The organism is Pseudomonas helleri (assembly GCF_001043025.1).
GTDB lineage: Bacteria > Pseudomonadota > Gammaproteobacteria > Pseudomonadales > Pseudomonadaceae > Aquipseudomonas > Aquipseudomonas helleri.
Genome location: NZ_JYLD01000009.1, coordinates 114,814 through 172,484 on the forward strand (window position 1 = coordinate 114,814; position 57,671 = coordinate 172,484).

A 57,671-nucleotide genomic window follows, 5' to 3' on the forward strand; every position below is an offset into this window, starting at 1 on the left:
CAACGATGTATTCGATGTTGCGATGGAACAGCTTGTGAGCGCGCAGAGCAGCGTACACGTGGGTCAACAGGCCCAGGTTGTGCGCCGAGTACAGGCTTTCGCCTTCGGCCAGCAGACCGATCTGGGTCAGCATGTCTTCTACAAACTGGTGGCCGGATTCGTTCAGCTCGACCTGGCGGGTCTTCTCATCGATGGTGTAGTGACCAGGCTTGGTGACCTCGCCTTCCACTTCTTCGATGTGCTGTTCAAGACGCGGGATCAGCTTGTTGATTTCGGTGTACAGCTTGGAGCTGTCTTCGGCCTGACCCGAGATGATCAGCGGCGTACGCGCTTCGTCGATCAGGATGGAGTCGACTTCGTCGATGACAGCGAAATTAAGCTCGCGCTGGAATTTTTCTTCCATGCTGAAAGCCATGTTGTCGCGCAGGTAATCGAAGCCAAACTCGTTGTTGGTCCCGTAGGTGATGTCGGCGGCGTAGGCTTCACGCTTTTCCTGTGGTGGCTGGAAAGGTGTCACCACACCGACCGAAAGCCCCAGGAACTCATAGAGCGGGCGCATCCAGTTGGCATCTCGACGTGCCAGGTAGTCGTTCACGGTAACCACGTGCACGCCCTTGCCGGACAATGCATTGAGGTAAACGCCCAAGGTTGCTACCAGGGTTTTACCTTCACCGGTACGCATTTCTGCGATCTTGCCTTCGTGCAAGGTCATGCCACCGATCAGCTGTACGTCAAAGTGACGCATGCCCATGATGCGCTTACCGGCTTCGCGGCAGACCGCGAACGCTTCAGGCAACAATTGATCGAGGGTCTCACCTTTAGCTATGCGGGCCTTGAACTCTTCGGTCTTGGCGCGCAATTGCTCATCACTCAGAGCAACCATTTGCTCTTCGAAGGCATTAACGACCTGTACCGTCTTGAGCATGCGTTTAACTTCGCGCTCGTTCTTGCTTCCAAAAAGTTTCTTTAACAAAGGCGCAAACATATCGGCAGGATCTTCCACACATAGGGATGGAGGGCGGCCCCGAGAGTCGCCCGAGCAGCCCTGATGGCCGCATGCGAGCGAGCATTCTACCCGGAAACGGCGGTGAGGAAAGTGGCGTTATTCCACGATACTGGTACAGCGTTGTGACGGGGCCTGACTAAAATAAGGCCTTTTTGCGGAACTTCAACCCATGCAGTGAAGAAGTTACCTATTGATTTTGCATATAAACTTAACCGTTTCAGGTCTGTGTCGAGGGAAATGGCGGTTTCTGCTAGGATTGCCATTCAGTTTTCTCAGGTGTTTGATCATGGCATTTCGCCCACACCCAGCACGTGCACCCGCCGTTCTGCTCCGCGAGGCCAAGCCCCTAAAAGCCATCTTCGGCCATGCCAAGCGCCTTGCGCACCTGCAACGCCTGCTTGAAAGCCAACTCCAGCCTGCCGCCCGCGAACATTGCCACGTGGCGTCCTGGCGTGAAGGCAGCTTGTTGTTAATCGTCACCGATGGCCATTGGGCCACGCGTTTGCGCTACCAGCAAAAACGCCTGCAGCGTCAATTGCAGGCCTTTGACGAGTTCGCCAGCCTGACCCGGATTTTGTTTAAAGTGCAGCCGCCGACCGTGCAAGCCAAAGTCGGCGGGCACACCCATGACCTGTCAGTGGATGCCGGGCAAACCATCCAGGCCACCGCCGAAGGCATCAGCGACCCGGCCCTGCGCGCAGCCCTTGAACGCCTGGCCAGCCATGCCCGCCCAAAATAAACCCACCATCTGTAGTCGCTGACGAGGAACGAGGCTGCGATACGGGCCGCAGGACCGCCGCTTCATTTACGCTTGCCATTACCCAGCAACGACCCCAATAACCCGCGCACCAATTGACGGCCCATCTGGCTCGCGGCCTGGCGTGCCATGGATTGCAGGGCTTTGCCGGTACTCGTCCCCAGAAACTCACCCGCCTGATCCAGCAAGCTCGGCTCATGGGGCGACGCAGGTGCTTGCCCTTCTGGCGCCTGACCCTTGCGCGCCTGCAGCACTTCGTAAGCCGATTCGCGGTCTATGGGTTTGTCATAACGCCCCTGCAAGGGCGAACTGGCAATCAAGGCCGCCCGCTCAGCCTCACTCAGCGGCCCGATGCGCGACTGCGGCGGCGCAATCAATACGCGCTGAACCATCGCTGGCGTGCCCTTTTCTTCGAGCATGCCCACCAACGCCTCGCCGGTCCCCAGTTCGGTCAACACCGCCAAGGCACTAAATGCCGGGTTCGGGCGAAACCCGTCGGCCACCGCCCTCAGCGACTTTTGCTCTTTAGCGGTGAACGCACGCAATCCATGCTGAATGCGCAAACCCAATTGCGCCAGCACCGTGTCAGGCAAGTCCGCCGGTGATTGCGTGACAAAGTACACGCCTACACCTTTGGAACGAATCAACCGAACCACTTGTTCCAAACGGTCTTGCAGTGCCTTGGGCGTATCGGCAAACAACAAATGCGCCTCGTCGAAAAACAGCGCCAGCAAGGGCTTGTCGGCGTCGCCACGCTCCGGCAATTGCTCAAACAGCTCAGCCAACAGCCACAACAGAAAGGTCGCATACACTTTGGGCGCTTCGTGCACCAGGCGGCTGGCATCCAGCAAATGGATGCGCCCACGGCCATCGCTGGCAGGCTGCAAGAGGTCTTCGAGTTGCAGCGCAGGCTCACCAAACAACGACTCGGCGCCCTGCTGCTCTAACGTGGCCAAACGGCGCAATAACGCCTGACTGGACCCCGTCGTCATCAACGCTGCGTCTTCGCCCAGCACGTCCGGGTTCTCACGCAAATGCCCGAGCAGCGCCTTGAGGTCTTTGAGGTCCAGCAGCAACAAGCCTTCGCGATCAGCCACTTTAAACGCCGCGTACAACGCAGACTGCTGGCTGTCGGTCAGCTCAAGCAAACTGCCCAGCAGCAACGGCCCCATTTCGCTCAGGGTTGTGCGCAACGGATGGCCCGTTTTGCCCTGGATGTCCCACAGGGTGACCGGGTACGCCTTGGGCTGATAATTCAGCCACGGCATGCTGGCAATGCGCTCCGCAATTTTGCCTTGGGGATTGCCCGCCGCGCCCAGCCCACACAGGTCGCCCTTGATGTCGGCGGCAAACACGGCAACCCCCGCATCGCTGAATTGCTCAGCCAAACGTTGCAGGGTGACGGTTTTACCGGTCCCCGTGGCACCCGCCACTAAACCATGGCGATTGGCCAAACGTAACGACTGAGCAATGGGCTGACCCGCAAGGTCAGCGCCGAGTACAAGAGCAGAAGAGTCAGGCATTTTGCCACCTTTGATTAATCTTTCACGGGTCCGCGTCGATACCCTCTTAATGCTAGACCAGAAAATTCCTGATTTAGCGTAGGAAAGCCCACTTATAAATACTCAAATCGCTTCTGTTCTAGCCGTGATTTGTAGAGTGCGCGTTTTACAGCGTGTAGGCCTCACATTTATAGAACTTAGCGGACCCTTCTAGCCATGAATAAAAACCTGCGTTTCAGTCATAAAATCCTGCTGGCTGCGTCCCTGATTGTCATAGCCGCGTTCTCACTCTTTGCCTTGTACAACGATTACTTGCAGCGCAATGCCATCCGCAACAACCTCGACAACTACCTGCATGAGATGGGCAGTGTCACCGCCAATACCATTCAAACATGGCTCGGCGGGCGCATTTTGCTGGTCGAAAACCTCGCACAATCGTTGGCCATCAACCCCGAGCCCGCCCAAGCCGCCAGCTTGCTGGAGCAGAAGGCGCTGACCAGCACCTTCATGGCCGATTACTTTGGTGACAACCAGGGCGCATTCACCATTCGCCCTGACAGCAAAATGCCCGACGGTTTCGATCCGCGCACCCGCCCCTGGTACAAGGACGCCGTCAACAGCGCCAGCGCCAGCCTGACCGAACCGTACATTGATGCGGTCACCGGGCAGATGATCATCTCGATTGGCAGCGCCGTGAAAAAATCCGGGCAGACACTGGGCGTGGCCGGTGCTGACCTGAGCCTGCAAACCATCACGGACACCATCAATGCCTTGAACTTTAATGGCCTGGGCTATGCCTTTCTGATCAGTGGCGACGGCAAAGTCCTGGTTCACCCGGACAAAACCCTGGTCACACAGTACCTGAAGGATATTTACCCGCAGGACACGCCGCCCATCAGCAGCGCGTTCAGCGAAATCCAGGCCAACGGCAAAACCCGGATCGTGACCTTTACCCCGGTCAAAGGGCTGGGGAACGTCAACTGGTCAATCGGTCTGTCCGTGGACAAAGAAAAGGCCTTTGCCGCACTGAACACATTCCGGACATCGGCGGTGATTGCCACAGTGATTGCCGTGATTTCGATCATCGCCCTGCTCGGCCTGTTGATCCGCTTGCTGTTGCAGCCCCTGCACGTCATGACCCGCGCCATGCAGAACATTGCCGAAGGTGAAGGCGATTTGACCCGCCGCCTCGACGTAAACTCCAACGACGAGTTCGGCACCCTGGGCAGTGCGTTCAACGACTTTGTAGAGCGCATTCACACCTCCATGCGCGAAGTGTCATCCGCCACCGCGCAGGTTAACGAAGTGGCCCTGCGCGTGGTCAGCGCCTCCAACTCGTCAATGCTCAACTCCGACGAGCAGGCCAGCCGCACCAACAGTGTTGCCGCCGCCATCAACGAACTGGGCGCCGCCGCCCAAGAGATCGCCCGCAACGCCGCCCAGGCCTCACAACAGGCCAGCGACGCCCGCGGCCTGGCGACCGAAGGCCAGCAAGTGGTTGAGCGCAGCATCAGTTCCATGCAGCAACTGTCGCAAATGCTCGGCACGTCCAGTGGCCATATCGAGTCGCTCAACGGCAAGACCGTGAATATTGGGCAGATCCTCGAAGTGATCACCAGCATCTCGCAGCAAACCAACCTGCTGGCCCTCAACGCCGCCATTGAAGCGGCCCGCGCCGGAGAAGCCGGGCGCGGCTTTGCCGTGGTGGCCGATGAGGTGCGCAACCTGGCACACCGCACTCAAGAGTCAGCGCAACAAGTCCAGGCGATGATCGAAGAGTTGCAAGTCAGCGCCCGCGCCTCGGTCAGCACCATGGATGAAAGCCAGCGCCACAGCGAAGACAGCGTCGAAATCGCCAACCTGGCCGGTGAGCGGCTGGTCAGCGTGACCGAACGTATTGGTGAGATTGACGGCATGAACCAGTCCGTGGCGACCGCAACCGAAGAGCAAACCTCGGTGGTTGAGTCGATCAACATGGACATTACCGAGATCAATACGCTGAATCAGGAAGGGATTGAAAACCTGCAATCCACCTTGCGCGCCTGCACCGACCTCGAACAACAGGCCGCTCGCCTCAAGCAATTGGTGGGCAGTTTCCGTCTCTAAGCAATAAATGGCCTTACGGCTTGGGGTCAGCTTCAGCGTCTTGCTGTAGTTGCTCCCAAAGCCTGGCGGCGTCAGGAAAATCAGTGCCATCCTCGGGGCTGAGGGCGTCCGGGTCGTAACGACTCAAACAGCCCTCACCCACCGTGGCCGGGGCGCTGGAGGTAGCCTTGTCGAGTGGATCAGGCATGGCGAATCCTCCAGCGTCCAATCTGTAGAAAATCCGTGGGAGCGGGCTTGCTCGCGATGCAAACGACTCGGTTTGTCAGACGCACCGGGCAGACACTATCGCGAGCAAGCCCGCTCCCACAAAAACCTTCTCGCATCAGAACACGACAGTTTTGTTGCCGTGCACCAGGACGCGGTCTTCGAGGTGATAACGCAGGCCACGGGCCAGCACCATCTTCTCGACGTCACGGCCGAAACGCACCATGTCTTCAATGCTGTCACTGTGACTAACGCGAACCACGTCTTGCTCGATGATCGGACCTGCGTCCAGCTCTTCGGTAACGTAATGGCATGTCGCGCCGATCAGCTTCACACCGCGCATGGACGCTTGGTGATAAGGCTTGGCACCCACAAAAGACGGCAAGAAGCTGTGGTGGATGTTGATGACTTGACCGGCGTATTCGCTGCACAGGTCGGGCGGCAGAATTTGCATGTAACGCGCCAATACCACAACTTCAGCCTCGTGGTGTTTGACCAGACGCGAGACTTCGGCAAACGCAGGCTGCTTGTCTTTCGGGTCAACCGGCACGTGATAAAACGGAATACCGTGCCACTCCACCATACTGCGCAAGTCATTGTGGTTAGAGATAACGCACGAAATATCGCAGTCCAGCTCATCGCTGTGCCAGCGGTGCAGCAAGTCTGCCAGGCAGTGAGATTCACGGCTGGCCATCAATACCACGCGTTTTTTCTGCGCTGTATCGGTAATACGCCACTGCATCGAAAACTCTTCAGCGATCGGGGCAAATGCCTCGCGAAACGCCTCAATACCAAACGGTAAAGAGTCGGCACGAATTTCGTGACGCATAAAGAACCAACCGCTTTGGTCGTCCGAGTGGTGGCTCGCTTCAGTGATCCAGCCATTGTGGGAGGCCAGGAAATTACTGACCTTGGCGACAATGCCGACGCCGTCGGGGCAGGCGATCACCAACCGAAAAGTGCGCATGAGGGGAAAACTCCAAAACTTTACTAAGGCCGCCATTCTAGCGAGTGCGCAGCAAAACTACAGTATTCGTTGAGCCTTATTGCCTGTGCCACGGGGTCGCGGTGCAAAAGCGTCGACGCCAACAGCGCCGTGGCCTGCATTGAATTTATCGATCCGTTGATACTATTTATTAATGACTTTGATTAAGCCTGGGTATCGACCTATTTAACCGGCTACATAGTGCAGACTGACAAAAGTTAATGAATAAAAATTTAAATTAATCTGACATTGGATATTTACTTGCTGAAACTGTCTGACTATTATTGCGCCACTGTCTCCCTGTCACCACTTCAGCATAAGGTAAGCCTCATGTCCTTGATCAACGAATACCGCGCAACAGAAGAAGCCATCAAAGAACTGCAAGCTCGCCTGAAGAACCTGTCGGAAGACGACAAACTTCAAACCGAGCTGGAATTTGAAGGCAAACTGCGTACGCTGATGGGCGAATACCAAAAGTCGCTGCGTGACATCATCGCGCTGCTGGACCCAGAAGCCAAAGCAAGCAAAGCACCACGTGGTGTTGTTAAAACCACCGGCACCAAACGTGCCCGTAAGGTTAAACAATACAAAAACCCGCACAACGGCGAAGTGATTGAAACCAAAGGTGGCAACCACAAAACTCTGAAAGAGTGGAAAGCCAAGTGGGGCAGCGACGTGGTTGAAGGCTGGGCAACTTTGCTCGGCTAAGTGATTGCGAACACCTCGCGTGTTCAGCAACACCCATAAAAAACGCCAGCTTGCTGGCGTTTTTTTATTGCCCGTCATTTAGTCCGTTTCAGTGCCCGGAGTTGCCAGCCCTACTCGCCGGCTCACGTCCTGAGCGTAACGCTGCCATTGCTCCAAGAGCTTCAACTGCGCAGGCGTTGCGCTGCGCGCCAGGCCTTCTACGGCCTCGCTGAACTGGCTCAGGGTCAACGGCGCACCAAAGGCCGGGTCGGTCAAACGCTGTTGGCAAAACTGCTGCCAACGCTCCTGTTCTTGCTCACTCAAGGTCGCTGGAAAGTTTCGCGCGCGGTAACGGAATAATAATTCAGGCAACCGTTCGTCATCAAAAGGCCACGTATCTTTACCCAACTGTTCCGGATCACTTAAGCGTACTTGCTCGCACAACCGGCGGTCGCGATCACCGAGAAAACCGTCATACAGTTGCTGCTCCGGGTCCTCACTGGGAGTGAAGTCTTCGCGGGCATAAATAACATTTAACTTTTGCTGCCAAACTTCCTGGGCCTCTATCAGCACCTGGGCACGTGCTTGATAATCCGCCATGTCCAACTGCAAACGCTGCTGATCCTGCGCACGCACAACAGTTAACGGGGCGACGACCGGACAACGATTAACGTGAATCAGCTTAAGTCCAATGGGTAATTGACCTTCGGCTAATTCTTCGCGCCGCGTATAAAGCAGCGCACGAAGCGATTCAGCCTCCATGTCCATTAAAGGCTGCGGATCAAAATGCAGGTCATAGACAATCAACGCATTACGGTTTTTGGGATGCCAGGCCAAGGGTAAAACCACACCGATATAATGCCGCGCCGCCGAAAAACGCCCCGAGATATGCACCATCGGTTGCAACAATCGAACTTGATCCAGCACCCGCTGTTTAGTTCGCAATTGAAATAACCAGTCATACAGTTTTGGTTGTTTTTCACGGATCAGACGCGCCAATGCAATGGTTGCACGCACATCGGACAGCGCATCGTGTGCCTGGCCGTGATCAATGCCGTTGGCGGCCGTCAAACGTTCAAGCTTGAGCGTCACCCGCCCGTCTTCTTCGGGCCACACAATGCCTTCAGGGCGTAGCGCATACGCCGCACGCACAACATCGATCAAATCCCAACGACTGTTGCCGCCTTGCCATTCACGCGCGTAAGGATCGAAGAAGTTGCGATACAGACTGTAGCGCGTGACTTCGTCATCAAAACGCAAAGTGTTATAGCCCGCCCCGCAGGTGCCTGGCTGCGCCAATTGCGCATGGGTGCGGGTCATGAACTCGGCTTCGCCCAGGCCTTTGTCTTCCAGAACGCCCGGCGTAATACCGGTAACCAGGCAAGCCATGGGGTGCGGCAGGATATCGTCGCTGGGCTGGCAGTACAGATTGAGCGGCTGGTCTATCTCGTTGAGCGCAAAGTCGGTGCGGATCCCGGCAACCTGCACCGCACGATCGTTGCGCGGATTGATGCCGGTGGTTTCGTAGTCGTACCAGAAAATGGAAGTCACGGGGTGTTCCTGAGCAGTATTCCCACTCAGTCTAGGCGTTCAACGCCAGGCAAGACCAGCCCGAAGCCTTAAGGGCAAGCTGCTGGTCTCGTCTGCGCCAGCCCGTCAAGCAGAGGCCTGTCTGGGGTAAAAGCTGAAATAGTGGTGCAGGTCGTCGATCAGCGCGAGGTATTCCTCAGGCGGCTGATAGAGGATAAAACCGGAGTCATAGACGTTGGGCGTGACATCTTCACGGCACCACAGGCACCGGGCAACAAGGTCGATCAAGTGCACCTGGCCATCACTGCCGGGCAGCTTGAAACGCAGTTGAAAGTCGGCCTCGACCAGCAGAGGCAAGTGGCTGATCAACACCAGACCGCCCTCGGAGGCATTGCCCAAATACCCCATGGGCTTGTCCGTGAAGCGATTGAAGACTTTGAGAAAAGATGTCAATTCGTGACGCTGGATGCGGCGCTCAGTAACCATATTGAATTCACTTGTAAAGGCCCGGGGTAACTGCCCGGAAGGCCGCACGCCAAAGGGCTGCCGACCAGGCACTGAGTCTTACGGTGTTGCGTACCGATTCAGATAAAGCATAGTCAATAAATAATCGAGTGATGGCTATGCGCCATCAATTACCGCCAAGATCCCGCCACGCAGGGATTATGGCCCTGTAGCGCGCACTCAACACGCCTCAAATCTTCGCCGGCAGGGCTTGAGCCTGACTGGGGCCAGGAATGAACTTGAGAATACGCAGCGTTTCGATCCGAGCCTTGGCCCGATAGGCGTACTCGCTCTTCGGGAACTCGTTGATGATGTATTGATAGGTCTGGGCGGCATCCAGGTAAAACTTTGTACGCTCAAGACACAGCCCGCGCAACATTGCTGTTTGCGGCCAGATATAAGGACGGCTTCGGCTGTCACGGTCTACCTCTGACAGCTCCAGCATCACCGCTTCACAATTACCACCGTCATACGCCCGGTAGGCATTGTTCAAGTGATGGTTCATTGACCAGCGGGTACAGCCAGCAACACTGCTGACCACCACTAAAATTAGCAAAAAGCGCATGGGCATCTCCTGTTCTCAACAGTGTATCGACCCCGCCGGCAAATTCTTCATAGCCTGTGCACCACAACTTAAGTCGAAAGTAGTGCAGAGGAACAATGACTACAGCCAAAGACCATAGTAGCCTTTGGCAGCGCTTGAACTCAGGAGTCTTTGCATGTCCGTTCGTCGAACTAAAATCGTTGCCACACTTGGCCCTGCCAGCAATTCACCGGAGATGCTTGAACAGCTGATCCTCGCTGGCCTGGACGTCGCCCGTCTGAACTTTTCCCACGGCACTCCCGATGAGCACAAGGCTCGCGCCAAGCTGGTGCGTGACATCGCTGCCAAGCACGGCCGTTTCGTCGCGTTGCTGGGTGACCTGCAAGGCCCGAAAATTCGTATCGCCAAATTCGCCAACAAACGCATCGAACTGAAAATCGGTGATCGTTTCACCTTCTCCACCAGCCACCCGCTGACCGAAGGTACCCAAGAAGTTGTTGGCATCGATTACCCGGATCTGGTCAAGGATTGCGGCGTCGGTGACGAACTGCTGCTCGATGACGGTCGCGTGGTCATGCGCGTTGAAACCGCCACTGCCGATGCTCTGCACTGCGTCGTGTTGATCGGCGGCCCGCTGTCGGACCACAAAGGCATCAACCGCCGTGGTGGTGGCCTGACCGCCCCTGCGCTGACTGAAAAAGACAAGGCTGACATCAAGCTGGCTGCCGAAATGGAAGTCGACTACCTCGCCGTGTCGTTCCCGCGTGACGCCGCTGACATGGAATACGCCCGTCAACTGCGTGACGAAGCCGGCGGTACCGCTTGGCTGGTAGCAAAAATCGAACGCGCTGAAGCAGTAGCCGACGACGAAACCCTCGACGCACTGATCAAAGCCAGTGACGCAGTCATGGTTGCCCGTGGCGACCTGGGCGTTGAAATCGGCGACGCCGAGCTGGTGGGCATCCAGAAAAAAATCATTCTGCACGCACGTCGCCACAACAAGGCGGTGATCGTTGCGACCCAGATGATGGAGTCGATGATCCAGAACCCGATGCCAACGCGTGCCGAAGTGTCCGACGTTGCCAACGCCGTTCTCGACTACACCGACGCCGTGATGTTGTCGGCCGAAAGTGCTGCCGGTGCTTACCCACTGGAAGCCGTGCAGGCCATGGCGCGTATTTGCGTCGGCGCTGAAAAGCACCCGACCAGCAAAACCTCCAGCCACCGCATCGGCAAGACCTTCGAAAGCTGCGACCAGAGCATCGCGCTGGCGGCCATGTACACCGCCAACCACTTCCCTGGCGTTAAAGCGATCATTGCCCTGACTGAAAGCGGTTACACGCCGTTGATCATGTCGCGCATCCGTTCTTCGGTGCCGATCTACGCGTTCTCCCCGCACCGCGAAACCCAGGCCCGTGCGGCCATGTTCCGTGGCGTCTACACCGTACCGTTCGATCCGGCTTCGTTGCCGCCAGAACAAGTCAGCCAGGCCGCTATCGACGAACTGCTCAAGCGCGGCGTCGTAGAGAAAGGTGACTGGGTCATCCTGACCAAGGGCGACAGCTACCACACCATCGGTGGCACCAACGGCATGAAGATCCTGCATGTCGGCGACAAAATGGTGTAAGCCCTAACCGGCCCACACCCAAAGCCCCGCCCGAGCAATCCGGCGGGGCTTTTTTATAACAACCCGCAACGTTCCTGTGTAGGAGCGAGCTTGCCTCGCGATCTTTTGACCTTAAAAGATCGCAGCCTTCGTGCCTCGACAGCGCCTACATCAGCTACGGGTCAAAAAGGCATCGGCCAACAGTTGATTGCGCGAAAGCCCGGCCAAAAACAGCCGTTTGGCAAACGCTTCAACCGTGTCCGGATGGCCGCAGACCAACGCGTGGGTCTGCCGCGCAACCCCACGCAACTGCAACAGATAGTCTGCCAACTCGCTGCGCAGCACCCACTCCAGCGTCAGGTTGGCATGTTCCGCCGCCAATGCTTGCAACTGCGCTCTGAGATAAAACTCGCTGTCATCGCGGGCCACGTGCACCAGCCGGATCGGCCCTTGATGGTCTTGGCGCAGCGCCTCGCGCAGCACGCCAAACAGAGGCGCCAGCCCGGTACCCGCCGCCATTAGCCACAGCGGCTGCTCTTGCCAGTCCGGGTCGTAGCGCAACGCCCCGCCACGCAACTCGCCCAAACGCACGGGATCGCCCACCTTGAACTGCCGGGCCGCATCGGCAAATTCGCCGGGGTGCGCGCAATCGACATGGAACTCCAGAAAGCGGTCCTCATCAGGCAGGCTGGCCAACGAATAAGGCCGGGCGATGCCGCCGGGCGTCCACAGCACCACATGCTGCCCCGCCCGATAGCGCACAGGGCGCTGCGCCCCCAAGCGCAGACGCAACACCGTGGCGCTGAGCCAGTCGACTGCCGCCACCTCGGCAGGCAGGCCGTCGTGTTGCGGGTCAAAGGCTTCTATATGCAGGTCAGCGCTCACTTGGCACTGGCACGCCAGGCGCCAGCCTTGCTCGCGCTGCGCACGGCTCAGCGCCTCGGGCTTGAGGTCATGCGGCTCGCCCTGCACACAACGCACCAGACAGGCATGACAACTGCCCGCCCGGCAACTGTAAGGCACAGACACGCCTGCCTGATTCAAGGCATCCAGCAAATTGCAGCCATCAGCAACTGACCAGCGTTTGTCAGCGACGTGTAACTCGGGCACTTCTGGCCTCCTGTGGGTAATTAGTCTTATAGACGCTAGGGCCGGGCGAGTCGCTTGACCCACCTCAGTGCGCCTAGCCCCCGAAAAGCGAAGGTCCTGCGGCCCTTATCGCAGCCTTCGGCAGCGGCTACAAGTTTTGCCTGCTCAGGTGTAACAAAGACAGGGGCGGGTTATACTGCCGCGCCTTTTTGTACCGGTCATGCGTGCCCGGTACATCTCTCAAGTTGTTTACGACAGACCGAAACACCCAGGTCGCAAACACCTTATTGATTGAATGTTCCCGTCTTATAGAGGAGCGCGACCCATGACCGTTATCAAGCAAGACGATCTGATCCAGAGCGTTGCTGACGCCCTGCAATTCATTTCTTACTACCACCCCGTTGACTTCATTCAGTCCATGCACGAAGCCTACCTGCGCGAAGAATCGCCAGCGGCCCGTGACTCGATGGCGCAAATCCTGATCAACTCGCGCATGTGTGCCACCGGCCACCGCCCGATTTGCCAGGACACCGGCATCGTCACCGTGTTCGTGCGTGTGGGCATGGATGTGCGCTGGACCGGCGCCACCATGAGCCTGGACGACATGATCAACGAAGGCGTGCGTCGCGCTTACAACCTGCCAGAAAACGTCCTGCGTGCATCCATCCTGGCCGACCCGGCCGGTGCTCGCCGCAACACCAAGGACAACACCCCGGCAGTCATCCACTACTCCATCGTCCCGGGCAACACCGTGGAAGTGGACGTGGCGGCCAAGGGCGGCGGTTCCGAGAACAAGTCGAAAATGGCCATGCTCAACCCGTCCGACTCGATCGTTGACTGGGTGCTCAAGACCGTTCCGACCATGGGCGCGGGCTGGTGCCCACCGGGCATGCTCGGCATCGGTATCGGCGGCACGGCTGAAAAGGCGGCAGTGATGGCCAAAGAAGTGTTGATGGAGTCCATCGACATTCATGACCTGATCAAGCGCGGCCCGAGCAACCGTATCGAAGAGATGCGTATCGAGCTGTTCGAGAAGGTCAACCAACTGGGCATCGGCGCCCAGGGCCTGGGCGGTCTGACCACCGTGCTCGACGTTAAAATCATGGACTACCCGACCCACGCCGCTTCCCTGCCGGTGTGCATGATCCCGAACTGCGCGGCCACCCGCCACGCGCACTTCGTGCTCGACGGTTCCGGCCCTGCCGTGCTCGAAGCGCCGCCGCTCGACGCCTACCCGGAAATCGTCTGGGAAGCCGGCCCATCGGCACGCCGTGTCAACCTCGATACCCTGACCCCAGAAGACGTACAAAGCTGGAAGCCGGGCGAGACCGTGTTGCTCAACGGCAAAATGCTCACCGGTCGCGACGCGGCGCACAAGCGCATGGTCGAAATGCTCAACAAGGGTGAAACCTTGCCGGTCGACCTCAAAGGCCGCTTCATCTACTACGTTGGCCCGGTTGATCCGGTAGGCGACGAAGTGGTGGGCCCGGCAGGCCCGACCACCGCTACGCGGATGGACAAATTCACCCGCCAGATCCTCGATCAAACCGGCTTGCTGGGCATGATCGGTAAATCCGAGCGCGGCCCGACTGCCATCGAAGCGATCAAGGAACACAAAGCCGTGTACCTGATGGCCGTGGGCGGTGCAGCCTACCTGGTTGCCCAGGCGATCAAAAAATCGCGCGTGGTGGCGTTTGCCGAACTGGGCATGGAAGCGATCTACGAGTTCGACGTTAAAGACATGCCAGTGACCGTGGCAGTCGACAGCAAAGGCGAGTCGGTGCACATCACCGGCCCGGCGATCTGGCAACAAAAGATCCACGACAGCCTGGCCGTAGAAGTGCAATAAGCACGTCCACGCCAGACACAAAAACGGCCGGGTGAATAACCCGGCCGTTTTTTTATGCGCGCCTCCTTGTGGGAGCGGGCTTGCTCGCGATTCAAGCGATACGGTTTGCCTGATGAACTGCGGCGATGCCATCGCGAGCAAGCCCGCTCCCACAGGTTTTCAACAGTCCAAACCTGCCCTGCGCTTAGAACGCGTTACGGAAGATCTCTTCAATCTGCGCCTGATCAGCCTTGCGCGGGTTAGTGAAGCCGCACGCATCTTTCAGCGCATTGGTGGCCAGGACCGGGATGTCATCCAGTTTGGCGCCCAGGTCACGAAGGCCTGCCGGGATTTCTACGTCCTTGGCCAAGGTACGAATTGCCGCAATGGCCGCCTGCGCGCCCTCTTCCGGGCTCAGGCCGCGCACGTCGGCACCCAGCGCGTGGGCCACATCTGTCAGGCGCTGCGCACAGACATTGGCGTTAAAGGTTTGCACGTGAGGCAGCAACACCGCGTTGCACACACCGTGCGGCAGGTCGTAGTAACCGCCCAACTGGTGCGCCATGGCATGCACAAAACCCAACGACGCGTTGTTGAACGCCATGCCCGCCAGGAACTGCGCATACGCCATGTTTTCACGCGCTACCAGGTCTTTGCCGTCACGCACCGCCTGACGCAGATTGTGGCTGATCAGCTCCATGGCCTTGATTGCACAGGCATCGGTAATCGGCGTGGCCGCCGTCGACACATAGGCTTCAATGGCGTGGGTCAAGGCGTCCATGCCAGTAGCGGCGGTCAGGCCTTTAGGCATCGCTACCATCAATTCAGGGTCATTGACCGACAACAGCGGGGTCACGTTACGGTCGACGATGGCCATTTTTACATGGCGCTCTTCATCGGTAATGATGCAAAAACGCGTCATCTCACTGGCCGTGCCAGCCGTGGTGTTGATCGACACCAGCGGCAGTTGCGGCTTGGCCGACTGATCGACGCCCTCATAGTCACGGATATGCCCACCGTTGGTGGCGCACAGGGCAATGCCCTTGGCGCAGTCATGGGGCGAGCCGCCGCCCAGTGACACCACGAAATCACACGCGTGCTCCTTGAGGACTTTCAAACCGGCTTCGACGTTAGCAATGCTCGGGTTGGGCTTGGCCCCGTCAAAAATCACCGATTGCACGTCCTGCAACGCCAGCTTTTCAGCAATCAACGTCGCCACCCCGGCCTTGGCCAACCCTGCGTCCGTAACGATCAACGCCTTGCGAAAACCATAATTGCGAATCGCGGCCATGGCTTCGTCCAGACAGCCGTTGCCCATGATGTTTACCGCAGGGATGAAAAAGGTGCTGGTCATCGAGAGTCCTCAGCGCGGGCACTGCCCGCAACGCTTGTTGTGTCGGTGAGGGTAGCTTCCTCCAATCAAATGGCGCAGATGTTGACTTGGCTCAACGGTTGGGCGTGATAAAGTCCCGCACCGCCCCAGTATCGAGACACCAATAGACATGACCCCCTTCCAGGAATTTGATGCCGAACTAGAAGACTGGAACACGCTCAGCGCCAGCCAGCCTTGCAGCGGGTTGCTGCTGGGTAACGGCGCGAGCATGGCCGTGTGGCATGACTTTTATTACGACTCATTGTTTGAGAAAGCCAAAAGCGTCAGCGAAAAGCCCCTGAGCCAGACCGAACTCAGCGTGTTTGACGCCTTGGGCACACGCAACTTTGAACACGTGCTCAGCGCCCTGAAAACCGCGAGCAAGGTCAACAAAGCGCTGGCGATCAGCTCGGCCTCGCCGCGCAAACGCTATTACGCGATCAAAGAAGCCCTGATCAACTGCACCCAGGATGTGCACATCCCGTGGCGCTTGATGCAGGCCGACACCTTGCGCTGCTGGCAGCAGGAACTGGCCCGCTACGCCACCGTGTACTGCTCCAACTACGACCTGCTCACCCCATGGGCGGTGATGCATGCGCCCAAGCAATTCAATGACCTGTTCGACACCCCAAGCGCCACCTTTGAGTTGGGCAACGCCCTGGGCAAAGGCAAAGCCACGCGGGTGCTGTACCTGCACGGCGCCATGCACCTGGTAAAAAACCAGGAAGGCAAGGCGCGCAAACTCAACGCAGATGAAGCCACCTTACTCAGCAGCTTTGCGGTCAACCATTCGATCAGCGCCCTGGATGATGTGCCGCTGTTTGTCAGCGAAGGCAGCAGTGATGACAAGCGCAAATCCATTCGCTACTGCGACTACCTGAGCTTTTGCCACGAACAACTGATGGCCCACAAAGACGCGCTATGCCTCTTTGGCCACAGCTTGAGCGAGCAAGACCAGCACCTGATCAACGCCTTGCGTCAGGCGCCGCTGAAAACCCTGTGCATCTCGATCTACCCGCGCAGCGAAGCGTTTATCCGCTTCCAGAAAAACCACTACGCGGCGCTATTTGCCGACAAAAAGCTGACATTGCGCTTCTACAATTCAAAAACTCACCCGCTGGGCTCCAGCAAACATTCAGTCCCGGTAGAGGTGTAACCCCCCACCACAACGGTAGGAGCGAGCTTGCCTCGCGATCTTTTGATCTTTCGCAGCCTTCGTACCTCGGTAGCGACTACAAGATTCAGAGACATCGGTAATAAAACGAGACAAATAGCAATAATTCTCGATACCATTCGCGTCTTATTGCATCGTTTTCCTACAGGGATGTACATGTCTCGCCTTAAACCCGACCCGCTGGCGGCCGAATCCTTTCGCGAGTTCTATACGCAAATTCTGCACTTCCTGCGCAAGCGTACCGACAACGCCAGCGATGCCGCTGACATGACTCAAGATGTGTTCACGCAATGGCTGGGTTATCAGGACCGGGCCAACGTCGAGCAACCGCGGGCGTTTCTGTTCCAGGTGGCGCGCAATCTGCTGCGCGATCACTGGCGTCGGCAGCAGGTACGCCATGAGGCACACAGCGAGCATCTGCAACCGGCAACCGAGCCTTTAAGCGACGAGAGGGATGAGCCCATGGCCGCTGCCCAGCGCCTGCAACGCCTTGAGCAACTCAAAAGCGTACTCGCCGAACTCTCGCCCAGACGCCGCGAAGCCCTTATGCTGCACCGCTTTGAAGGCTTGAGTCAGGCCCAGATAGCCGAACGCATGGGGATCTCCGTCAGCATGGTGGAAAAACACATTGCCTTTGCCTTGTTGCACTGCAAGCAGCATTTACACCGGGATAGCGGCAAGGAACAGCCAAAATGAGCCCTTTTCACACAAGCGACACCGACAGCATCGACGCGCAAGCCGCCCTGTGGTTTACCCGTAACCGTGACGCGCACAACGCCCCGGCAGACCCCGCGTTCAGCACCTGGCACGCGGTCCCGGCGCATGCCCGGGCCTACGCCGAATTCGAAGCCTTGTGGGCCGACCTGGGTGAACTTGAACACCTGAACAAACCCGTGCCGTTGCCCGTCAAAAAACCTTCACGCACCGGTTACGGCTTCGCCGTGGCCACGGCGGCCGCGATTGTATGTGCCCTCTTCGCCCTCAACCTCGGCACGCCGGTGGCGCTTTATCAGCAACCAGTGGCCACGTACCGCGAAGGGGCAAAAACCCTGCTACTGCCCGACGGCAGCACGCTGACCGTCAACGCCAATACCCAGCTGCGAATCGATTTCACCGCTCAGGTGCGCAACATTTACCTGGAACAGGGCCAGCTCTACATCGACGTGGCGCCCAACAAAGAGCATCCGCTGGTGGTGCATGCCGGTGACGCGCAGATCAAAGTGGTGGGCACCGGCTTTGATGTACGTCGCAGCCAGCGCCAACTGGAAGTCAGCGTCGCCCATGGCCAGGTGGCATTTATGCCCGATGCCAAGACCTCGACCTTGCTCGGCGCCCAACAACAAGCCACCTATGACTACGCCAAAGGCACTCTGCAAACGCACACGTTGAATGCCAATGAAGTGGGCAATTGGCGCAGTGGCCACTTGTTCTTTCGCAATCGCGAGTTGGCCAGCCTGGTGGATGAGCTGGATCTGTATCGCCCCGGGGTCATTGAATTGGCGAGCGGGCCGCTCGAACACTACAAGGTCTCGGGCAACCTCAATACCGCCGACCCACTGGCGCTGGTCAAAGCCCTGCCCGCCCTGATCCCGGTGAAAACCGTGCTGCTGGACAGCGGAAAAATCCGTATCGAACCGCGCTAAAAAAACAACTGCGAATATTTTGCATTCGCATATGTGGTTTTTCATGCCTGCCGCGTCTTCCTCCGGTCTGCGTTGCTAACGCACGCCTTTTTTGGCCTTTGTTGCCGCTCTGGGGGATTTCATGTTTCGCGCACCACATCACTTCTCGTATTTGTGCACCCGCCCGACCTTACTCGCCGCGTGCATGACGTTCAGCCTGTATGCCCAAGCCGACTCGATCCAGCTACAACTGCCTGCACAATCGCTGGCCAGTTCGTTGAGTGACATCGCGCAACAAGCGAACATCGCCTTACTGTTCGACGAAGCGCTGCTGCGCAACATCAAAGCACCGGCACTGAGCGGCGACTACAGCCCGCAAGACGCCATCCAGCGACTGCTCAAAGACACCGATTTCAACCTGATTTTGGTGGACAAAACTTACGTGGTGCAGCCCAAAGAGCAAGGCACCACCACCAGCAACAGCCTCGAACTCGGCGCGCTCAGCGTGGTGGGCAGCGGTAACGAGGTCGACTCCAGCAACGTCGGCAAGTCGACCATGACCCAGACCGAAATCAACCGCTACCAGGCCAATAACATCCCGAGCCTGCTGTCCACGTTGCCCGGTATCTACCTCGGCGGCTCGCTCAAACCGGGTGGCCAGACCATCAATATCTGGGGCCTGGGCGAAGCCGAAGACGTGCAACTGACCGTCGACGGTGCGACCAAAAGCGGCTTTGAGCGCTACATGCAAGGCACGATTTTTGTCGAACCCGAGCTGATCAAGCGTCTCGAAGTCGAAAAAGGCCCCCACGACGTACGCACAGGCAATGGCGGCTTTGCCGGTGCGGTGCGCATGATCACCAAAGATGCCCCGGACCTGCTCGAAGACGGCAAAAACACTGGCGGCATGCTCAAGTACGGCTACAGCAGCAACGACCATCAACAGGTGTACAGCGGCGCCGTGTACGGGCGTACCGACGATGGCCGCGCCGATGCGCTGGTGTATTACACCAAGCGCGACGGCGACGACATGAAGCTGGCAGGCCGCATGCCCGACCCGAACAACAACTACCCGGTCAACCCCAAGCGCTTGCCCAATACCGCTCAGGACCTGGACGCGCAACTGCTCAAGGTCAACCTGCACTTCAACGAAGAACACAGCTTGGGAATGACCTACTCCCACGTGAACAATGCGCTGTGGGTGCCCTTCTCGGCGATCAGCTACCCGGCCCCGCCCAGCCAGGCCAACATCGACAAATACGGCTATGACGGCGCCACCCGCAGGTTCTTGTCTAACCGCTCGACCATCGACAACACCTGGACGAGCCAATACAAGTACCAGCCCGTCAACAACCCGCTGATTGATCTGGAAGTGAAGCTCTCGCACTCCAAAACCGAGCAGACCGACAAGCGCGGCGAAAACGCCTTCTTCCAGCCCGCCAGCGGCGGTCGCAAAATGGACACCGCCTACACCGACAACATGCTCCAGATCGAAAACGTCAGCCTGATCCCCACCGGCCCGCTCAACCATGCGGTGACCACCGGCGTGCAAGTGCGCAAGCACCAACGCGACGTCGACATGTGGATGCCGGGCGGGATTTACGAGTCCGAGAAATACAACTACGGCCACTACCAGCCAGGCTTTATGCCCAAGGGCAAAGTCGACACCAACAGTTTTTATGTTCAGGACGCCATTACCTGGGGCGACTTCACCCTGACCCCGTCGCTGCGTTACGACCATGTACGCAACCGTGGCCAGGAAAACGACGCGCCCCTGTATAACCAGGCCGAACTGGGCCACGACTACAGCAACCAGACCTACACCGGTTGGTCGCCGCGGCTGTCAGCCTTCTGGAAAGTCACCCCCAATACCGCCTTGTTTGTCGATTACAGCAAAACCTGGCGTGCGCCGGTGATTGATGAGCAGTATGAAGTTCAAGGCACGGGCAACCGCACCACCACCAGCCTGGACCTGGACCCGGAGCGCATCACCGGCTGGCGTGCAGGCAACATCACCAACTTCGATCATATTTTTAGCGACAGCGACCATGCGCTGATCCGCACCACGTTGTTCCGCAACAAAATCGACAACGAAATCTTCAAGGCCACTGGCGTAGGTTGTGCCCAACAAACCACCGCAGGCGGCATGTCCAAGGAATGTGCAGGCATGCTGCCCATGTCCAACTACCGCAACATCGGCAGCGTGACCATCAAGGGCTTTGAAGTTGAGAGCTTTTACGATTCGACCTACGTTTTTGGATCGCTGTCATACGCCTGGATGACCGGCAAACACGAAGGTGCTTACACCAACCCGTGGGGGCCTGATGTGTGGGCGCGGGACATTCCGGCACCTAAATGGATTGCGGTGCTAGGCACCAAAATCCCGAGCCTCGATGCTCGCGTGGGCTGGAAAGGTGAATTCGTGCGCAAGACCGACCGCCTGCCAAGCGACAAATACGGCCCTGGCCCGTTGACCGCTGTGGGGGACAGCTACTACAACCAATACGCCAACGACGACTACAACGTGCAGGGCCTGTTCGCTGAGTGGAAACCCCAGCAACCGTACCTCAAAGGCACCGAAGTCAACTTCACCCTGGACAACATGTTCAACAAAAGCTATCGCCCGATGCTCAGCGGCGCCAACGCCTACAGCCAGGGCCGCAACGCCAAAATCAGCATCACGCGGTTCTTCTGAGCCATCCCGACCTCGCGATCTTTTGATCGTTAAAAGATCGCGAGGCAAGCTCGCTCCTACAGACCTGTCGATGTCCCCCAACCTGTAGTCGTTGACGAGCCTGCGAGGCTACGTCAAAACCAACCACCCCGACTTTCTACGCATGCCCGCTGCTACGCGGCACCACTGTCAATTCCGGGGCTTGTACCCGGCGTTGGCTCAAATAGCGCGTGCAACTGACCCGCAAGAACGAGGCGAAATTGACCACTTCGCCGCGATAATCCATCACTTCTTCATACAGCTTGGCCACCAATTGGTTGGTGGTCAGGCCATCCGCTTCTGCGATTTCGGTGAGGATGTCCCAAAACTGGTTTTCCAGGCGCAAGGTGGTGACCACGCCACAGATACGCAATGAGCGCGAGCGCGATTCATACAAGATCGGGTCGGCTTTTACATAGAGCTCACACATGGTCACGCCCTCTTCTTACAAAGTGATCCGGGTGCCCAACAACCCCAGGAAAGCCGCCAGCCAGGTCGGATGCGCAGGCCAGGCCGGTGCCGTGGCCAGATTGCCCTGCACATGGGCCTTGGTCACGTCGATATCAATGTAAGTCCCGCCCGCCAGACGCACTTCTGGCGCGCAGGCCGGGTAGGCGCTGCATTCACGGTCTTTGAGCGTGCCTGCGGCAGCGAGCAATTGCGCACCATGGCAGACCGCAGCAATCGGTTTGCCCGCCTTGTCGAAATCGCGCACCAGCTCCAGAACCTTTTCGTTCAAGCGCAGATACTCCGGCGCACGGCCGCCCGGTATCACCAGCGCGTCATAGTCGCTGGCCTTGACCTTGTCGAAATCAAAATTCAGGGCAAACAGATGGCCGGGCTTTTCGCTGTAAGTCTGGTCGCCCTCGAAATCATGGATTGCGGTGCGCACGGTTTGGCCAGCTGTTTTACCGGGGCATACGGCATGCACCTGGTGACCGACCATCAACAGCGCCTGAAACGGCACCATGACTTCGTAGTCTTCGACGTAATCGCCAGCCAGAATCAGAATTTTCTTTGCCGCCATGGTGCGTGCTCCTTACAGGTAAGACCTTGGGCCAATAAGAGTAGCCAAGGTAAACCCTATGCGCCTGCACGGGTAATAGCCAACTACTACGTACCCGAGCGGGCGCTTCGCGCACGCTTACTTCAACAAGCCATCAGCCTGAAGCAAGGTTTCAAGGCAGTGCTCTTGAATGTGGTAGAACGCCTTGAGTTCCTGAATTTTCACCAACAACTGCGCCGGGTCTTGAGGTTCGGCACGTTTGACCGCGAGGATCATTTTGTTTTTGTTGGTGTGTTCCAGCGAGATGAACTCAAACACCTTGGTTTCATAGCCGCAGGCTTCGAGGAACAACGCACGCAGGCTGTCGGTGACCATTTCGGCCTGTTGGCCCAGGTGCAAGCCGTATTGCAGCATCGGCTTGAGCAGTGCCGGGCTCTGGATTTGCAGGCGAATCTGCTTGTGGCAGCACGGCGAACACATGATGATCGCGGCCCCGGAACGGATGCCCATGTGAATCGCATAGTCGGTGGCAATGTCACAGGCATGCAGGGCGATCATCACGTCAATCGGGGTCGGCGCAAAACTGCGCACGTCGCCGTGCTGGAAGCTCAGGCCCGGATGCTCCAGACGCTGGGCAGCGTTGTTGCACAGCGTGACCATGTCTTCGCGCAATTCAACGCCGGTGACAAGGCCTTCAGCTTGCAGGCTGTGACGCAGGTAGTCGTGGATGGCAAACGTCAGGTAACCCTTGCCCGAACCGAAATCCACCACCTTGACCGGCTGATCAAGCTTGAGCGGCGAGCTGCTCAAGGCGTGGGAAAACACCTCAATAAACTTGTTGATCTGCTTCCATTTGCGCGACATCGCCGGGATCAGCTCTTGCTGCTTGTTGGTGACGCCAAGGTCCGCAAGAAAGGGCCGCGTCAGGTCCAGAAAGCGATTTTTCTCACGGTTATGCTCAGCCGACGGCACTTCTCGCGCTTGTTGGCTTTTGCCTTTAAACAGCGAGCTTTTGCCTTTTTTGCTGTATTCCAGCTGCACTTCGTCGGTCAGCGTCAGCAGATGCGCGTTTTTGAACGCTTCGGGCAACAGACCGGCAATCGTTGCAACGGCCTCGTCGAGTGCAAAGTTCTTGGTGATGTCACGGGTTTTGTAGCGGTACACAAACGACAGGCAAGGCTGATCCTTGACTGTGACCTGCTTGATGATGACCCGCTGCAACTCGGCCTCCGGGCCGACATATTTGGCCAGCACCAGTTTGATAAACGAGTTTTGCGCCAGGCCGGTTTCCAGCAGGTTCAAAAATTGCGCACGATGATCCGGCACAGACGGGGCGGTGGTAGCAGTCACTGACATTTAAAAAGGTGCCTCGAGGGGTGCAGAAGAGGAATTCGCAATGGCCGCCATTTTAGGCGTGTTGACGGCCGGGGGCACGGGGTTATTTCGCAATCCGGGCCGTGCATAGCTATGTACCGCGTCTGTGCCCCGGCCATTGCGTTAAATCAAGGCCTCGATCTTCGCCGGATGAGTTCCGGCGCAGAAGCCCTGTTTTTTGATCCCTGACGCAATGGCACCTCATGAAAACACTCTCATCGACACCCGATTTCCTGGCGCGTTTTGTCGCCCTTGGCAGCTTCCCTCAAGACCAGTTTTTACCGCGCCCAACCTTTAAAAACGTGGTCGCCGAAGCCTTCAAGCAGGCCATGCTGGAGGCATACCCCGGGCTCAAGGCCGATGTGTCACACGCGCACATTAGCGAGTCACTGCCCTCGGCCGATGCTCAACCCGCCCCGGCACCCGATCCACCCAGCACCTGGCGATTGATTGCGCCATCGACCCTGCTGATTCAAGGTTTTATCGATCAGCGCACACTCAACCTGTCAGCGGACAGACACCGCCTCACCATTGATCAGAAAGTCGAAAATCCCGCGCCCTTGAGCGTGAGCATGGCAACCCTTGAGAAGCTGCTCAATGAGTGGGCCCCTCAGGTGATCGATGTTTTCGCCCAAGCCTTGATCCATTTCTGGAGCACCCCCTCACCCGCCGGTGTCAGCCCCTGGCTATGGTTGAGCCGGGTGCTGCAAGTCGGCTTGAGCGCCACCCACAACGACACCCATCGCCAGCCCGCATTGACTCAGGAACAGTCAGCCGGGCTGGGCGCCTTGTCAGGCTTCGCGGACAAAGAGCAGCGATTGAAGCTCACGATGGAAACCCCGCTGCACGCTTATCTGGTCAACATCGACACCACCGATGCCCAAGGCCCGCGGCGCTTGCAGATCCCGGGGCTGGCACTGATTACCCGCAGCATCGGTGAGCGCCTGATCGTCATGGCCTGGTCACTGGCCGACGGCATAGAGCTGTTTGATTCACTGCAAGACTTCGCCCAGACACTGCCCCGGCGCATACCGGGCCTGGCAGATGACAGCCCGGTGGTCTGGAGCGCGTATGAGCCCGAAGGCCATTTTTTTCAGGCATTGGCCCAAACCCTGCTCGACAAAACCCTGCGCACGCTCACTGCCTTGGGCCAAACCGCCCGGGCTGAACGCTGGAGCGCAGCCCGGCTGGCATTGGCGCTGGATGAAGAGGCGTTGATGTTTCATTTTTTCAGCGCCCAAGAATCCAAAGATTTTGAGCAACTGGTCAGCAAACTCCCTCAATGGTTGACCACCGCTGCACGCGCAGACATTCGCGCCTACAGCCGCCTGCTGGCCAATCAAGTGGCGCAACAACAGAGTGCAGAGGGCAAAACCTTCCTCGATGACATTCCCACGCTGCTGGATTTCGCTCTGCAAACCCTCAATGCCCGAATGCAGCAAGATCACCCGGACGACCCGGTGGACGCGGCCCGGATCGACATCCACGACATTGCCATCCAGGACCTGCAAATGGCCTGGCTGACAGAAGACGTCATGCCCCTGACCGAGTTTTCACTGACCTACGTAGGCGGTAAACCGGCGGCGTTTATCCAGGTTAAAGAGCGCAGCGGCCTGCCTCTGCCCACTTGGCTGAACGCCAGCTATATAAAAAATTTGCTGGAAGAAATCGACATCGGCTCGCTGTACATCAGCCTGCTTAAAGCCAATCTGGTGGACGATGCCGAGCAAGTGACGAAGCGCAAGGCGCTGTTCAAGTCCCAGTTGCAGGCGCAACTGCCACTGCTGGCGCTGGAGCATAAAATCCGCGACAGGTTCGGCTTCACCGAGGCGGGCTGGCAGCTCGTCGCACGCCTGATGAAGTCTAATGCCGTGCCCCTGAATAATCAGGACTGCATTCGGCCACTGGCTTTCACCTTATATGACGGCGCCTCCGCCAACATCGTCGGCAACATGTTTGTGCTCGGCCCCAGAGACCTGAGCAGCGGGCCTTTAGTGCTCTACCGCCCTTTCGCCACTGATTCACTGCTCGAATTTGCTGACAGCAAAGCCCTGATGAAGGCTATACGGCAACCCGGCGAACTTCAGGACCTGGTCGTGGCCTGGCTGCCCGATTCGGTGCGCAGTTATTACGCCGAGGGTGGCTTTGAACGCCCGCACCTCGAAAGCGTGGTCAATGCCGGGTTGCTGGCGCTGCTGCCCATAAGCCCGGCCCAACTGGCGGATCTGATCATCAAGGACGATGCGCTGGCGTATGCTTTCGACAGCCACGTAGAGGCCCTGATCACGCTGTCGGATAAACAGACTGTGTCCAGTTCCGAGCGGCGCTGGATTCTGTTCAAGCGCTACGCCTGGATGCTGTTCAACGGCCTGACCTTTTTTGTCAGCGGCCCGTTGCAAAAAGCCGCCTGGGTTTTCCAGACCCTGGTCAGCATCGACGAAACGCTGCAAGCCCGAATCGAAAGCGACCCCGAGGCGGCCAAACAAAGCGTGATCAGCCTGCTGCTCAATCTGAGCCAGGCGCTGCTATACGAAGGGCTGAGTTTTCACGCAGCCCTCAATGTGCACTCACGCCTGCAAGCGCCTCCCGACCTGCCCATGCCAGCACCGCTGGAGCTGCCCGCTCATTCCGCCCCAAAACTCCCGGCAGCCAGTACGCCGACACAGGCCGTGAGCCGTAAAACCGGCCCGGACCCGGATGTTCAGGCCGCCAGGGCCTACTCAACACTGGATTTTTCGTGGTTCAACGGCCAACCCCGCCCATCACCCCGTCAGCGGGCAGCTCTGGACACCTTCATCACTGATCTCGATGTGAGCAGCGGCACGCCCATTGAAGTCGGGCCGTTAAAAGGCCTGATCAACTTTCAGGGCAACACATACGCCGTCATCGATAAAAAAACCTATCGCATCAGCCGTCAGGATGATGGCGTAGTTATTCAGGACGCCAAACAACCGACCCGTTTGGGGCCCTGGTTGATGAGCGATGACACCGGCCATTGGGACTTCGACCTGCGTCTGAGGCTGCGCGGTGGCGGGCCTAAAAAGCGCATTGCACAAATGCGCGAAGAAAAAAAGCAGGCGCTGACACAGTTAGTCGCCGAAGAAGCCCGGTTGATGACTGAAAAGCTGGCCCGTGATCGAGTACTGACGCTCACCGAAACACTCATGGCGGCGCCCAGCGGGCGCGAAGCAACCTTCTTCGAGCGTTATGAAACAGAATTTACTCAATGGAGCATCAGTGCCCGCGCATTGATCAAAACCGTGCAAAAGATGAACGATATAACCCCCGTTCCCTCCTTTGAGGCAAAAATGCAGGCGTTGTGGGCAGAACTGACCCTCAAACTATTCAAAATGCAAAACCACCTTGAAGAGCAGCGCAAGGATCTGCCCCTCACAGCGTTCAGTGCAGAATTCAAAATCCGCCTGAGCATTGCCATAAACCAATTGGGTGCCGACAATCAGCAGCCTTACCTCGAACTCGTCGAACACCTTAAAAAAGCTGAAGTGCTCGAACGCAAAGCGTTTGATATCGCATTAATGGAATCTGAAGGGATTCTGGAGACCAGCAAGTTGCCCATACCGCGCGACTCACCGCTGGCAGACCTGTTCCTTAAAAAAGATAAACATTTTTTCGACCGCCACTGGGCAGTCATCTATATGGAAACGCTGCAGGAACTGGTCTTGAACCGGGCGGCCAGCGACCTCAACGCCGAAGAACTGCACGCTTTCAACCACCTCAACACCGATGTCTTCGTCAATATGGGCTGGTCGCAGTTAAGACTGCGCCTCCAGGAAGGGCAGATCGGTGTCGAGCACATTGAATTTTACGAGTCGGCCATCACCCTCTACCAGGGTTTAACAGCCACCTGCGAAAACTTGATCACTCTCAAATCGGAACATTTTCGCAATGAATACCTGCCCTCTTTACTGGCAGCCATCAAACCGTTGCAGTCGTTTGCCGAAATGCAATTGTCGAAGGTGATATGGGAGTCAGAAAGCTCAAGCTCCGAGTCTGATGAGCCGCAGCCCGGCCCCAGCTGGAAAACAGCGCTGCCGCCCGCTAAAACAAAGACCGGCGCGCCCCGACAAAAAGTCTTCAAGACCACCGACAAACAAGTTCTGGTGGGCGTGGTCCGTAATCGCAGCCCTGACGACCCCACTGAAATTGTCGATGTGGTGGATGCCTTCAGCCAGATGAAAGTCAGTTCTTACCGGCGTGGTGCGAGCGATGAATGGGAGCAAATCGAAAACCTCAGGCCCGCCACCCCCACTGTGGTATCCCATGCCAAATCCCTTGCCAGGCTGGAGGCCGATGCCGTCAAACTGCTGGGCAGGGTCGAGGCCAGCATTCAACAGACACGCGCCTTCGCCAAAACGTCGAAAATCCCGGTAGAAATCGAAGAAATACTGGAGTTCAAAAGCCAGTCCCTGGACGAAACGGCCAGGCAAATGCAAGTTCTACTCGCCGCTGAAGGCCCGGACGTCGAACCTCTGACACGCAGTCAAAGGGGCATCGCCAATGGGTTGATCGCTCAGCTAGAGCTCAATTCAGTGCGGTTGCGCGCGGAAGGTAAACGCCTGCGAATCAGCCTGATTACCGACTTGCCCCCCACCGCGGCGAATATCGACTACCTCAAGACCCATGACCAGGTGGAGATTGTGCGACTGGGCAAACGTCGCCCGATGAGCGGACCAAGAAAGGATTACGTGCAGGAATATGAGGTCCGCAGTCGCGATGGCAAAGCATTGTGGTACGCGCACTTTCATTACAGCTCGCCGGATGCAGCACCCGCAGCCTTTACCGCCGCACACTTGAAAACAGAGGCGCATCGGTTCATGAGTGCTCAGGCCTTGTATGCCCAAGCGGGCTCAACCACCGATGTGATTCAGATTTACCGCAGCAAGATCACCCTGGCGCTTGCAGAAAAACTGTTCCTGGCAGTCCAGTCAGTGTGATGAAGGCGCCGTACAGGCGCCTTCACACGGTTACAACACCACTAACCGATTCGGCAATTGATTACGCGTAGCGGTTTTGGGTACGTGTTTTTCAAGCAGTTCGGCACTGGCGTCGATGCAGGCGATAAAGCCTTCTGCGGTGTGCCCCAGTGCAACGCGGCGTACAAAATCGCTGACGATGTTGCCCCAATCGCTGTTGTCCAGGCGCTGGGAGATGCCTTCGTCAACGATGATCTCGACGTAGCGCTCGGCTTCACTGACAAAAATCAGCACTCCGGTGCGGTCTTGGGTGTGGTGCAGTTTTTGTTCGAGAAACTGGCGCCGCGCCAGGTTGCTGGCCCGCCAGTGGCGAACCCGCGCCGGGATCATAAACGTGGTCAGCACCGGGATGCGGAAGATCAAACTGAGAAAGACAAAAGTGGCCCATTGCAGCATGAGCAATGTGTAGATCGTCATGTCGCTGTCTATAAAGTGCACCAGCGCCGGTACCACCAGGGCGATCAAGCTGGCCCAGAGTAAGGGGATGTAGCTGTAATCGTCGGCGCGCGGTGCAAGCACGGTGACGATTTCGGCGTCGGTGCGCTGTTCGGCGCGGGTCACGGCCTCTTCAACCTGCCGTTTTTGCTCTTGCGTGAGTAAAGCCATAAGTGTCGATGCCCGTTTAAAAATGAATTACCAGCCGCCAGAAGCGCCGCCGCCACCAAAACTGCCGCCGCCTCCTCGAAAACCACCGCCGCCACCGCCACGTCCAAAGCCACCGCCGCCAAAGCCGCCGGAACGCGAGCCGCCGCCTCCCCCAGAGTTGCAAATGCCATAGAACTGGCAGGCCGCGACCACGACGATAAACGCTAAAAACAACAACAGCACCACGCCTGGATGCTCAGCCAAAAAGTCATCACCACCGCCCTGCCCGCTGGCGTAGGCAGGCTCAGCCAGCGGCGCACCGCCCAGCACCTGAAGCATGGCCCCCACGCCGTCGCTGATGCCCTGGCTGAACTGTCCGGCTTTAAACGCCGGGGTGATCACCTGGTTGATGATGACCGACGCTTGCGCATCGGTCAGGCGGTCTTCCAGGCCGTAGCCGACTTCGATGCGCAGTTTACGGTCATCCCGGGCGACGATCAGCAACGCGCCGTTGTTTTCATCCTTTTTGCCTATGCCCCAGGCGCGCCCCAATTGGTAGCCGAAGTCTTCAATGGGTTCGCCTTGCAGGTTCGGCACTGTGACCACCACCACTTGCTCGCCGGTGGCTTTTTCGTGGGCTTCGAGGGTCTGTGTCAGGTGTTGACGCGTGGCGGGGTCGAGCATTTGGCCATCGTCCACCACCCGCCCACTCAGTGTCGGAAAAGTCAGCGCCTGTGCGCTGGCTATAAATAGCCAAAGCAGCAGGCCCACGCCCAGTTTTGATACGCGCATCAGCACCTCGTGTGGTTATTGATACGGTAGGAGCGAGCTTGCCTCGCGATCTTTTGATCTTTAAAAGCAAAAGATCGCGAGGCAAGCTCGCTCCTACAGTAGGGGGCAAGCTGTTAGAACTTCACCTCGGGGGCTTTGTCGGCATTCGGGGTGGTGGCTTCGAAGGTCGCACGCACCGGCAAGTCGCTGTACATCACTGCATGCCACAGGCGACCGGGGAAGGTGCGAATCTCAGTGTTGTAGCGTTCAACCGCGAGAATAAAGTCCCGACGGGCCACGCTGATGCGATTTTCGGTGCCCTCAAGTTGCGACTGCAACGACAGGAAGTTCTGGTTGGACTTGAGGTCCGGGTAACGCTCAGACACCACCATCAAACGGCTCAAGGCCCCGGTCAGCTGGTTCTGCGCATCCTGGAACTGCTTGAGTTTTTCCGGGTTGTCCAGGGTGCTGGCATCGACCTGAATCGAGGTGGCCTTGGCCCGCGCCTCAATCACTGCCGTGAGGGTCGCCTGTTCTTGCTTGGCCGCACCCTTGACCGTCTCGACCAGGTTGGGGATCAAGTCGGCACGCCGCTGGTACTGGTTCTGCACTTGCGACCAGGCCGCCTTGACCTGCTCATCCAGCGTCGGGATGGTGTTGATCCCGCACCCCGCCAGCACGCTGCTGAGGGCCAGCAATGCGACAACCTTCCACCCCATCCGTTTTACGCTCTGTATGTGCATGCATCGACACTCCGTTTTAATTCCATTGCGTTCATTGACCCGCCAACCCGCTTAAAACTCCCTGACCGCGCGCCAATATCTCCCGGCACCACTGGATTGCGCACGGCGAATCAGCTAAAAGACTGCATCCTGCGCAGGAATACTCACTTTAACGATAGGATATTTCCTTAAGTTAAGTAGCTCATGCGCCTTTCCCAGAACAATATCGCTACGAAAGCGCGGGCCTCCCTTCGCGTTCACCGAGCGGCCGCGTAGAAGAATCTCATGAGAAACCTGTGTTTGCTGGGCCTGGCCATCAGCCTGGCCAGTCCTTCGGTATGGGCCCAAACCCCGACAGCGCCGCTCCCGCCCAAAGACGTTTTTGTCGCAGACCTGATGAAGCAAATGACTGAAGCCGAAAAAATCGGCCAGCTGCGCCTCATCAGCATCGCCACCGACATGCCGCGCGAACTGATCCGCAAGGAAATCGCGGCCGGGCACATCGGCGGCACCTTCAACTCGGTGACCCGCGACGAAAACCGGCCCATGCAAGACGCTGCCATGCGCAGCCGCCTGAAGATCCCGATGTTTTTTGCCTACGACGTGATTCACGGCCATCGCACGATTTTCCCGATCAGCTTGGGCCTGGCGGCCAGCTGGGACATGGACGCCATAGCCCAGAGCGGGCGTGTTTCTGCCCAGGAAGCCAGCGCAGACGGCATCGACATGACCTTTGCACCGATGGTCGACATTGCCCGCGACCCGCGCTGGGGCCGAACCTCGGAAGGTTTTGGCGAAGACACCTATCTGGTCTCGCGCATCGCTGACGTCATGGTCAAGGCTTATCAGGGCCTCTCCCCTGCCTTGCCCGGCAACATCATGGCCAGCGTTAAACACTTCGCACTGTACGGCGCTGTTGAAGGCGGACGGGACTACAACATCGTCGACATGAGCCCGACACGCATGTTCCAGGACTACCTGCCGCCCTACCATGCCGCGATCAAGGCCGGGGCTGGCGGGGTGATGGTGGCGCTCAACTCGATCAACGGCGTGCCGGCCACCTCCAACATGTGGCTGATGCAAGACCTGCTGCGTAAAGACTGGGGCTTTAAAGGCGTGGCCATCAGCGACCACGGCGCGATTATCGAGCTGATCAAACATGGCGTGGCCAAAGACAACCGCGAAGCTGCCAAGCTGGCGATCAAGGCCGGTATCGACATGAGCATGAACGACAAGGCCTACGGCGAAGAGTTGCCGGGCCTGCTGAAGTCGGGCGAAGTGCCGCAGAGCGATCTGGACAATGCCGTACGTGAAGTGCTCGGGGCCAAATACGACATGGGCCTGTTTGCCGACCCGTACCTGCGCATCGGCAAGGCCGAAGATGACCCGGCCGACACCAACGCCGAAAACCGCCTGCACCGCCAGGAAGCCCGCGATGTGGCACGCAAGAGCCTGGTGTTGCTGAAAAACAACAACCAGACCCTGCCCCTTAAAAAGCAGACACGCATTGCCCTGGTCGGCCCGCTGGCCAACTCCAAGGTCGACATGCTGGGCAGTTGGTCCGGCGCCGGGGTGCCTGCGCAATCGGTGACCGTGTATGAAGGCCTGCAAAAGGCCATGGGCCAGCAAGGTTCAGTCACCTATGCGCGGGGCGCGAACATCTCCGACGATCCAAAAATCGCCGAGTACCTGAACCACATCAACACCGGCGGGATCGACGTCAAAGACGACCCGCGCCCGGCCCAAACAATGATCGATGAAGCGGTCAAAGCCGCGCAGCACGCTGATGTGGTCGTCGCCGTGGTGGGTGAGTCGCGAGGCATGTCCCACGAGTCATCGAGCCGCACCTCGCTGGACATTCCTGACAGCCAACGCGCCTTGATCAGCGCACTCAAAACCACCGGCAAACCCTTGATCCTGGTGCTGATGAACGGCCGCCCGCTGTCGATCGAACAGGAACAGGCGCACGCCGATGCCGTGCTGGAAACCTGGTTCAGCGGCACCGAAGGCGGCAATGCCATTGCCGACGTACTGTTCGGTGACTACAACCCGTCCGGCAAGCTGCCAATCACCTTCCCACGCTCTGTTGGCCAGATTCCTAGCTACTACAGCCACCTGAGCATTGGAAGGCCCTTTACGCCGGGCAAGCCGGGCAACTACACCTCGCAGTACTTCGACGCCGAGAACTCACCGCTGTACCCGTTCGGCTATGGCCTGAGCTACACCGACTTCAGCCTGTCGCCGGTCACCCTGTCGTCGAAAACGTTGAAGCCCGGGGGCACTCTCACCGCCAGCGTCACCGTCAAAAACACCGGCAAGCGCGATGGCGAGACGGTGGTGCAGTTGTACCTGCGTGACGTCACCGCCTCCATGGCCCGCCCGGTCAAGGAGTTGAAGAACTTCGAAAAAGTCATGCTCAAGGCAGGCGAGCAGAAAGTGGTGCGCTTTACCCTCAGCGAAGACGACCTGAAGTTTTACAACGCGCAATTGAAGTACGCCGCCGAGCCGGGCGAGTTCGACGTGCAAATCGGCCTTGATTCACAAAACGTGCAGCAAAACAGCTTCGAATTGTTGTAACCACGCGCAATAACCGAAAAGGTCTGCAAGGGCCTTTTCGGCCCCTCTTTCAAGCATTTTGTGCTTGACCTTTATGATCTTTGCGCCCGCCTGAAAATGCGTTCGGACAGGGCTGTTTTTTGTGGTAGGGTTCGCGCCCTCAAAATTCAGACGGCTCGATTGGGTGCTGCAAAATTCAGTGACAAGCGGTTCACTCCAGCGTCTATGCGGCCTACATGGTTTATCAACCCTTCATACACACTTTACGCACAGAGTTATCCACAGGTCGTACATTGCACAGCGCCACTAAAACGCATATCTTGTATCTGTCGCGCCAAAAACACCTACATATAGGGTTTTAGGCCAATAACCCAACACAACTCAGACGAGAATTTCAAGCCCTTTTCTCGCGCCTGTCGGGTTAAACCAAACGCAGTTCTCAAAGTCCAAACCGCTCATGCGGATGGCAACCGTTTTCCGGCTCCACAGCAGGAAAGCGGCCCGGGTGTTGCAGTAAAAATACTGTCACCCACGAGGAATACGGTTTGAGGCTGCACGCACAGACCAAGACTTCGGCACGGAAGCGGCTTAACCCCCCCTTTCTGTACGTCCCGAGGTTGTTATGCCCGGTTCATGATCGGTTGTAGTGCTTCAGGACGGAACGGTGGGCCCCCAAAAGGAGCCCAAATAAACATAGAGAATGTGGAGACACCCCCCCATGCAAACCGACACAGCTCGCGAGAACTCGCAGGGTTCCGATTCAAATCTGGATCTGTCTGCGACCGCGCCAGGCCAATTGCGCGTGATCAAACGTAACGGAACCGTGGTTCCTTACACCGACGACAAGATCACCGTCGCCATCACCAAAGCGTTTCTCGCAGTTGAAGGTGGCAATGCCGCTGCCTCGTCACGAATCCACGACACCGTTGCGCGCCTGACCGAACAAGTCACCGCGACCTTCAAGCGTCGCATGCCATCGGGTGGCACCATCCACATCGAAGAAATCCAGGACCAGGTTGAACTGGCCCTGATGCGCGCCGGCGAACAAAAAGTCGCGCGTGACTACGTGATCTACCGCGACTCGCGCGCCAAAGAACGCGCCACTCGCGCCCCGGCCGAAAGCGCCGTGGTTGCTCACCCGACCATCCGCATCACCCGCGCCGACGGCACGTTCGCGCCGCTGGACATGGCCCGCCTGAACACCATCGTCAGCGAAGCCTGCGAAGGCCTGGCAGAAGTCGACGGCGACCTGATCCAGCGCGAAACCCTGAAAAACCTGTACGACGGCGTGGCCCTGAGCGACGTCAACACCGCCCTGGTGATGACCGCCCGTACCCTGGTTGAGCGTGAGCCCAACTACTCGTTCGTGACCGCCCGCCTGCTGATGGACACCCTGCGCGGTGAAGGCCTGGGCTTCCTGAACGTTGCCGAAAGCGCTACCCACCACGAAATGGCCGACCTGTACGCCAAGGCGCTGCCGGCTTACATCGCCAAAGGTATCGAATTCGACCTGCTGAACCCGGTGCTGGCCACCTTTGACCTGGAAAAACTGGGCAAGGCGATCAACCACGAGCGCGATCAGCAATTCACCTACCTGGGCCTGCAAACCCTGTACGACCGTTACTTCATCCACAAGGATGGCGTGCGTTTCGAACTGCCGCAGATCTTCTTTATGCGCGTGGCCATGGGCCTGGCGATCGAAGAGAAGCAAAAAGAAGACCGCGCCATCGAGTTCTACAACCTGTTGTCGTCGTTCGACTACATGGCCTCGACCCCGACCCTGTTTAACGCCGGTACTCAGCGTCCTCAGCTGTCCAGCTGCTACCTGACCACCGTGCCGGATGACCTGTCGGGCATCTACCACGCGATCCACGACAACGCCATGTTGTCCAAATTCGCTGGCGGCCTGGGCAACGACTGGACCCCGGTTCGTGCTTTGGGTTCGTGGATCAAAGGCACCAACGGCAAGTCCCAGGGCGTGGTTCCGTTCCTCAAGGTTGTGAACGACACCGCCGTCGCCGTAAACCAGGGCGGCAAGCGCAAAGGCGCTGTCTGTGCCTACCTGGAAACCTGGCACATGGACATCGAAGAGTTCATCGAGCTGCGTAAAAACACCGGTGATGACCGTCGTCGCACCCACGACATGAACACCGCCAACTGGATCCCTGACCTGTTCATGAAGCGCGTCTTCGATGACGGCAAATGGACCCTGTTCTCGCCGTCCGAAGTACCGGACCTGCACGACCTGACCGGCAAGGCCTTCGAAGAGCGTTACGAGTACTACGAAGCCCTGACCGAGTACCCGGGCAAGGTCAAACTGTTCAAGACCATCCAGGCCAAAGACCTGTGGCGCAAAATGCTGTCCATGCTGTTTGAAACCGGCCACCCATGGCTGACCTTCAAAGACCCGTGCAACCTGCGCAGCCCGCAGCAGCACGTGGGCGTGGTTCACAGCTCGAACCTGTGCACCGAGATCACCTTGAACACCAACAAGGACGAGATCGCTGTATGTAACCTGGGTTCGATCAACCTGCCTAACCACATCGTGGACGGCAAGCTGGATACCGCCAAGCTCAAGCGCACCATCGACGTCGCCGTGCGCATGCTCGACAACGTGATCGACATCAACTACTACTCGGTGCCGCAAGCGCGCAACTCGAACTTCAAGCACCGTCCGGTCGGCCTGGGGATCATGGGCTTCCAGGACGCGCTGTACCTGCAGCACATCCCTTATGCCTCGCAAGCGGCTGTTGAGTTTGCCGACAAGTCGATGGAAGCGGTCAGCTACTACGCGATCCAGGCGTCCTGCGACCTGGCTGACGAGCGTGGCGCTTACGAGACGTTCCAGGGTTCGCTGTGGTCCAAAGGCGTGTTACCACTGGATTCGCAACAGATCCTGATCGAGCAGCGCGGCCAGAAGTACATCGACGTTGACCTGAACGAATCCCTGGACTGGGCACCGGTTCGCGCCCGTGTACAAAAAGGCATTCGTAACTCCAACATCATGGCCATCGCACCGACCGCCACCATCGCCAACATCACTGGCGTGTCACAGTCGATCGAACCGACCTATCAAAACCTGTACGTGAAATCCAACCTGTCGGGCGAATTCACCGTGATCAACCCGTACCTGGTTCGCGACCTCAAGGCTCGCGGTCTGTGGGATTCGGTCATGATCAACGACTTGAAGTACTACGACGGTTCCGTGCAGCAGATCGAACGCATCCCGCAAGAGCTCAAAGAGCTGTATGCCACCGCGTTTGAAGTCGACACCAAGTGGATCGTTGACGCGGCCAGCCGTCGTCAGAAGTGGATCGACCAGGCTCAGTCGCTGAACCTGTACATCGCTGGCGCATCGGGCAAGAAACTCGACGTCACCTACCGCATGGCCTGGTACCGTGGTTTGAAAACCACCTACTACCTCCGTGCCCTAGCGGCGACCAGCACCGAGAAGTCCACCGTTAACACCGGCAAGCTCAACGCAGTATCGAGCGGCAAAAACAGTGAAGACGTAGCAGCAGCGCCTGCCGGCCCGGCCCCCGTGCCAAAAGCCTGCGCGATTGACGAGCCGGATTGCGAAGCTTGCCAATAAGCTGAATGGCCAGGCGGCTTGACCGCCTGACTAAAAACCCCCGTTAAACCCTGGTAACAGTTGGGTTTGGCGGGGGTTTTGTTTTTTGGGGCTATCACCCAAGCTATTAACGGCTTACACGCTTACGTTGTTCAACTGTCAGAACTATCAACACGCAGGCATTAAAAAAAATAACCGAAGCGACGATGCTATCGACTGTTATTTTAAAAAAAACACTTTGGATAAGCACCGCAAACGCGGGTGCTGCAGATAAACCTATTGTAGTGAGCGATGCACCTAACCACGCAATTGCGAACTGCAGGGAAACCTGAATCAAGAACATAAAAGACGACAGCAACACCACATCAACCCAAGCGACCTCGATCGTTGAAAAAAAATCAAATTTTAGACACAGACCAAAACAGCAGAACACCACCAAAATACTCCGTAAAGCATTAACCTTTATTGGAGACTGCTTGAGAACACCGAGCCTCGCTGACACGCGCGTGTTTATATAAATAGCTATACCGCACAATATAGACAAGACAATACCAGCATTAATACCAGCCCCGGAACCACTTGCTCCGGAGACTGCAATACCACCTCCAGCACTGGCTATAAAAACGGCACTTAAAACGACAAGAATCGAAAGCAAGATATTGAGTACACTTAACCGAACACCCTGCGTAAAGGGCAATATTATCGCCCCCACAGAGACCGCAATTGAGGAAAAAGCCCCCGGAAGCAAATATTTAATAGCCCAAAAACCAGACGCCCAGCTTAGCAACGTAAAAAAATTTATTAATCCATACAAATAGACACAACGGACAAAGCCTGCACGCTGTCTAAAATCAGTCACCACACAACTGAATTTAACGCCTGAGCGCAACCAGTCCCTCAGCATCAAACCTGCCAAAGAAATCAATGACAGCAACGAGAAGCAAAACATCAAGACAAACGGATCAATCTCACGATACAAGAAATACGCCGAATAGATCATCCTAAAAGCATCGCCGCTCAAAAACACTAACAACGCGACTACGCCCCCCACCGCGGCACCTTTATATTGCAATTTCACATCCTTCTACCATTTCCTGACACGATTTAATTAACGACCTCCCATAAGCCGTAAGCTCTGCATGTTCATAGACAACCCCTAGCGTCTGAAAAAACTTATCCTTAAATGAAGCATCATTACCACGCTCATTATAATTAGTTCTCACCTTACTAAAATCCAAAGCACCCGGATCAGCTTTATATATTCTTTCAAACACATAAATAGTTCGCGCCAGCACAAAGGCAGCATGATAAATAGCGCTGAGTGGTCTAGCCTGCTTACGAAAGGGAGTTGGATACAATCTGTCATTATGATTTTCAAAGAGCGGATCATGCACCCAATGCGCATATAATAAATTGTGCGCTGACTCGTGAACAACGTGCTCTATGTACCTAGAGACAGTATCGTGCACTGAACACGACCCGACATAAATCATACCCAAGGCATTAAAATTAGTTCCCGCCCGACAATATCCAGACTGAAAAATTCTAATTTCATCCACGACCTGCGCCATTTCAGCATACAACGCATCGTCCGCACACCTAACAATGTCAAGCGCATGAATCATCAAACGCCTGGATGCCAGAAATTCACCCTCACTACCAATCTCCTTTGGCAAAGCAACATTGGCATCCGCGTCTTCATAAGTCTTTCTAATATCTGAATAGACGACAGAACTGCATATTTCATTTTGCAACCCCGACGACATTAAAAAGGGAAGCACCTCCAGATTAGAGTGGCGTTCGCAACTTGAAAAACATAATAACCTTTCACTTAAACTCTTGCTAACCTCCTCTCCACGCACGTAGTAACTTATCAACGTTTCATGGGCTGCAAAAAAGAAAGGAGGCGCTTTAGGGCAGTTACGATACTCTGAAATCAACCCAAAAAAACGGCTGTCTTCCTGACCAATAGATCTCAACAAATATTCAAAACTTGCCCACAACCTCGCCGAAACATTTTCGAACAGTGTAGTCGCCACCAGCACATCAGGAGCAGCACTAATAGTGTACATCGCGGACACCTCGTTATTTTTTTATAAAAAACGCCGATTCAACACCCACCACTACAACATTCGGGACGCCCAATTTCATCACGTGCAGCGAAGCACAATGCCCAAGTAACAGCCGGGCAACAGACTCTGCCACACCGTTACCGAGCAGCGCCTCAAATGCATATCCATAGGCAAGACGAACACTGGCATTAAAATCTTCGTTCACAGCCATAAAATAAACGAAGCCCCCCACATTAATATGCAAGCAACTGTGCAGCGGTTGACTGCATTTATCTACAGAAAATACAATTTCACCGGACACTTCAATACCCGAGCCGCCCACCTCACCCACACACTGATTAAAATGAATATCTCCCATATAAAAGAACGCGTTGTCATGGGCAACAGGTAAAAACAGGGTGGCTCCCTTTTTAAAAAAGGTGCAGTCGACGTTGCCGCCATATTCATCAGCGTCAATCGATGACAAACCCTCCCCCTTGCCCACTGGGTCAGAGCAACGAATACACCCGATCATCAACTCCTGCCTGACTGAAAGCAGGTTCAACCCTGTGTCGCTTTGGCTCACAGGAATGCCACGATCTCCAGTAATCTGCCAACAAACGACCTCCTCTCCCACCACAGGCTGGCTGTATTTTTCATTTATAAATTCTGGCAATATGCCTTGCGAAGACAACCCAACATTCCGAGTAATTCGGATATCCAAGACTGTTATGGCAAGCACATCACCACACTTGCTTCCCTCTAAGAAATACGGACCTGACAACGGATTAAAGTAAGTGCTGACACGATCCAGGCACTCATCAAACCCTAAGTTATCAATCGTTCTCGTCGCGTACGCACTGCCTGGTTTCAAAGAATAGAAATCACTCTCTCGCCCTGAAAACGACTGATAATATTTTTTCTGCCGTGGCAGATCCTCTACTTCACTTATGAATTTCATTTTCCTTTACGACAATTGAGTGTACGAGCCCATATTCAACAGCCTCTTCTGCACTCAGCCAAAAATCTTTATCCGTATCGATTCTGACTTTTTCTATAGGCTGCCCTGTCGCATCAGAAAAAATCCTGTTAAGTCTTTCTTTCATCTCTATAATTTCTTTTGCATACGCGTCAAAATCCATCGCTTTACCTTGAAAACCACCCGAGGGTTGATGAAGTAAAAAACGGGTATTGGGCAATGAATAACGATTTTCTTTATCCGCAGCGACATAGATAAGTGCACCCGCACTTGCCACCCAGCCCGAGCCAATGGTGATGACCACCAGCTTAATAAAGCGTATCGCATCAAATATCATATCCCCTGACTCTACATGCCCCCCAGGCGAGCTAATAAAAACAATAATTGGCTCATCACTCATATAGGCAAGCGCATGCAGTTGCTGCACGGCATCCTTGGCCATTTTTGTATTGATCTCTCCTGTAATAAATATTTTTCTTGCCGCAATCGTGCTGTCTAACAACTTGAAACTTAACGAATCCATCCCTCCCGACTCACGATCCTTCTTCTCACTTAAATGGGGCATCACACATGACCTCTCAGGAAAATCACTGTCAGATAAGACTCAATTTTTTAATCATGCCTTCCATTATCCATTCACTGTCTTCCCCCTCCTCAACATCAACACCCTTCTCCTGCAAGTAACGAACATACTCATGACAATAAGCGCTCCCGCCCAACTTATCGAAGCACTTTAGTGCATGCACGGCAAAGTCATACGACTTGTAAACACAATGGAAAATACAGGCCAACTTAACCAGACGATTCGAAACACCCCAAAATTCATCATCATCGAACCGATGAAAATAAAATGCATCAGCCCATAACCATTGATTGATCCCATTTACCGAACTGCCGTCTACTTTCACGCCACGAGGTGATCGAGTACCGTAGCCGGTAAAACAGTGAAACGTGAAGTCGCGCTCAGCTAAAAAAACATCTATATCACGAAACAAAGGCTGCCCTACATATTTTTCAACAAACGAAACCTCTATATGTATACCCAAGAGATTTTTTATATTTCTACCTCCTGACTTTAAGACTTCCAACTCATACCCTTGCACATCGATATCAAGATAATCGAAATGCGCATCAGAAAACACAACATCGAACCCATAGGTCTTAATAGTGTTTATCTTCTCAACCCTATAAAAAAACTCCATGCCGGAATAGAACTCCAGACATGCTTTATTGGGAGCCAACATCGATGAACACGAGGCTAATTGACAGACATGCATCTCATGGACACCCCCATCGCCGATCGCCACATTGTGGATCTTATCGATTGCTCTATTCGTCAACCACTTATTAGCCTTAGCATCCGGTTCCACTGCCGTTACGACACAGGCATTACTATCTACTAACGCCTCATAATGAAACCCCTCCGGAACAGCGCGGGCACCTACGTCAATTATTTTTATCTTGTTTGCGGACAGGTCAAACGGAAATTTCATAAAGGGCCTCATATACGGAAACATGCAGGCGTGCCTGCCTCATAAAAGACACGCCTGCAAACCATGAGAAGGACTTGTCCTAATTTGTCACTGCCAGAACGACCTTTCCATTTTTCCCATTCAACCCAAATATTTTTTTCAGGTCAATTTCTCGCACAATGGGTACTTTTTTGCTTTTACATTTGTCAGCCATAACGCACCTCATAATGTTAGTTATGCAGCGGTACATTTACGCAAACCACAAGCAAAGCTATAACTCACTATTTAAACAAGGTCAAAATATCATGATCAATTTCAGATATTTCCTACACTCGCACTTACCCACCCAACTTCAAGGTAAAAGTTAAATTTCTTACAGAAAATTCTCACACCCCTCATGAAATATAGTTAACCATCACCCTAAATCCTTATGGCACTTGGATTTAATACAACTCTTTATGAAATCTTTTATTAAATGTACAAGAGCCGAGCTACTGCGATGGTATTTACACAACCTTTTGTTCAAGCAGGCTGCAAACGCCAGCTCACCACATTCATCAGGTCGCAGCCATCACGCAGCAACAGCATGGCCGTGGTTGCCAGGTGTTTGAGGTCGACCGCGTCGGCCTGCTCCATCTCGCGGCAGGAAAAGGTTTCCATCAATTGGGTAACCGCCAGCACACGGGCCATGGCGTTAGCATGCAACACATCCAGCGGCGCGTTGCGGTCAATCAGTAAGGCGGGAATGGTGCAGTCGATCGCGGTTAACGGGATGTAGGGGGATGCAGTCATGAGTAAAGCTCCTAAATGTCAGATTTGAGCCAACCACTCTCGTCGCCAAACGAAAATAGGTGGCCACTGTGCGCGGGTTGGCGAACCGGTAACATTTAGGAAAACCCGGCAGACCCGAAGATCTCCCACGCACAGCTGCCATAAAGCAACGCAAGCAAAATACACGCTCCGCCGCATATAACAACCGCATGCCAGCTAAATGTTGCCCAAGTCGCCAAACCCGGTCGCCCAAACGGCGAGCAACGACTATAGGCGTCGCCCCCTCGGCCCGGCAATTGGCAAACCTGTGCGAAACATCCCGGAAAATCGTGAGCCACATAACCCTGCCACCTCTGTAGGAGCGAGCTTGCCTCGCGATCTTTTAAAAAGATCAAAAGATCGCGAGGCAAGCTCGCTCCTACCGAGGGGTTACCTTTCTCCCCGCCTAAAACAGTGCACGCGCGCTTCAAAATAAAGCAAAATGCACACCATCCTTATAAAAATACAACTCGGTATGTGCACTGTGAACACCCTTCATTATTACTTCTGCCCGCTTTTATTCAGCATGTTGCCACCTAGTAAACTAGGCCCGGTAATTGCTTTGGCCCAGCCAGGCCACGGACCACGGCCAACCCACTAAAGGCGGAGAAAATCTCATGAGTTCACACGGTGAATTTGCGTTGAGCGAAGCACCCAGCACTGCTCGCAAGGGCCTGCTACCGATATCGATGGTGTTGTTCAGTTTTACCTTTTTCACCGGCACGATGTTCGCCGGCGGCAAGTTGGGCATGGCGTTCAATTTTGTCGACATGCTGTGGATTGCCGCTATCGGCAATGGTTTGCTGGCGCTGTATGCCGCCGCGCTGGCGCTGATCGCATCGCGCAGCGGGCTGAACACGGTGTTGATGGGGCGCTTTTGCTTTGGCGAGGCCGGTAGCCGTCTTTCGGACTTTATTTTGGGGTTCGCCGAACTGGGCTGGTACGCCTGGGGCGCGGCGACGGTGGCGATTGTGCTGGTCAAAATGCTCGGCCTGGCCGAAGGCTTTACCGTCCCGCTGATGATCGTGTTTGGCTTTGGCTTCAGCATTACCGCCATCATCGGCTTTAAAGGGCTGGATGTGCTGTCGCGCATTTCAGTGCCGTTGATGCTGGTGCTGATGATTGTCTCGATGGCCCTCGCCACCCAGCACGTCGGCGGTTTCAAGGCGCTGGCAGCGGTGATCCCGCATGAAACCATGACCTTCTCGGCCGCGATCACCATGGTCTTCGGCACCTTCGCCAGCGGCGCGACGCAAGCCACCAACTGGACGCGCCTGTCGCGTACCGGGCGGGTTGCAGTCATCGCCAGCGTGGTCAGCTTTCTGCTCGGCAACGGCCTGATGGTGGTCGCCGGTGCCTGGTGCGCCATCGTTTACCAACAGGCCGATATCGTTGAAGTGATGATGCTGCAAGGCTTGTCATTCGCCGCGGTGATTATGCTGTGCCTCAATTTGTGGACCATTCAGGGCCCGACCATTTACAACGTGTCGGCCGCTGCCTGTCACTTGGTACGCACTGAACGTCGCCGCACCATGACCCTGATTGCCGCCGCCATCGGCGTGGTGCTGGCCATCGGCGGCATGTACGAAATGCTGATTCCGTTTCTGGTGCTGCTCGGCTCGGTGATCCCGCCCATCGGCGGCGTGATCATGGCCGACTTCTGGTATCGCCATCACGGCAAGTACCCGCAACTGGCCTCGGTCAGCCTGCCACGCTACAACCTGCGGGGCCTGGTGTCGTATGCCGTGGGCGCCGTGCTGGCCTACTCATCACCCTGGATCGCGCCGCTGGTGGGCATTGCCGCCTCGGCCCTGTGCTACGTGGTGCTGCTTGAGATTGGCAAACACCGCACGCAGGAGGCGGTTTGAGCCTCACCGTTGAAGAAATTCTGGCGCTGCCCGGCCTTGAAGAAATGGCCATTCGGGCAGGAGCCCGCAACCTGCATCGCACCGTGCGCTGGTCGTACGTGGCCGAGAACGAAGGCATTGGCGAGTGGGTGATGGGCGGCGAGTTGGTGTTTGTCACCGGGATTAACCACCCCCGCGACGAAGCCAACCTGCTGCGCCTGGTGCACGAAGGTGATGCCAGCGGCATCGCCGGGCTGGTGATTCTGACCGGCGAGGCGTTTATCCGGCGCATCCCCCAGGCCGTCGTGGAACTGGCCGAGCACTATGGCTTGCCGCTGATAGAGCAGCCGTACCTGCTGAAGATGGTCATCGTCACGCACCTGATCGGCACGGCGCTTGTGCAAATGGCCCAGGCCAAGCGCTCGCGCCATGACATTCTGGCGCAATTGCTCAGCGGCGATTACCCAAGCCTTGCCACCGCCCGCCAACGTGCCGCGCATTTAAAGCTGCCGCTGGACAGCCCGCGACGCCTGGTAGCGCTGCGCCTGTCGGCGGTTGCAACGCTGTTTGACAACCACGCCCCGGATGAAGCCGAGCGCTTGCTGCAACTGATTCGTCAGGCAGTCCAGGACCACCTCGACGCTTGGAGCCGTGCCCTGCCGGATGCGCTGCCAGTGGTGGTGCAAGGCGATCTGTTTATCTTGCTGCTGGCAGACCACGACAACGTTCGCGCCGACCTGGCCCGCCTCTCTCAGCAGTTGCAACCGGTGATCGGCGACCTGGCGCTGTTTATGGGGCTGGCAAGCAAGGTCGACGCCTGTGAGCACTACCCTCAAGCCCTCAATCAGGCCCGTCAGGCGCTGGACGTTGCCGAGAACCTGCGCCCGGCCACCGGCCTGTGCGACTTCAACGAACTGGGTGTGCTGCGCTTGCTGCAGGCCATTGGCGATCGCTCGGTGATCGACCTGTTCGTCAAGCAAACCCTCGGGCGGATGATCGAAAGCCGCCGCAAACAGCCCAACAGTTTGATCGACACCCTGGACGCCCTGCTCCAGGAAAACGGCAACGCCCTCAAGGCCGCGCAGCGTTTAAGCATCCACCGCAACACCCTGAACCAACGGATTCAACGTATCGAGCAGCTCAGCGGGCAATCGCTCGATGATCCACTTTTTAGAATGAACGCTTCGGTCGCCCTGCTGGTATGGCGCATGACCGAAGCCCAACGACAGGACCGACCATGAACATCATCAACGCCACCTTGCGCAAAACCCCAGGCCTGTACACGGTCAGCTGTGAAGGCGAGCGCATCAGCGCCATCACCCTGCAAACCGGCAGTGTCGCGGCACAACCCGGCGACATCGACGCTCAAGGCCAATTGGTGATCGCACCCCTGGTTGAGCCGCATATCCATCTGGATGCAGCGCTCACCGCCGGTCAACCCGAATGGAACCTCAGCGGCACGCTGTTCGAAGGCATCGAGCGTTGGGCCCAGCGCAAAGAAACCATCACCCACGAAGACACCAAGCAGCGCGCCCACACCACCATTCGCATGCTGGCCGAAAACGGCATTCAGCACGTGCGCACCCACGTCGACGTCACCGACCCGACGCTCGCAGCACTCAAGGCCATGCTGGAAGTGCGCGAAGAAGCGCGCCACCTGATCGACCTGCAAATCGTGGCCTTCCCTCAGGAGGGGATCGAGTCGTATGCCAATGGCCGCGAACTGATGACCCGCGCCGTAGAGATGGGCGCAGACGTGGTGGGCGGGATCCCGCACTTTGAAAACACCCGCGATCAGGGCGTCAGCTCGATCAAGTTTTTGATGGACCTGGCCGAGCGCACCGGTTGCCTGGTGGACGTGCACTGTGACGAAACCGACGACCCGCACTCGCGCTTTCTCGAAGTGCTGGCCGAAGAAGCCCGCGTGCGCGGTATGGGCAGCCGGGTCACGGCCAGCCACACCACCGCCATGGGTTCTTACGACAACGCTTACTGCTCCAAGCTGTTTCGCCTGCTCAAGGCCTCGGGCATCAACTTTGTCTCGTGCCCGACCGAAAGCATCCACTTGCAAGGCCGTTTCGACACCTTCCCCAAACGCCGCGGCGTGACCCGCGTGGCCGAACTGGACCGCGCCGGCATGAACGTCTGCCTGGGCCAGGACTCGATCAAAGACCCGTGGTACCCGCTGGGCAACGGCAACATCTTGCGTGTGCTGGATGCCGGTTTGCACATCTGCCACATGATGGGCTTTGAAGACCTCAAGCGCTGCCTGGACCTGGTCACCGACAACAGCGCCCGCACCCTCAACCTGGGCGAAGGCTATGGCATTGCCGTCGGCCGTCCGGCCAACCTGGTGATCCTCGACGCAGAAAATGATTACGAAGTGTTGCGCCGCCAGGCCAAGGCTCGCGTCTCGATCCGTGCCGGTAAAGTGCTGATGAACCGCGTTCCTGAGCGCGTAGAGCTGATCGGCGCGTGATCAAGCCCTGCTAGCCGCCGCCCCGGGGCAGCGGCTGGCGGGTTATCGAGCCCTGCACGTTTACGGCATAATGTGCGCCGCTGGACAACCCGACCTTGGGCTAACGCACACTAAAAAGCATGGATGTATGGATTCCTCCCACCTGTTGTACCTGCTGTACGGTGGTAATGCCGTTTACCGCCAAGAAGCCAAACTCAGCATCCTGTCGGCCCTGCGCGAACGACGCGTGCCCGACAGCTTCACCATCACGTTAATGACCGACGAGCCCCAGACCTTTGAAGGCTGGCCCGTCACAGTCATCGCCCTGAGCACCGAGACACTGGCGCAGTGGAAAGGCGCCTACGGCTACACACATCGCCGCAAAGCCTGCGCTATCGCCGCCGGGGCCAAACTCGCGGACAAAACCATCTTCGTCGACACCGACACGGTGTTTTTCAAAGACCCGGCCCTGCTGTTTGAGCGCATCAACGATCAGCAGTACTTAATGGATGAGTTTGAATGGGAGTGGGCCGAAGCCAAGTTGCGCGCCGATTACGTGGCGTTTTCAGATGAACTGATCGCCAACGGCAAAGCCCCTGCCGACAGCCTCAAGCTGTATAACAGCGGCATTTGCGGCATGACCCGCGCCAATGCCGGGTTGCTGGACAAGGCCATCGCGCTGATCGATGAATGGAACCAGCATTACGCCAAGCTGCACACCATCGAGCAGATCGCCGTGTCCTTTGCCATGGCCGGCACGAACGTGGTGACCGCCAATGACTGCATCCACCACTACTACTCCAAAAAACGCTATCACCACACGATGAACCAAGGGTTCTTCGAGCATCACGGTGAACGCTACCACGCCGACCTGCCGACCCTGGCAGCCTCGGTGCCGGTGCACTTCCCCAAGCCGTCCTTGCTTGCCAAGGTCAAGGCGCAACCGCGCCTGATCGCTGTCAACAAAGCGTTCAGGCCTGCGGCCAAATTGATGATTCAGGGGCAAAAAGTGGCCACGGCGGAGTATCTGCAGCCTTATTGCCGCAAAGCCCTGTGGGTCAGGGCGATTGAGTTGCTGCAGCAAAAGCACGCAACCGCCCGGCAAATCGAGCATTTGATCAAGATCTGCATCGCCCCGTCACAGCAGGCCGAGTTCAGGGCGTTGCTTAACTAAAACCCTGTAGGAGCGAGCTTGCCTCGCGATCTTTTAAAAGATCAAAAGATCGCGAGGCAAGCTCGCTCCTACAGTTTGCGGGCGGTTATCAGGTCATCTGGATGATGGTCTGCATGATGGTGCTTTGGGTCGAGATGGTTTTGGCGTTGGCCTGGTAGTTGCTCTGCGCCTTGATCAAGTCGACCAGCTCGTTGGTCAGGTTGACGTTGGAGTCTTCCAGCGAGTTAGAGGCAATGGCGCCCAACGTGCCGGTTTTCGGCACGTCAAAACCGGCCTGTCCCGAGGCGTAGGTTTCTTTCCAGGCGGTGCCGCCTACCGGTTGCAAGCCCTGCTCGTTGGTAAAACTAGCCAAGGAGATCTGGCCAATGGCACGGCTCTGGTTGTTGCTGAAGTTGGCGAACATCACGCCCGAACCATCAATGGTCAGGTTGTTGATGTGGCCGGTCGCGTAGCCGTCCTGGGTAGGCGGGTTGCGGGCGGTGTCGGTATTGTACTGAGTGGTATTGGCCATGTTGATGGCAATCCCCTTCTCGTTGGCCCCCGCGCCATTGGACACCCACGCACCGTTCACGGTCGCGCCCGGCATCCAGTTACTGATGGTCAGCGTGCTGCTGACGATCGGGTCCCCACCGGCCACCGGATTAGGCGTGGTCACACTGACCAAGCCGCCGCTGGAATCAAAGCTCATAGTCGAGGGCACGGGCGCTTTGGCGTTTTCGCCGGTGGCCACGCTGCCATCGGGGTTGCGGCCGTCAATCAGGGTGTAGGTGTTCCAGGTGTTGGAACCGGTCTTGACCATGTACTGATCCATCGGGTGCGGGTTGCCCTGGGTATCGTAAATGGTGGTGCTGAATTTTTTGCTGTAGGACGACGTCTCATTCGGGTCGAACGGCGTGGTGGTCTGGTTGATCACGTCCGACGTGGAGTTCAGGTTGATCGTCGAGTCCACTTTGCTGCTGGCTTTAGGCGCCAGGTTCGAGGTGTCGATGCGCAGGTCGGTCAACACGCTGGTGTTGATCACGCCGTTAGCGTCCACGCCATAACCTTGCAGGCGCGCCGTGCCATTGGTATTGGTCACGTAGCCGTCTTTGTCAGCCTTGAACGTACCGGCCCGGGTGTAGCTCAGGGCGCCGTTGTCGCTCAGCACGAAGAAGCCGCTGCCTTCAATGCCCATGTCCAGCAGGTTGCCGGTGTTGTTGACCGCACCCTGGCCAAAGTTTTGCGACACGTTGGCCAGGTTGACGCCGCTGCCGATGGTCTTGCTGCCCACACCCAGCTTGCTGGCCGAGTACACGTCCGCGAATTCGGCACGCGAAGACTTGAAGCCCGTGGTGGCAACGTTGGCAATGTTGTTGCCGGTCACGTCGAGTTGTTTGTTGGCTGCATACAGGCCGCTAAGGCCGATATTGAATGACATATGTCTCTCCTTAAAGGCCTATCGTCTGGACTTTTGATATACCAATGCTGCCCAGCCCGGCGAGGTTGAGCATGATTTCGCCACCGGTCTTGCTCAGGGTCACGCTGTTGACCGTGGCTGGCAGGTAGGTGGTCAACGCCGTTGTACCGGCGTCAGTTTTGGTCGAGGCGCTGAAGGTGTAAGAGCCCTTCTCCAGCAGCTCGCCGTTGGCGTCTTTGCCGTCCCAGGTGAAGTCGACATTGCCGGCCTTCTGCACACCCATGTCGATGGTTCTGACCACTTCGCCGTCGGCATCCTTGATGGTGATGGTCGGCCGCGAGTCCGCGTCTTTGACCACCACAGTGCCGTTGAACGGCTTGCCGCTCGACGGGTCGACATAAGCTTCGCCGGTTTGCACGATCACCGAGCGACCCACCAGCGACGACGCTTGCAACGCTTGCGAAGACTGCAAGCCGCCCGACAACGAGGTCACGGTATCGTTGAGGGTGGTGATGCCTTCCAGGCTGCTGAACTGCGCCAACTGCGCGACGAACGCGGTGTTGTCCTGCGGGTCGAGCGGGTTCTGGTTTTTCAGTTGGGTCACCAGCAACTGCAAGAACGCATCCTTGCCCAGCGACTGGTTGCCGGTTACCGCCCGGGATGCCGCGCCCACGCTGGTGTCGGTGGTGGTGGTCCGGGCAGAGTTGGCGAGGATCTGATTGAGGGTCAAACCACTGGTGGTATCGGTCACGCTCATGAGTGTCGCCCCTTATCACTGACCGAGGGTCAGGACCTTCTGCATCATGGTTTTGGCGGTGTTCATCATTTCTGCGTTGGTCTGGAACGAACGGCTGGCAGAAATCATGTCGGCCATTTCTTCAACCACGTTGACGTTGGGGTAGTACACGTACCCTTTGGCGTCGGCAGCCGGATGGTTGGGTTCATAACGTGCTTGCAACTCGCTCTGGTCTTCGACCACGCCCAACACCTGCACGCCCTGACCGGCAGCGTCCTGATTGTTGAACAGCGAGTCGCCGTTACCGCCCTGCGCGCCCTGGAACATGGTGGCGAACACCGGGTGCCGGGCGCGGTAGGTCTGATCGATGCTCGACGACACGGTTTCGGCGTTGGCGATGTTACTGGCGACGGTGTTCAGGCGGGTGGTCTGAGCGCTCATGCCGCTGCCGGCAATGTTGAAAACACTGGCTAGGGACATGACTTACTCTCCACGCAGGGCCGACATCAGCCCTTTGAATTTGCTGTTGAGCAGCGTAAAGCTGGCCTGAAAGTTGACCGCGTTTTCGGCGTAGTTCGACTGTTCGAGCTGAGCGTCCACGGTGTTCTGGTCGATGGAAGGCTGCATCGGCGTGCGGTACTGCAGCGATTCATCGCCACTGCTGAGGCCTTGCGCTTCGATATGACGGCTGTTGGTCATGTTCAAGGCAAAGGTGCCGTTCTGGTTTTTATCGTTTTGTGCGGCGAGCACAGACGCGAAATCCAGATCCCGAGCCTTGTAGTTCGGGGTGTCGGCGTTGGCGATGTTGTTCGCCAGCACTTCCGCGCGCTTGGCGCGAAAGCCCAGGGCTTGCTCATGGATACCGAGCGCTTTATCGAAGCTGATGCTCATGTCGGGAAACCTGTGTGGACTGGCCTGAGCGTGTACTTCAGGCATTACATGACATGAACACAGCAAACCCCGTGCCAGTTTGCGCAGGGCCGTGTTTCAAGGGTTTGCGGGGGGGATGGAAAGCGGCAACGGCCCAAAAGCGGCAACGGATTTCCGCTGCCTGCCGCTTTTCTGCCGTCCAGAGAACGGCCCCCCCCTGTAGGAGCGAGCTTGCCTCGCGATCTTTTAGAAGATCAAAAGATCGCGAGGCAAGCTCGCTCCTACAGGGGCAGTTTTATTTGGCCTGGTAGATGATCCCAGGGCTGCACTGGACCATCTGGTAGTGGTCCGGCAAACCGTTCAGCGCTTCGGAGGCACCTAAAAACAGGTAACCGCCCGGTTTCAGGGTGCTGTGGATGCGCAGCAGGATGTCTTTTTTCACGTCGGCCGAGAAGTAGATCAATACGTTGCGGCAGAACACGACGTCGAATTTGCCGAATCCGGCGTAGCTGTCCAGCAGGTTGAAAGGGCGGAACTCGACCCGACTTTTGATCGGCGCCTTGATCACCCAGCGGCCCGGGCCTTTAGGCTCGAAGTAACGCTGCAAACGCTCTTGCGACAAGCCGCGGCCGATGGCCAAGCTGTCGTATTCGCCGCTTTTGCAGATGTTGAGCATAGAACTGGACAGCTCGGTGGCGACGATCTGCACACCCGCCTTCAGTTGCCCCAGGTTGCTGCGCTCGAACTCATCAATCGCCATCGACAGCGAGTACGGCTCCTGCCCCGACGAGCATGCCGCCGACCAGATGCGCAGGCGCTGGCCCGTATGGGCCTTGATCAGCTCGGGCAGGACTTTGTTTTTCAGCACTTCAAAGGGGTAGGTGTCGCGAAACCACAGGGTTTCGTTGGTGGTCATGGCATCGACCACCTGCTCGCGCAAGCCGCTGCGTGGCTGGCTCTGGATGCGCTGAATCAGCTCGCCCAGGGTTTTGATCCCCTGCTGCTCCATCAGTTTGTTAAGACGGCTGGAGACCAGGTATTGCTTGTTTTCACCGAGCAAAATGCCACAGGCTTTTTCCAGGAAGACCCGGAATTGTTCAAAATCCAAATTAGCCGTCGACAAGTGATCGTGCCTCTAAAAACCTATTGATCGCCATGGGCATCGCCCCTAGCTGTGATCTGCTGCCTTGATCCGGTCGACAACCCGGGATGCCAGGTCATCAGGGCGGAACTTGGCCAAAAAGTCATCCGCGCCGACTTTCTTGACCATCGCCTGATTGAAAACACCGGACAACGACGTATGCAGAATGATGTGCAAGTCTTTCATCCGCGGATCGTTACGGATCTCGGCGGTCAGGGTGTAGCCGTCCATTTCGGGCATTTCGATGTCCGAAATCATCATTAAAAACTCGTGCGCCGGGTCTTTGCCTTGCTCGACCATCGCGCGCAGGTACTCCAGCGCCTGGCGCCCGTCATTGAGTGAAACCACCTCAACTCCGACCGATTGCAGGCAACGGGCAACCTGTTTGCGCGCCACCGACGAATCATCCACGGTCAGCACCCGCAGCGACAGGGCTTTTTCCTGGGTCTCGACGTCCACCACACCGTGAGAGATGGTTTCCGGTGAGGGCGACACTTCAGCCAGCACTTTTTCAACGTCGATGATTTCGACTAACTGATCGTCCAGTTGAGTCACAGCTGTCAAATAATGGTCACGCCCGGTGCCCTTGGGTGGCGGATGGATGGCCTCCCAGTTCATGTTGACGATGCGTTCCACCGCGCCCACCAAAAACCCCTGAGTCTTGGTGTTGTATTCGGTGATGATCACAAACGGATTGCTATGGCCTCTCAGAGCCCCCGCACCGGTGGCCATCGCCAGATCGAGAATCGGGATGGTTGCGCCGCGAATGCTGGCCACGCCGCACACCACCGGGTGGGATTTGGGCATCACGGTCAGCTTGGGGCATTGCAGCACCTCGCGGACTTTGAACACGTTGATCCCGTAGAGCTGCGGCCCCCCCAGACGAAACAGCAACAGCTCCAGGCGGTTTTGCCCGACCAGTTGAGTGCGCTGGTTAACCGCATCCATCACCCCAGCCATACTCAGCTCCTTTATAAATCGTTAAGTTGCGACACGCTGCCCGGTAAACGGCACGGGCTTTGCTATTTATCCGCCATGAAGCCGAAAACGACAAAAACCTGCCACCGATCACGCTATCAGCCCTTGCGTCGCTGCGCACTGCGCCTGCTCGCGGCCGGGTGCCTGCTGAGTGTAGGCACACCTGCCGGTGCCGACACATTTACCTCACCTGACCAGCTTATCGGCGTGACCCAAGGGTTTCTTGAGTTCACCGTCGAAGACTATTTGGCCACGGGGCAAATTGAGGGCCGCTACGAGATCCAGGTCAATCAACTGGACCCGCGCGTGCGCCTGGCGCACTGCGACAAGGATTTGACAGCCACCCTCGAAAGCCCTGCCCAGCCCATGGGCCGCGTGACGGTCAGGGTACGCTGTGAAGGTAGCTCGCCGTGGACCATCTTTGTACCGGCACAGGTCAAGTTATTCCGAGATGTGGTCACGGTCACGCATCCACTCAAGCGCGGGGCGATTATCGACTATGGTGATGTGACCTTGCGCGAGCGCGATGTCGGCCTGATCAGCCAGGGGTATCTCACCGCCGTGGAGCTGGCGGTGGGGCAAAAACTGCTGCGCCCGGTGGTCTCCGACCAAGTGCTGACACTCACGCACCTGGAGCAGGCCGCGACAGTGCGCAAGGGTGACCACGTGATTATCAGTGCCCGCAGTGGCACTTTAAGTGTCAAAATGCCCGGCGAAGCGCTGTCCGATGGCGGCCTCAGCGAGCAGATCCGGGTTAAAAACCTGAATTCAAACCGGATCATCAAGGCCCGTGTGACGGCGCCCGGTCAGGTTGAAGTCGCGTTGTAGAGCGGTTGGCGTGTTTGTCACGCCTGGCGTTGACACAGATCAGTACAGCGTTGTGTGAAGCTATGATTAATCGGGCCTAAAGTTTTCTCGGGTTTGGCCGAAAACAAGGCAAGCGTCCAAATACCCAGAGGTTTTTCGTTATGGTTATCGACTTTAGTCGTCTCAACAGCGCCCCGCCCCTGCCCGGCAGCACGCGCAGCAATGCCAACCAGGAAGCAGGTAGCGCCACGCAAGCGGCCCCTGCAGCCAAAACCGCTGAAAACACCGGCACCGAAGCCGCGAGCGGGGAATCTGTGCACCTGAGCCCGCAAGCTCAACAGTTGCAGAAAGTCAGCGATTCGCTGCGCGATCAGCCAGTGGTCAACAAAGAACGTGTGGCCGCGTTGAAACAAGCCATTGCCGAGGGCAGTTACACCGTCGACAGCAACAAGGTTGCCGGCAAACTGCTGAATATCGAAGCCGAGCGCTAGGCCCAAGGCCGGTGCCAGGCTTTTGGACGCCTAATTCCTAGAGCCCGACATGCACGACGAGAATCTGCTGCAACTGATCAATGACGACCTGGCACCTGCCGAGCAACTGCTGGGCCTGTTGCAGGACGAGTCTGTCGCCCTCAAGGGGCGCGACATGGTGCTGCTGGAAAACATTCTGGCGCGCAAGCATTCATTGGTTATCTTGCTTGAGCAGCATGGCCGCAAACGCAGCGAAATCCTTGCCAGCCTCGGCTTGCCTACCAATCGCAGCGGCCTCGAAAGCCTTGCCAGCCACTCAAGCGTGGGCGATCAGTTGCTCAGCCAAAGCGAGTTGCTGAACCAGTTGCTGGCTCAGTGCCACGCCGCCAACCAGGCGAACGGCCAGTCGATCCAGACCCAACAGGCGATCACCGCCAACCAACTGCGCATCCTCCACGGCGGCGAAACACCCTCGCTGTATGACGCGCGCGGCACCACCTCGCTCCTCAACAAACACCGCGCTTACAGCCAGGCCTGAGCCTGCACTATCTACACCCGCAGCATGATGGCAGAATGCCCTTTTTTTTGCGTGTTGCCGTTTTTTGTCTGGAGATTGACGACCCGTGCTAGATGCCCAAGATGCTCCGCAACCGCCCAAGGTGCTGACGACGCCGATGGAGATCGCCTCAAATTTGCGGATGCTGCAAGAGAGCCATGACCCGCTGATCATCACCTTCAACGACCGTACCCAACGTTTTCAGAGCTACATGGTGGATGTGGACCGTGACAACCAGCTTATGACCCTGGACGAAATGGTCCCACGGGACGGCGAGCGTTTTCTGGCGGCGGGCATTCCATTTCGGGTCGAAGGTTTCCATGACGGCGTGCGCATTGCATGGGAATGCAACACCCCGCTGAGCATCGACGACAGCGGCCCGCACCGTTGCTATCACGGCGCGTTGCCCAAAGAAGTGATCTACCACCAGCGCCGTAATGCGTTCCGCGCCGCCCTGAAACTGGCGCACCTGGTGGACGTCAACGTGGCGGGCGACAAGCTCGGCAAAGCGATCAAGGGCAAATTGCTGGACGTGTCAGCCACCGGCTGCAAATTGCGTTTTGAGGGCGATATCAGCGAGCTCATCCAGCTGGGCCAGGTGTACGAACGCTTTAGCGCCGCCCTGCCCTTTGGCCACATGACCACCCCGGTCGAGTTGCGCCATCTGTACTTCGAAGAGCGCCTGAACATCACCTTTGCCGGCATGCGCTTTCACAACATCAGCGGCGCGGTTCAGCGCCAGGTCGAACGGTTTGTCTACCAGTTGCAGCGCGATGCCCGCCGGTTCGACAAGGATGACGATTTTTACTGAGTGCCCGGCCTGATCTTGCTCGCGATCTTTTGATGTTTAAAAGATCGCGAGGCAAGCTCGCTCCTACAGTTTGGGGTCGACCTCGGGGCCGCCGAACTCCGGGGCTACTTCAGGCTCAATTTCTGGCTCACTCTCAGGCTCGACCCCGTCCACCATTTGCTCCTGCACCACCTGCTCATCGACCCGCGGGTCAAGCGCTGCGGCCAAGGGCGAGGTGGACATGCTGTCGGGCATGGCAACGTGTTGCAGCGGTGCGTCGTCGACCTGGTGCAAATTGGTGACCGCGTTCGGACGAATGCGCCACACCAGAATCAAGCTGGTGAAGCTGAAAAACGCATACAGCATATGGCTGCCCAGCACTTTCATCAGCACCCCGGCCACCAGCGGGCCGACGCTGGCACCAATGCCGTAGGTGACCAGAAGCATGGCAGTCAGCGACACCCGGCGCTCGCTTTCGATGTGATCGTTGGCGAAGGCCACGGCCAGCGGGTAGATGCAAAATTGCAGCAGCGCGCTCAAGAACCCCGCCACGAACAGCACCTCGACAGGCACCTGCGGGAAAATCGCCAGCGGCAACGCCGCTGCACACAGCAACAGCGCAAATACGCGAATCAGCAGTGGCCGGTCATAGCGGTCCGACAACCAGCCCAGCGGCCATTGCGCCAGCAACCCGGCAAAAATACAGCAACCCATGTACCAACCGACCAGCTCGGTAGACAACCCTTGCTGCGAGGCGTAAAGCGGCGCCAGGCCGTAGAACGCACCAATCAGCAGGCCTGCGCCCATCACCGCGATCAGCGATTGCGGCACCCGCTTGATAAAGAATTTAGGGTCCATGGGTGCGGGCCGCAACGGCGCCGGGTGGATGCGCCGGGTCATGGCCACCGGCACCAGACACAAGGCAAAACACATAGCCACGAGCATCAGCAGTTCGAGGCCCAGTTGCGGGTGAACCACCAGAATCAGTTGCCCGAGCACCAGCCCCAGGTACGAGGCGATCATGTACAGGCTGAACACCACGCCGCGCTGTTTGGCGTCGGCCTGCTCGTTAAGCCAGCTCTCGATGACCATGTACTGGCACATCATGCCAAGGCCGACGATCAGACGCAGCAGCAGCCAGATCGGCAGCCAGTCGGTCAAACCGTGACACAACACCGCCGCGCCGACGATCCCGGCACAGGTGGCGTACGCCCGGATATGCCCCACGCGGGCAATCAGCCGGTGCCCAAGCTTGCCGCCCAGCACCAGACCAAAATAGTTGGCCGCCATCAAGGCACCGACCCATAAACCGTCGACGTCATCGGCAGCCAGGCGCAACGCCAGGTAGGTGCTCAACAAACCTGAGCCGATCAACATCATCAGCGAGGCAAAATACAACGCTCGAAACGACTTCCAGATTTGGCGCATTGGCTTTCCGTACGGCTCCTTGTGCATGGTCCATGGATTCAAACAGGCAGTGGCGACCTGAACGACTAAGCCCAAGCCACCAAAATACGCAGTACACCTTCAAAAAAACAAGTAGTCGCTGCCGCAGGCTGCGAAGGGTTGCAGCGCAACCCGTTTCTCAAACCCTCCAGCACCTCCCCGTTACCCACCTCTGGATACCACCCCCGGACGTGAGATACATTCAAGCCGCGATCAACCAAAACAGCAGCCCCTCAACCGACAAAGGGTGCCACTTGAATAAAAATCAAAAATTGCGAACCTTCGACCTGATCCGTGAAGCGGTACTGCCTGAGTACCGCGACCGTGTAGACGACTACCTGACCTTGTACGAGCACGCGTTGCATGCTGAACCTGCCGACGCCGAGAAGTTGCATGCCATGGCCCATGAGCTTAAAGGCTACCTGCGCGGCCTCAACACCACCCGCGTGATCGGCATGGCCGATTTTGAGGCACTCGACCGCCGCGTCACCGAGTCCTGGCTGGAAGTTGAGCCTTACTGAGCGTTGCGGCTGAAGATGCGGATCACTTCATCCAGATGCTCAGCCATGGCCTGACGCGCCGCCTGCGGGTCATGTTGCTCCAGTGCCTGAAGCACGCGCCGGTGCTCGTCCTCCGAGCGGTGCGGCATGTCATCTGAGGTGTAGTGGCTTTGCAGGCGCTGGAACATGCTGCCGTAGCTGTGCCCCAGCAAGTGCTGAATCATCAATGCGTAGGCCGGGTTGTCCGACGCCTGGGCAATGCGGATATGAAACAAGCGGTCGCCGGGGTGCGTGTGCGAACCCTCGCGGTTGTCTTGCACATTGCGCTCAAACGCTTCGCGGATCCCGGCGAGTTCTTCATCGCTGGCGTTCACGGCCGCCA

50 protein-coding genes and 1 pseudogene (2 of these 51 only partly in view) are annotated in these 57,671 nt (G+C 57.1%); 22 read left to right on the forward strand and 29 right to left on the reverse strand.

Annotated features, from left to right (window positions below; genetic code table 11):
• A protein-coding gene (gene secA, locus TU84_RS15970; protein ID WP_048370589.1) for a preprotein translocase subunit SecA crosses the window boundary here: on the reverse strand, positions 1-985 show its 5' portion. The gene continues 1,769 nt to the left of window position 1, outside the view; the window shows 985 of its 2,754 coding nt (coding positions 1-985); it begins with the start codon at positions 983-985; its stop codon lies off the left edge, out of view.
• 307 nt (positions 986-1,292) lie between these two features.
• Here secA and TU84_RS15975 point away from each other — a divergent pair, with 307 nt between their 5' ends.
• Positions 1,293-1,745, forward strand: coding sequence for a DUF721 domain-containing protein (locus tag TU84_RS15975; RefSeq protein ID WP_048370590.1), 453 nt, complete (start codon positions 1,293-1,295; stop codon positions 1,743-1,745).
• A 62-nt stretch (positions 1,746-1,807) separates the two neighbouring features.
• Here the strand turns inward: TU84_RS15975 and TU84_RS15980 are convergent, their stop codons facing one another.
• Positions 1,808-3,286 (reverse strand): helicase HerA-like domain-containing protein, encoded by a 1,479-nt coding sequence (locus TU84_RS15980; RefSeq protein ID WP_048370593.1) that lies wholly within the window; start codon positions 3,284-3,286, stop codon positions 1,808-1,810.
• A gap of 195 nt (positions 3,287-3,481) precedes the next feature.
• Here TU84_RS15980 and TU84_RS26760 point away from each other — a divergent pair.
• Positions 3,482-4,513, forward strand: a pseudogene (locus TU84_RS26760) (cache domain-containing protein); the annotation flags it as partial.
• Positions 4,514-4,606: 93 nt separating this feature from the next.
• Positions 4,607-5,371, forward strand: coding sequence for a methyl-accepting chemotaxis protein (locus tag TU84_RS26765; RefSeq protein WP_371928888.1), 765 nt, complete (start codon positions 4,607-4,609; stop codon positions 5,369-5,371).
• 13 nt (positions 5,372-5,384) lie between these two features.
• Here the strand turns inward: TU84_RS26765 and TU84_RS26305 are convergent, their stop codons facing one another.
• Together TU84_RS26305 and purU are read right to left on the reverse strand one after the other, a co-directional pair.
• On the reverse strand, positions 5,385-5,558 hold the full coding sequence (locus TU84_RS26305) for a hypothetical protein (RefSeq protein WP_164488146.1): 174 nt from the start codon (positions 5,556-5,558) through the stop codon (positions 5,385-5,387).
• A gap of 135 nt (positions 5,559-5,693) precedes the next feature.
• Positions 5,694-6,542, reverse strand: a complete 849-nt coding sequence (purU, locus tag TU84_RS15990; RefSeq protein ID WP_048370599.1) for a formyltetrahydrofolate deformylase — start codon at positions 6,540-6,542, stop codon at positions 5,694-5,696.
• A 348-nt stretch (positions 6,543-6,890) separates the two neighbouring features.
• Between purU and mvaT the strand changes: the two genes are divergently transcribed.
• On the forward strand, positions 6,891-7,268 hold the full coding sequence (gene mvaT, locus TU84_RS15995; RefSeq protein WP_048370601.1) for a histone-like nucleoid-structuring protein MvaT: 378 nt from the start codon (positions 6,891-6,893) through the stop codon (positions 7,266-7,268).
• A 78-nt stretch (positions 7,269-7,346) separates the two neighbouring features.
• On the opposite strand, the gene sbcB is transcribed toward mvaT, so the two are convergent.
• The 3 genes from sbcB to TU84_RS16010 form a co-directional block, all read right to left on the reverse strand.
• Positions 7,347-8,798: an exodeoxyribonuclease I gene (gene sbcB, locus TU84_RS16000; protein ID WP_048370602.1), complete on the reverse strand. Its 1,452-nt coding sequence runs from the start codon at positions 8,796-8,798 to the stop codon at positions 7,347-7,349.
• 105 nt (positions 8,799-8,903) lie between these two features.
• Positions 8,904-9,263, reverse strand: coding sequence for a PilZ domain-containing protein (locus TU84_RS16005; protein ID WP_048370604.1), 360 nt, complete (start codon positions 9,261-9,263; stop codon positions 8,904-8,906).
• A 208-nt stretch (positions 9,264-9,471) separates the two neighbouring features.
• Positions 9,472-9,846, reverse strand: a complete 375-nt coding sequence (locus TU84_RS16010; protein ID WP_048370606.1) for a tetratricopeptide repeat protein — start codon at positions 9,844-9,846, stop codon at positions 9,472-9,474.
• A 154-nt stretch (positions 9,847-10,000) separates the two neighbouring features.
• Here TU84_RS16010 and pyk point away from each other — a divergent pair, with 154 nt between their 5' ends.
• A complete protein-coding gene (pyk, locus tag TU84_RS16015) occupies positions 10,001-11,452 on the forward strand; it encodes a pyruvate kinase (RefSeq protein ID WP_048370609.1) in 1,452 nt (483 codons plus the stop codon).
• A gap of 150 nt (positions 11,453-11,602) precedes the next feature.
• Here pyk and TU84_RS16020 read toward each other — a convergent pair whose 3' ends face one another.
• Positions 11,603-12,541 (reverse strand): iron-sulfur-binding ferredoxin reductase, encoded by a 939-nt coding sequence (locus tag TU84_RS16020; protein ID WP_048370611.1) that lies wholly within the window; start codon positions 12,539-12,541, stop codon positions 11,603-11,605.
• Positions 12,542-12,845: 304 nt separating this feature from the next.
• Here TU84_RS16020 and TU84_RS16025 point away from each other — a divergent pair, with 304 nt between their 5' ends.
• The gene (locus TU84_RS16025) at positions 12,846-14,369 is read left to right on the forward strand and encodes a fumarate hydratase (RefSeq protein ID WP_048370613.1); all 1,524 of its coding nucleotides are present in this window, start codon (positions 12,846-12,848) and stop codon (positions 14,367-14,369) included.
• Between the two features lie 184 nt (positions 14,370-14,553).
• On the opposite strand, the gene yiaY is transcribed toward TU84_RS16025, so the two are convergent.
• Complete coding sequence (gene yiaY / locus TU84_RS16030; protein WP_048370615.1) at positions 14,554-15,702, reverse strand: L-threonine dehydrogenase; 1,149 nt, start codon at positions 15,700-15,702, stop codon at positions 14,554-14,556.
• 148 nt (positions 15,703-15,850) lie between these two features.
• Between yiaY and TU84_RS16035 the strand changes: the two genes are divergently transcribed.
• The 4 genes from TU84_RS16035 to TU84_RS16050 all read left to right on the forward strand — a co-directional run bounded on the left by TU84_RS16035 (position 15,851) and on the right by TU84_RS16050 (position 21,211).
• Positions 15,851-16,876: a DUF4917 family protein gene (locus tag TU84_RS16035; protein WP_048370616.1), complete on the forward strand. Its 1,026-nt coding sequence runs from the start codon at positions 15,851-15,853 to the stop codon at positions 16,874-16,876.
• Between the two features lie 174 nt (positions 16,877-17,050).
• A complete protein-coding gene (locus TU84_RS16040) occupies positions 17,051-17,590 on the forward strand; it encodes an RNA polymerase sigma factor (RefSeq protein ID WP_048370618.1) in 540 nt (179 codons plus the stop codon).
• Positions 17,587-18,537, forward strand: a complete 951-nt coding sequence (locus tag TU84_RS16045) for a FecR family protein (RefSeq protein WP_048370619.1) — start codon at positions 17,587-17,589, stop codon at positions 18,535-18,537. Before TU84_RS16040 ends, TU84_RS16045 begins: the two co-directional genes overlap by 4 nt.
• A 121-nt stretch (positions 18,538-18,658) precedes the next feature.
• On the forward strand, positions 18,659-21,211 hold the full coding sequence (locus TU84_RS16050) for a TonB-dependent receptor (RefSeq protein WP_048370620.1): 2,553 nt from the start codon (positions 18,659-18,661) through the stop codon (positions 21,209-21,211).
• Positions 21,212-21,347: 136 nt separating this feature from the next.
• Here the strand turns inward: TU84_RS16050 and TU84_RS16055 are convergent, their stop codons facing one another.
• From TU84_RS16055 to TU84_RS16065, 3 genes are all read right to left on the reverse strand, one after another.
• Complete coding sequence (locus TU84_RS16055) at positions 21,348-21,659, reverse strand: ribbon-helix-helix domain-containing protein (RefSeq protein ID WP_048370622.1); 312 nt, start codon at positions 21,657-21,659, stop codon at positions 21,348-21,350.
• Positions 21,660-21,674: 15 nt separating this feature from the next.
• Positions 21,675-22,256 carry a DJ-1/PfpI family protein gene (locus TU84_RS16060; protein WP_048370625.1) on the reverse strand — a complete coding sequence of 194 codons (582 nt, stop codon included), beginning with the start codon at positions 22,254-22,256 and terminating at the stop codon, positions 21,675-21,677.
• Positions 22,257-22,373: 117 nt separating this feature from the next.
• Positions 22,374-23,591 (reverse strand): class I SAM-dependent methyltransferase, encoded by a 1,218-nt coding sequence (locus tag TU84_RS16065; RefSeq protein WP_048370627.1) that lies wholly within the window; start codon positions 23,589-23,591, stop codon positions 22,374-22,376.
• A gap of 221 nt (positions 23,592-23,812) precedes the next feature.
• On the opposite strand from TU84_RS16065, the gene TU84_RS16070 reads away from it, so the two are divergent.
• Positions 23,813-28,564 (forward strand): dermonecrotic toxin domain-containing protein, encoded by a 4,752-nt coding sequence (locus TU84_RS16070; RefSeq protein WP_048370629.1) that lies wholly within the window; start codon positions 23,813-23,815, stop codon positions 28,562-28,564.
• Positions 28,565-28,594: 30 nt separating this feature from the next.
• On the opposite strand, the gene TU84_RS16075 is transcribed toward TU84_RS16070, so the two are convergent.
• The 3 genes from TU84_RS16075 to TU84_RS16085 form a co-directional block, all read right to left on the reverse strand.
• Entirely contained in the window at positions 28,595-29,209 is a 615-nt protein-coding gene (locus TU84_RS16075) for a TPM domain-containing protein (RefSeq protein WP_048370631.1), read from the reverse strand.
• 27 nt (positions 29,210-29,236) lie between these two features.
• Entirely contained in the window at positions 29,237-29,980 is a 744-nt protein-coding gene (locus TU84_RS26625) for a TPM domain-containing protein (RefSeq protein WP_048370632.1), read from the reverse strand.
• 113 nt (positions 29,981-30,093) lie between these two features.
• Complete coding sequence (locus TU84_RS16085; protein ID WP_048370634.1) at positions 30,094-30,702, reverse strand: LemA family protein; 609 nt, start codon at positions 30,700-30,702, stop codon at positions 30,094-30,096.
• A gap of 264 nt (positions 30,703-30,966) precedes the next feature.
• On the opposite strand from TU84_RS16085, the gene bglX reads away from it, so the two are divergent.
• Both bglX and TU84_RS16095 read left to right on the forward strand, forming a co-directional pair.
• Positions 30,967-33,258, forward strand: coding sequence for a beta-glucosidase BglX (gene bglX / locus TU84_RS16090; protein ID WP_048370636.1), 2,292 nt, complete (start codon positions 30,967-30,969; stop codon positions 33,256-33,258).
• Positions 33,259-33,955: 697 nt separating this feature from the next.
• Complete coding sequence (locus tag TU84_RS16095) at positions 33,956-36,829, forward strand: ribonucleoside-diphosphate reductase subunit alpha (protein ID WP_048370638.1); 2,874 nt, start codon at positions 33,956-33,958, stop codon at positions 36,827-36,829.
• 106 nt (positions 36,830-36,935) lie between these two features.
• Here TU84_RS16095 and TU84_RS16100 read toward each other — a convergent pair whose 3' ends face one another.
• The 6 genes from TU84_RS16100 to TU84_RS16125 all read right to left on the reverse strand — a co-directional run bounded on the left by TU84_RS16100 (position 36,936) and on the right by TU84_RS16125 (position 42,102).
• Positions 36,936-37,886, reverse strand: a complete 951-nt coding sequence (locus TU84_RS16100) for a hypothetical protein (protein ID WP_157403807.1) — start codon at positions 37,884-37,886, stop codon at positions 36,936-36,938.
• Positions 37,870-38,880 carry an aKG-HExxH-type peptide beta-hydroxylase gene (locus TU84_RS16105; protein ID WP_082148738.1) on the reverse strand — a complete coding sequence of 337 codons (1,011 nt, stop codon included), beginning with the start codon at positions 38,878-38,880 and terminating at the stop codon, positions 37,870-37,872. Before TU84_RS16105 ends, TU84_RS16100 begins: the two co-directional genes overlap by 17 nt.
• A gap of 13 nt (positions 38,881-38,893) precedes the next feature.
• The gene (locus TU84_RS16110; protein WP_048370644.1) at positions 38,894-39,820 is read right to left on the reverse strand and encodes an acetamidase/formamidase family protein; all 927 of its coding nucleotides are present in this window, start codon (positions 39,818-39,820) and stop codon (positions 38,894-38,896) included.
• A complete protein-coding gene (locus TU84_RS16115; protein WP_048370646.1) occupies positions 39,804-40,403 on the reverse strand; it encodes an ATP-dependent Clp protease proteolytic subunit in 600 nt (199 codons plus the stop codon). Before TU84_RS16115 ends, TU84_RS16110 begins: the two co-directional genes overlap by 17 nt.
• Before the next feature lie 28 nt (positions 40,404-40,431).
• Positions 40,432-41,331, reverse strand: a complete 900-nt coding sequence (locus TU84_RS16120; protein ID WP_157403808.1) for an FkbM family methyltransferase — start codon at positions 41,329-41,331, stop codon at positions 40,432-40,434.
• Positions 41,332-41,832: 501 nt separating this feature from the next.
• Complete coding sequence (locus tag TU84_RS16125) at positions 41,833-42,102, reverse strand: hypothetical protein (RefSeq protein WP_048370650.1); 270 nt, start codon at positions 42,100-42,102, stop codon at positions 41,833-41,835.
• Between the two features lie 635 nt (positions 42,103-42,737).
• Here TU84_RS16125 and codB point away from each other — a divergent pair.
• The 4 genes from codB (at position 42,738) to TU84_RS16145 (ending at position 47,599) form a co-directional block, all read left to right on the forward strand.
• The gene (codB, locus tag TU84_RS16130) at positions 42,738-43,988 is read left to right on the forward strand and encodes a cytosine permease (protein WP_048370653.1); all 1,251 of its coding nucleotides are present in this window, start codon (positions 42,738-42,740) and stop codon (positions 43,986-43,988) included.
• The gene (locus TU84_RS16135) at positions 43,985-45,208 is read left to right on the forward strand and encodes a PucR family transcriptional regulator (protein WP_048370655.1); all 1,224 of its coding nucleotides are present in this window, start codon (positions 43,985-43,987) and stop codon (positions 45,206-45,208) included. The genes codB and TU84_RS16135 overlap by 4 nt, the downstream gene beginning before the upstream one ends.
• Positions 45,205-46,446 (forward strand): cytosine deaminase, encoded by a 1,242-nt coding sequence (gene codA / locus TU84_RS16140; protein WP_048370657.1) that lies wholly within the window; start codon positions 45,205-45,207, stop codon positions 46,444-46,446. Before TU84_RS16135 ends, codA begins: the two co-directional genes overlap by 4 nt.
• A gap of 127 nt (positions 46,447-46,573) precedes the next feature.
• On the forward strand, positions 46,574-47,599 hold the full coding sequence (locus TU84_RS16145; RefSeq protein WP_053225256.1) for a hypothetical protein: 1,026 nt from the start codon (positions 46,574-46,576) through the stop codon (positions 47,597-47,599).
• Between the two features lie 88 nt (positions 47,600-47,687).
• On the opposite strand, the gene flgE is transcribed toward TU84_RS16145, so the two are convergent.
• The 6 genes from flgE to TU84_RS16175 all read right to left on the reverse strand — a co-directional run bounded on the left by flgE (position 47,688) and on the right by TU84_RS16175 (position 52,702).
• Entirely contained in the window at positions 47,688-49,016 is a 1,329-nt protein-coding gene (gene flgE, locus TU84_RS16150) for a flagellar hook protein FlgE (protein WP_048370659.1), read from the reverse strand.
• Between the two features lie 10 nt (positions 49,017-49,026).
• A complete protein-coding gene (gene flgD, locus TU84_RS16155; RefSeq protein WP_048370661.1) occupies positions 49,027-49,752 on the reverse strand; it encodes a flagellar hook assembly protein FlgD in 726 nt (241 codons plus the stop codon).
• Between the two features lie 15 nt (positions 49,753-49,767).
• Entirely contained in the window at positions 49,768-50,211 is a 444-nt protein-coding gene (gene flgC, locus TU84_RS16160) for a flagellar basal body rod protein FlgC (protein WP_048370663.1), read from the reverse strand.
• A 3-nt stretch (positions 50,212-50,214) separates the two neighbouring features.
• Positions 50,215-50,622: a flagellar basal body rod protein FlgB gene (gene flgB / locus TU84_RS16165; protein ID WP_048370664.1), complete on the reverse strand. Its 408-nt coding sequence runs from the start codon at positions 50,620-50,622 to the stop codon at positions 50,215-50,217.
• Positions 50,623-50,896: 274 nt separating this feature from the next.
• Positions 50,897-51,724: a protein-glutamate O-methyltransferase CheR gene (gene cheR, locus TU84_RS16170; protein WP_048370666.1), complete on the reverse strand. Its 828-nt coding sequence runs from the start codon at positions 51,722-51,724 to the stop codon at positions 50,897-50,899.
• A gap of 45 nt (positions 51,725-51,769) precedes the next feature.
• Positions 51,770-52,702 carry a chemotaxis protein CheV gene (locus tag TU84_RS16175; RefSeq protein ID WP_048370668.1) on the reverse strand — a complete coding sequence of 311 codons (933 nt, stop codon included), beginning with the start codon at positions 52,700-52,702 and terminating at the stop codon, positions 51,770-51,772.
• 75 nt (positions 52,703-52,777) lie between these two features.
• Between TU84_RS16175 and flgA the strand changes: the two genes are divergently transcribed.
• The 4 genes from flgA to TU84_RS16195 all read left to right on the forward strand — a co-directional run bounded on the left by flgA (position 52,778) and on the right by TU84_RS16195 (position 55,364).
• Entirely contained in the window at positions 52,778-53,548 is a 771-nt protein-coding gene (flgA, locus tag TU84_RS16180) for a flagellar basal body P-ring formation chaperone FlgA (RefSeq protein ID WP_174479333.1), read from the forward strand.
• A 140-nt stretch (positions 53,549-53,688) separates the two neighbouring features.
• Positions 53,689-54,018 carry a flagellar biosynthesis anti-sigma factor FlgM gene (gene flgM, locus TU84_RS16185; RefSeq protein ID WP_048370670.1) on the forward strand — a complete coding sequence of 110 codons (330 nt, stop codon included), beginning with the start codon at positions 53,689-53,691 and terminating at the stop codon, positions 54,016-54,018.
• Between the two features lie 49 nt (positions 54,019-54,067).
• Positions 54,068-54,535, forward strand: a complete 468-nt coding sequence (locus TU84_RS16190; protein WP_048370672.1) for a flagella synthesis protein FlgN — start codon at positions 54,068-54,070, stop codon at positions 54,533-54,535.
• Between the two features lie 136 nt (positions 54,536-54,671).
• Entirely contained in the window at positions 54,672-55,364 is a 693-nt protein-coding gene (locus TU84_RS16195) for a flagellar brake protein (protein WP_153330132.1), read from the forward strand.
• Between the two features lie 63 nt (positions 55,365-55,427).
• On the opposite strand, the gene TU84_RS16200 is transcribed toward TU84_RS16195, so the two are convergent.
• Positions 55,428-56,771: an MFS transporter gene (locus TU84_RS16200; RefSeq protein ID WP_048370676.1), complete on the reverse strand. Its 1,344-nt coding sequence runs from the start codon at positions 56,769-56,771 to the stop codon at positions 55,428-55,430.
• A 272-nt stretch (positions 56,772-57,043) separates the two neighbouring features.
• Here TU84_RS16200 and TU84_RS16205 point away from each other — a divergent pair, with 272 nt between their 5' ends.
• Positions 57,044-57,310 (forward strand): hypothetical protein, encoded by a 267-nt coding sequence (locus TU84_RS16205; RefSeq protein WP_048370819.1) that lies wholly within the window; start codon positions 57,044-57,046, stop codon positions 57,308-57,310.
• Here TU84_RS16205 and TU84_RS16210 read toward each other — a convergent pair.
• Positions 57,304-57,671, reverse strand: the end of a protein-coding gene (locus tag TU84_RS16210) for a FadR/GntR family transcriptional regulator (RefSeq protein WP_048370678.1). Its footprint extends 394 nt past the window's final position; 368 of the gene's 762 nt are visible here — the last part of the coding sequence; its start codon lies beyond the right edge, outside the window; it ends in the stop codon at positions 57,304-57,306. The two genes, TU84_RS16205 and TU84_RS16210, sit on opposite strands and share 7 nt — an antisense overlap.

Coding starts and splice junctions, on each gene's coding strand:
- TU84_RS16145 (WP_053225256.1), top strand. CDS start 46,574: ATGGATTCCTCCCACCTGTTGTACCTGCTGTACGGTGGTAATGCCGTT.
- TU84_RS16115 (WP_048370646.1), bottom strand. CDS start 40,403: ATGCCCCATTTAAGTGAGAAGAAGGATCGTGAGTCGGGAGGGATGGAT.
- TU84_RS16105 (WP_082148738.1), bottom strand. CDS start 38,880: ATGTACACTATTAGTGCTGCTCCTGATGTGCTGGTGGCGACTACACTG.
- TU84_RS16040 (WP_048370618.1), top strand. CDS start 17,051: ATGTCTCGCCTTAAACCCGACCCGCTGGCGGCCGAATCCTTTCGCGAG.
- TU84_RS15980 (WP_048370593.1), bottom strand. CDS start 3,286: ATGCCTGACTCTTCTGCTCTTGTACTCGGCGCTGACCTTGCGGGTCAG.
- TU84_RS16050 (WP_048370620.1), top strand. CDS start 18,659: ATGTTTCGCGCACCACATCACTTCTCGTATTTGTGCACCCGCCCGACC.
- TU84_RS16055 (WP_048370622.1), bottom strand. CDS start 21,659: ATGTGTGAGCTCTATGTAAAAGCCGACCCGATCTTGTATGAATCGCGC.
- mvaT (WP_048370601.1), top strand. CDS start 6,891: ATGTCCTTGATCAACGAATACCGCGCAACAGAAGAAGCCATCAAAGAA.
- TU84_RS16065 (WP_048370627.1), bottom strand. CDS start 23,591: ATGTCAGTGACTGCTACCACCGCCCCGTCTGTGCCGGATCATCGTGCG.
- TU84_RS16085 (WP_048370634.1), bottom strand. CDS start 30,702: ATGCACATACAGAGCGTAAAACGGATGGGGTGGAAGGTTGTCGCATTG.
- TU84_RS26765 (WP_371928888.1), top strand. CDS start 4,607: ATGCTCAACTCCGACGAGCAGGCCAGCCGCACCAACAGTGTTGCCGCC.
- codB (WP_048370653.1), top strand. CDS start 42,738: ATGAGTTCACACGGTGAATTTGCGTTGAGCGAAGCACCCAGCACTGCT.
- purU (WP_048370599.1), bottom strand. CDS start 6,542: ATGCGCACTTTTCGGTTGGTGATCGCCTGCCCCGACGGCGTCGGCATT.
- TU84_RS16190 (WP_048370672.1), top strand. CDS start 54,068: ATGCACGACGAGAATCTGCTGCAACTGATCAATGACGACCTGGCACCT.
- TU84_RS15975 (WP_048370590.1), top strand. CDS start 1,293: ATGGCATTTCGCCCACACCCAGCACGTGCACCCGCCGTTCTGCTCCGC.
- TU84_RS16175 (WP_048370668.1), bottom strand. CDS start 52,702: ATGGCTGGGGTGATGGATGCGGTTAACCAGCGCACTCAACTGGTCGGG.
- TU84_RS16005 (WP_048370604.1), bottom strand. CDS start 9,263: ATGGTTACTGAGCGCCGCATCCAGCGTCACGAATTGACATCTTTTCTC.
- TU84_RS16075 (WP_048370631.1), bottom strand. CDS start 29,209: ATGGCTTTACTCACGCAAGAGCAAAAACGGCAGGTTGAAGAGGCCGTG.
- flgE (WP_048370659.1), bottom strand. CDS start 49,016: ATGTCATTCAATATCGGCCTTAGCGGCCTGTATGCAGCCAACAAACAA.
- pyk (WP_048370609.1), top strand. CDS start 10,001: ATGTCCGTTCGTCGAACTAAAATCGTTGCCACACTTGGCCCTGCCAGC.
- codA (WP_048370657.1), top strand. CDS start 45,205: ATGAACATCATCAACGCCACCTTGCGCAAAACCCCAGGCCTGTACACG.
- TU84_RS16025 (WP_048370613.1), top strand. CDS start 12,846: ATGACCGTTATCAAGCAAGACGATCTGATCCAGAGCGTTGCTGACGCC.
- flgC (WP_048370663.1), bottom strand. CDS start 50,211: ATGTCCCTAGCCAGTGTTTTCAACATTGCCGGCAGCGGCATGAGCGCT.
- TU84_RS16060 (WP_048370625.1), bottom strand. CDS start 22,256: ATGGCGGCAAAGAAAATTCTGATTCTGGCTGGCGATTACGTCGAAGAC.
- flgB (WP_048370664.1), bottom strand. CDS start 50,622: ATGAGCATCAGCTTCGATAAAGCGCTCGGTATCCATGAGCAAGCCCTG.
- TU84_RS16010 (WP_048370606.1), bottom strand. CDS start 9,846: ATGCGCTTTTTGCTAATTTTAGTGGTGGTCAGCAGTGTTGCTGGCTGT.
- flgD (WP_048370661.1), bottom strand. CDS start 49,752: ATGAGCGTGACCGATACCACCAGTGGTTTGACCCTCAATCAGATCCTC.
- TU84_RS16195 (WP_153330132.1), top strand. CDS start 54,672: ATGGAGATCGCCTCAAATTTGCGGATGCTGCAAGAGAGCCATGACCCG.
- TU84_RS16045 (WP_048370619.1), top strand. CDS start 17,587: ATGAGCCCTTTTCACACAAGCGACACCGACAGCATCGACGCGCAAGCC.
- TU84_RS16035 (WP_048370616.1), top strand. CDS start 15,851: ATGACCCCCTTCCAGGAATTTGATGCCGAACTAGAAGACTGGAACACG.
- flgA (WP_174479333.1), top strand. CDS start 52,778: ATGAAGCCGAAAACGACAAAAACCTGCCACCGATCACGCTATCAGCCC.
- TU84_RS16110 (WP_048370644.1), bottom strand. CDS start 39,820: ATGAAATTCATAAGTGAAGTAGAGGATCTGCCACGGCAGAAAAAATAT.
- yiaY (WP_048370615.1), bottom strand. CDS start 15,702: ATGACCAGCACCTTTTTCATCCCTGCGGTAAACATCATGGGCAACGGC.
- TU84_RS16125 (WP_048370650.1), bottom strand. CDS start 42,102: ATGACTGCATCCCCCTACATCCCGTTAACCGCGATCGACTGCACCATT.
- TU84_RS16200 (WP_048370676.1), bottom strand. CDS start 56,771: ATGCGCCAAATCTGGAAGTCGTTTCGAGCGTTGTATTTTGCCTCGCTG.
- bglX (WP_048370636.1), top strand. CDS start 30,967: ATGAGAAACCTGTGTTTGCTGGGCCTGGCCATCAGCCTGGCCAGTCCT.
- TU84_RS26625 (WP_048370632.1), bottom strand. CDS start 29,980: ATGCGCGTATCAAAACTGGGCGTGGGCCTGCTGCTTTGGCTATTTATA.
- TU84_RS16095 (WP_048370638.1), top strand. CDS start 33,956: ATGCAAACCGACACAGCTCGCGAGAACTCGCAGGGTTCCGATTCAAAT.
- TU84_RS16120 (WP_157403808.1), bottom strand. CDS start 41,331: ATGAAATTTCCGTTTGACCTGTCCGCAAACAAGATAAAAATAATTGAC.
- TU84_RS16070 (WP_048370629.1), top strand. CDS start 23,813: ATGAAAACACTCTCATCGACACCCGATTTCCTGGCGCGTTTTGTCGCC.
- flgM (WP_048370670.1), top strand. CDS start 53,689: ATGGTTATCGACTTTAGTCGTCTCAACAGCGCCCCGCCCCTGCCCGGC.
- TU84_RS26305 (WP_164488146.1), bottom strand. CDS start 5,558: ATGCCTGATCCACTCGACAAGGCTACCTCCAGCGCCCCGGCCACGGTG.